The organism is Mesorhizobium sp. WSM4841, assembly GCF_055811515.1.
In genome coordinates, this window is sequence record NZ_JBVVQC010000018.1 from 51721 (window position 1) to 92735 (window position 41015).

General features: G+C 63.7%; 41 protein-coding genes and 2 pseudogenes. 24 read left to right on the plus strand and 19 right to left on the minus strand.

The window, feature by feature from the left end:
* Positions 1–113: 113 nt before the first annotated feature.
* Positions 114–1745: a chaperonin GroEL gene (groL, locus tag AC0L14_RS20935; protein ID WP_473750599.1), complete on the minus strand. Its 1632-nt coding sequence runs from the start codon at positions 1743–1745 to the stop codon at positions 114–116.
* Positions 1746–1803: 58 nt separating this feature from the next.
* Positions 1804–2118, minus strand: a complete 315-nt coding sequence (locus AC0L14_RS20940) for a co-chaperone GroES (RefSeq protein WP_095493216.1) — start codon at positions 2116–2118, stop codon at positions 1804–1806.
* A gap of 353 nt (positions 2119–2471) precedes the next feature.
* Between AC0L14_RS20940 and AC0L14_RS20945 the strand changes: the two genes are divergently transcribed.
* Positions 2472–2804 (plus strand): hypothetical protein, encoded by a 333-nt coding sequence (locus AC0L14_RS20945; protein ID WP_473488922.1) that lies wholly within the window; start codon positions 2472–2474, stop codon positions 2802–2804.
* Between the two features lie 23 nt (positions 2805–2827).
* Complete coding sequence (locus AC0L14_RS20950) at positions 2828–3097, plus strand: usg protein (protein WP_123147846.1); 270 nt, start codon at positions 2828–2830, stop codon at positions 3095–3097.
* A gap of 98 nt (positions 3098–3195) precedes the next feature.
* Here the strand turns inward: AC0L14_RS20950 and AC0L14_RS20955 are convergent, their stop codons facing one another.
* Positions 3196–3453 (minus strand): DUF982 domain-containing protein, encoded by a 258-nt coding sequence (locus tag AC0L14_RS20955; RefSeq protein ID WP_473750600.1) that lies wholly within the window; start codon positions 3451–3453, stop codon positions 3196–3198.
* 170 nt (positions 3454–3623) lie between these two features.
* Positions 3624–3842 carry a hypothetical protein gene (locus tag AC0L14_RS20960; protein WP_425294096.1) on the minus strand — a complete coding sequence of 73 codons (219 nt, stop codon included), beginning with the start codon at positions 3840–3842 and terminating at the stop codon, positions 3624–3626.
* 232 nt (positions 3843–4074) lie between these two features.
* Here AC0L14_RS20960 and AC0L14_RS20965 point away from each other — a divergent pair, with 232 nt between their 5' ends.
* Together AC0L14_RS20965 and AC0L14_RS20970 are read left to right on the plus strand one after the other, a co-directional pair.
* The gene (locus AC0L14_RS20965) at positions 4075–4539 is read left to right on the plus strand and encodes an Hsp20 family protein (protein ID WP_473488923.1); all 465 of its coding nucleotides are present in this window, start codon (positions 4075–4077) and stop codon (positions 4537–4539) included.
* A 58-nt stretch (positions 4540–4597) separates the two neighbouring features.
* Positions 4598–5134, plus strand: coding sequence for an Hsp20/alpha crystallin family protein (locus AC0L14_RS20970; protein ID WP_123147844.1), 537 nt, complete (start codon positions 4598–4600; stop codon positions 5132–5134).
* A gap of 308 nt (positions 5135–5442) precedes the next feature.
* Here the strand turns inward: AC0L14_RS20970 and AC0L14_RS20975 are convergent, their stop codons facing one another.
* From AC0L14_RS20975 to AC0L14_RS21000, 6 genes are all read right to left on the minus strand, one after another.
* Positions 5443–6333: a ribokinase gene (locus AC0L14_RS20975; RefSeq protein WP_473750601.1), complete on the minus strand. Its 891-nt coding sequence runs from the start codon at positions 6331–6333 to the stop codon at positions 5443–5445.
* 13 nt (positions 6334–6346) lie between these two features.
* Positions 6347–7222, minus strand: a complete 876-nt coding sequence (locus tag AC0L14_RS20980) for a MurR/RpiR family transcriptional regulator (protein ID WP_123147842.1) — start codon at positions 7220–7222, stop codon at positions 6347–6349.
* Positions 7219–8196, minus strand: coding sequence for an ABC transporter permease (locus AC0L14_RS20985; RefSeq protein WP_473750602.1), 978 nt, complete (start codon positions 8194–8196; stop codon positions 7219–7221). Before AC0L14_RS20985 ends, AC0L14_RS20980 begins: the two co-directional genes overlap by 4 nt.
* 16 nt (positions 8197–8212) lie before the next feature.
* The gene (locus AC0L14_RS20990; protein WP_473750603.1) at positions 8213–9739 is read right to left on the minus strand and encodes a sugar ABC transporter ATP-binding protein; all 1527 of its coding nucleotides are present in this window, start codon (positions 9737–9739) and stop codon (positions 8213–8215) included.
* A 184-nt stretch (positions 9740–9923) separates the two neighbouring features.
* A complete protein-coding gene (locus AC0L14_RS20995; RefSeq protein ID WP_473488928.1) occupies positions 9924–10982 on the minus strand; it encodes a sugar ABC transporter substrate-binding protein in 1059 nt (352 codons plus the stop codon).
* A 41-nt stretch (positions 10983–11023) separates the two neighbouring features.
* Positions 11024–12013 carry a TIM barrel protein gene (locus AC0L14_RS21000; protein ID WP_473750604.1) on the minus strand — a complete coding sequence of 330 codons (990 nt, stop codon included), beginning with the start codon at positions 12011–12013 and terminating at the stop codon, positions 11024–11026.
* Between the two features lie 247 nt (positions 12014–12260).
* Between AC0L14_RS21000 and AC0L14_RS21005 the strand changes: the two genes are divergently transcribed.
* Positions 12261–13379: a nucleotidyltransferase family protein gene (locus tag AC0L14_RS21005; protein ID WP_473488930.1), complete on the plus strand. Its 1119-nt coding sequence runs from the start codon at positions 12261–12263 to the stop codon at positions 13377–13379.
* 129 nt (positions 13380–13508) lie between these two features.
* Positions 13509–14360: an AfsR/SARP family transcriptional regulator gene (locus AC0L14_RS21010; protein WP_473750605.1), complete on the plus strand. Its 852-nt coding sequence runs from the start codon at positions 13509–13511 to the stop codon at positions 14358–14360.
* A gap of 412 nt (positions 14361–14772) precedes the next feature.
* On the opposite strand, the gene AC0L14_RS21015 is transcribed toward AC0L14_RS21010, so the two are convergent.
* Entirely contained in the window at positions 14773–15669 is an 897-nt protein-coding gene (locus AC0L14_RS21015) for a LysR family transcriptional regulator (protein ID WP_473488933.1), read from the minus strand.
* Positions 15670–15938: 269 nt separating this feature from the next.
* Here AC0L14_RS21015 and AC0L14_RS21020 point away from each other — a divergent pair, with 269 nt between their 5' ends.
* From AC0L14_RS21020 to AC0L14_RS21065, 10 genes and pseudogenes are all read left to right on the plus strand, one after another.
* Positions 15939–16673 carry an SDR family NAD(P)-dependent oxidoreductase gene (locus AC0L14_RS21020; protein WP_473527864.1) on the plus strand — a complete coding sequence of 245 codons (735 nt, stop codon included), beginning with the start codon at positions 15939–15941 and terminating at the stop codon, positions 16671–16673.
* Positions 16674–16876: 203 nt separating this feature from the next.
* Positions 16877–17476: an NADPH-dependent F420 reductase gene (locus AC0L14_RS21025; RefSeq protein WP_473488935.1), complete on the plus strand. Its 600-nt coding sequence runs from the start codon at positions 16877–16879 to the stop codon at positions 17474–17476.
* A 385-nt stretch (positions 17477–17861) separates the two neighbouring features.
* Entirely contained in the window at positions 17862–18464 is a 603-nt protein-coding gene (locus tag AC0L14_RS21030) for a CDP-alcohol phosphatidyltransferase family protein (protein ID WP_123148043.1), read from the plus strand.
* A 24-nt stretch (positions 18465–18488) separates the two neighbouring features.
* A complete protein-coding gene (locus AC0L14_RS21035) occupies positions 18489–20270 on the plus strand; it encodes a bifunctional alpha/beta hydrolase/class I SAM-dependent methyltransferase (protein ID WP_473750606.1) in 1782 nt (593 codons plus the stop codon).
* Between the two features lie 2 nt (positions 20271–20272).
* Positions 20273–21616, plus strand: coding sequence for a phosphatase PAP2/dual specificity phosphatase family protein (locus tag AC0L14_RS21040; protein WP_473488938.1), 1344 nt, complete (start codon positions 20273–20275; stop codon positions 21614–21616).
* Entirely contained in the window at positions 21613–22041 is a 429-nt protein-coding gene (locus tag AC0L14_RS21045) for a hypothetical protein (RefSeq protein ID WP_123148040.1), read from the plus strand. Before AC0L14_RS21040 ends, AC0L14_RS21045 begins: the two co-directional genes overlap by 4 nt.
* Positions 22042–22049: 8 nt before the next feature.
* Positions 22050–22814 (plus strand): lysophospholipid acyltransferase family protein, encoded by a 765-nt coding sequence (locus AC0L14_RS21050; protein ID WP_473488939.1) that lies wholly within the window; start codon positions 22050–22052, stop codon positions 22812–22814.
* Between the two features lie 12 nt (positions 22815–22826).
* Positions 22827–23759 (plus strand): phosphatidate cytidylyltransferase, encoded by a 933-nt coding sequence (locus AC0L14_RS21055; RefSeq protein ID WP_473488964.1) that lies wholly within the window; start codon positions 22827–22829, stop codon positions 23757–23759.
* A gap of 142 nt (positions 23760–23901) precedes the next feature.
* Entirely contained in the window at positions 23902–24645 is a 744-nt protein-coding gene (locus AC0L14_RS21060; RefSeq protein WP_473750607.1) for a hypothetical protein, read from the plus strand.
* A gap of 25 nt (positions 24646–24670) precedes the next feature.
* Positions 24671–24829, plus strand: a pseudogene (locus tag AC0L14_RS21065) (phosphatidate cytidylyltransferase); the annotation flags it as partial.
* A 15-nt stretch (positions 24830–24844) separates the two neighbouring features.
* Here AC0L14_RS21065 and AC0L14_RS21070 read toward each other — a convergent pair.
* Complete coding sequence (locus tag AC0L14_RS21070; protein ID WP_473527868.1) at positions 24845–26836, minus strand: AI-2E family transporter; 1992 nt, start codon at positions 26834–26836, stop codon at positions 24845–24847.
* Between the two features lie 200 nt (positions 26837–27036).
* A complete protein-coding gene (locus AC0L14_RS21075; RefSeq protein WP_473750608.1) occupies positions 27037–27969 on the minus strand; it encodes a hypothetical protein in 933 nt (310 codons plus the stop codon).
* A 319-nt stretch (positions 27970–28288) separates the two neighbouring features.
* Here AC0L14_RS21075 and AC0L14_RS21080 point away from each other — a divergent pair, with 319 nt between their 5' ends.
* Both AC0L14_RS21080 and AC0L14_RS21085 read left to right on the plus strand, forming a co-directional pair.
* Positions 28289–28552 (plus strand): hypothetical protein, encoded by a 264-nt coding sequence (locus AC0L14_RS21080; protein ID WP_473488943.1) that lies wholly within the window; start codon positions 28289–28291, stop codon positions 28550–28552.
* A gap of 279 nt (positions 28553–28831) precedes the next feature.
* Positions 28832–29062, plus strand: coding sequence for a hypothetical protein (locus AC0L14_RS21085; RefSeq protein ID WP_473488944.1), 231 nt, complete (start codon positions 28832–28834; stop codon positions 29060–29062).
* A gap of 173 nt (positions 29063–29235) precedes the next feature.
* Here AC0L14_RS21085 and AC0L14_RS21090 read toward each other — a convergent pair whose 3' ends face one another.
* Positions 29236–29589: a cupin domain-containing protein gene (locus tag AC0L14_RS21090; RefSeq protein ID WP_258123208.1), complete on the minus strand. Its 354-nt coding sequence runs from the start codon at positions 29587–29589 to the stop codon at positions 29236–29238.
* Between the two features lie 188 nt (positions 29590–29777).
* On the opposite strand from AC0L14_RS21090, the gene AC0L14_RS21095 reads away from it, so the two are divergent.
* The 5 genes and pseudogenes from AC0L14_RS21095 (at position 29778) to AC0L14_RS21115 (ending at position 35424) form a co-directional block, all read left to right on the plus strand.
* Positions 29778–29999, plus strand: coding sequence for an alkylphosphonate utilization protein (locus AC0L14_RS21095; protein ID WP_473750610.1), 222 nt, complete (start codon positions 29778–29780; stop codon positions 29997–29999).
* Between the two features lie 217 nt (positions 30000–30216).
* On the plus strand, positions 30217–30579 hold the full coding sequence (locus AC0L14_RS21100) for an SPW repeat protein (protein WP_473488946.1): 363 nt from the start codon (positions 30217–30219) through the stop codon (positions 30577–30579).
* A 304-nt stretch (positions 30580–30883) separates the two neighbouring features.
* Positions 30884–32839, plus strand: coding sequence for an acyltransferase family protein (locus AC0L14_RS21105; protein ID WP_473750611.1), 1956 nt, complete (start codon positions 30884–30886; stop codon positions 32837–32839).
* A gap of 65 nt (positions 32840–32904) precedes the next feature.
* Positions 32905–33113, plus strand: a pseudogene (locus tag AC0L14_RS21110) (SPW repeat protein); the annotation flags it as partial.
* A gap of 331 nt (positions 33114–33444) precedes the next feature.
* The gene (locus AC0L14_RS21115) at positions 33445–35424 is read left to right on the plus strand and encodes an acyltransferase family protein (RefSeq protein WP_473750613.1); all 1980 of its coding nucleotides are present in this window, start codon (positions 33445–33447) and stop codon (positions 35422–35424) included.
* A 34-nt stretch (positions 35425–35458) separates the two neighbouring features.
* Here the strand turns inward: AC0L14_RS21115 and AC0L14_RS21120 are convergent, their stop codons facing one another.
* The 5 genes from AC0L14_RS21120 to msuE are packed head-to-tail and all read right to left on the minus strand — an operon-like array spanning position 35459 to position 40138.
* Complete coding sequence (locus AC0L14_RS21120; RefSeq protein ID WP_473488949.1) at positions 35459–36220, minus strand: ABC transporter ATP-binding protein; 762 nt, start codon at positions 36218–36220, stop codon at positions 35459–35461.
* Positions 36221–36234: 14 nt separating this feature from the next.
* Positions 36235–37233 carry an ABC transporter substrate-binding protein gene (locus AC0L14_RS21125; protein WP_473750614.1) on the minus strand — a complete coding sequence of 333 codons (999 nt, stop codon included), beginning with the start codon at positions 37231–37233 and terminating at the stop codon, positions 36235–36237.
* A 59-nt stretch (positions 37234–37292) separates the two neighbouring features.
* Positions 37293–38141 carry an ABC transporter permease gene (locus tag AC0L14_RS21130; protein WP_473750615.1) on the minus strand — a complete coding sequence of 283 codons (849 nt, stop codon included), beginning with the start codon at positions 38139–38141 and terminating at the stop codon, positions 37293–37295.
* A 26-nt stretch (positions 38142–38167) separates the two neighbouring features.
* Positions 38168–39532: an LLM class flavin-dependent oxidoreductase gene (locus AC0L14_RS21135; RefSeq protein ID WP_473750616.1), complete on the minus strand. Its 1365-nt coding sequence runs from the start codon at positions 39530–39532 to the stop codon at positions 38168–38170.
* 54 nt (positions 39533–39586) lie between these two features.
* The gene (gene msuE / locus AC0L14_RS21140) at positions 39587–40138 is read right to left on the minus strand and encodes an FMN reductase (protein ID WP_473750617.1); all 552 of its coding nucleotides are present in this window, start codon (positions 40136–40138) and stop codon (positions 39587–39589) included.
* A 236-nt stretch (positions 40139–40374) separates the two neighbouring features.
* Between msuE and AC0L14_RS21145 the strand changes: the two genes are divergently transcribed.
* On the plus strand, positions 40375–40971 hold the full coding sequence (locus tag AC0L14_RS21145; protein ID WP_123148065.1) for a DUF922 domain-containing Zn-dependent protease: 597 nt from the start codon (positions 40375–40377) through the stop codon (positions 40969–40971).
* Positions 40972–41015: the final 44 nt, after the last annotated feature.

The window sequence follows — 41015 nt, forward strand, 5'->3', positions numbered from 1 at the left end:
TCCCAAACCAAAAACCCCCCCCCCCCCCCCCCCCCCCCCCCCCCACCCCCCCCCCCCCCCCCGCCCCCCCCCCCCCCCCCCCCCCACGGCCGTTTGTCCTCAGAAGCCTGGCGTCAGTAGTCCATGCCGGCACCGGCAGGCATCGCCGGCGTGGCACCTTCTTTCTTCGGCTTCTCGGCCACCATCGCCTCGGTGGTCACCAGCAGGCCGGCCACCGACGCCGCGTCCTGGAGAGCGGCGCGCACCACCTTGGCCGGGTCGATCACGCCCTGCCCGTAGAGGTCGCCGAACTCGTTGGTCTGGGCGTTCCAGCCATAGCCGAATTCGGTCTTCTCTCGCAGCTTGCCGACGATGATCGAACCCTCGGCGCCGGCATTCTCGGCGATCTGGCGCACCGGCTGTTCGATGGCCCGACGCACGATCTCGACGCCGGTCTTCTGGTCGGGATTGTCGACGGCGACATTGTCGAGCGCCTTCGCCGCCCTGAGCAGCGCCACGCCGCCGCCGGGCAGGATACCCTCCTCGACCGCCGCGCGGGTGGCGTGCATGGCATCGTCGACGCGGTCCTTGCGCTCCCTGACCTCGACCTCGGTCGAGCCACCGACGCGGATGACGGCGACGCCGCCGGCGAGCTTGGCCAGCCGCTCCTGCAGCTTCTCACGGTCGTAGTCGGAGGTGGTCTCCTCGATCTGCGCCTTGATCTGGCTGATGCGCGCCTGGATTTCATCCTTGCGGCCGGCACCGTCGACGATGGTGGTGTTCTCCTTCTCGATCAGCACCTTCTTGGCGCGGCCGAGCATCTCCAATGTGACGTTTTCGAGCTTGATGCCGAGATCCTCGCTGATTGCCGTGCCGCCGGTCAGGATGGCAATGTCTTCCAGCATGGCCTTGCGGCGGTCACCAAAACCCGGCGCCTTGACGGCGGCAACCTTCAGGCCACCGCGCAGCTTGTTGACGACCAGCGTCGCCAGCGCCTCGCCTTCGACATCCTCGGCGATGATCAGCAGCGGCTTGCTCGATTGCATTGCGGCTTCGAGCACGGGAAGCATGGCCTGCAGGTTGGACAGCTTCTTCTCGTGGATCAGCACATAGGGCTCTTCGAGCTCGACGCGCATCTTGTCCTGGTTGGTGATGAAATAGGGGCTGAGATAGCCGCGATCGAATTGCATGCCCTCGACCACTTCGAGCTCGGTCTCGGCGGTCTTGGCCTCCTCGACCGTGATGACGCCCTCATTGCCGACCTTTTCCATCGCTTCGGCGAGGAATCGGCCGATCTCGGCATCCCCATTGGCCGAGATGGCGCCGACCTGGGCGATCTCGTCGTTCCGGGTCACCTTGCGGGCATTGGCCTTGAGTTCAGCGACGATGGCGTCGACCGCCTTGTCGATGCCGCGCTTCAGGTCCATCGGATTCATGCCGGCGGCAACCGCCTTGGCGCCTTCCTGGACGATCGACTGAGCCAGAACGGTCGCGGTCGTTGTGCCGTCGCCGGCGACGTCGCTTGTCTTCGACGCCACCTCGCGCACCATCTGCGCGCCCATGTTCTCGAACTTGTCCTCAAGCTCGATTTCCTTGGCGACGGTAACGCCGTCCTTGGTAATGCGCGGGGCGCCGAATGACTTGTCGAGGATGACATTGCGGCCCTTGGGACCGAGTGTGACCTTCACTGCGTCGGCGAGGATATTGACGCCGCGCAACATCTTCTCGCGGGCTTCGGTATGGAATTTCACATCCTTGGCAGCCATTGGATAACTCCTTCAAATAGGCAGCTTTTCGTTGACTGATTGCTTGTCCAGGCCCCGCTCAGGCGGCCTTCTGCATCTTGTCGGTCGATTCGATCACGCCCAGCACGTCGCTTTCCTTCATGATGAGCAGGTCCTCGCCGTTGAGCTTGATCTCGGTGCCCGACCATTTGCCGAACAGGATACGGTCGCCGACCTTGACGTCGAGCGGCTGCAGCTGGCCGCTATCGTCACGCGCCCCAGGCCCGGCGGCGATTACCTCGCCTTCCTGCGGCTTTTCCTTGGCGGTGTCGGGAATGATGATGCCGCCCGCGGTCTTCTCGTCGACCTCGATGCGGCGGACCAGGATACGGTCATGCAGTGGACGGAACGCCATGTCGTTCTCCTCATAGGACAAACAGATTTTCTTGGACCTCCCTTCGCAGCCGACCGGTACAACGGCCGATGCGACGGTGCGCGACCCCTGCTCAGGCATCACGCGCATATCGAATTAGTCTGCCGATTCAGGCTTTCAAGAGGACGTCGAAAAAATTTTAGCACTCGCCGTGGTCGAGTGCCAACGCACCGTAATAGCGCACTGTAATTATGGCGCTATTCCAGGATTGAAACGACGGATGCGGCTTGAAACCGCGCCGCAACCCTCCAACGTCGTCGTCGACCGCGGCACCGCCTGCCGGCCGGCCGGAACCGATGAGGAAGCGGACGCGTTTTTGCACGCGGAGGATGGCGATGGAACGCGATGCCCCAACGATTTCGATTGCACCGGAAGATCCCGCTCTCGGCCGGCTGCTCGATCCGGCGCGGCATTTCGATCGTCCACAGGACGTGCTGGCCGACGCGACGCTGGACGTCGGTGAAAAGCGCGCGATCCTGTCGTCATGGGCCTCCGATGCCTGCGCGGTCGAATCCATGCCGGCGCTGCGCAAGCCGCCCGGCGCCAAAGCTCCAATCGCCTTTGAAGAGATCATGGACGCTCTGCAGGCACTCGATGGCGCAGGTCCATCTCAAGGCGCCGGCGCCAGCCGAAGCCGCCACGGCGGGCCCCACCGCGTCGGCGCCTGATTTACGACAGAAAGGAGACGTGCATGGTCAGCAACGAGTTCCAGCTCCAGATGCAGGGTTTTGGCCTGACGACGGCGGAGATCCATTATCGTCTTCCCGACTATCGGGACCTGCTGCAGCTCTTCATCTGGCAGGAGTACGACATCGCTCCGGATTTCCCGACTCTGAAGCATTTCCTCGAATTTTGGGAACGTGAGATCGAAGGCCCGCTGCATTCCGTGCGTGTCGCCCATCACCGTCTGATCCAGCCCTCCGAATGGCGGGCGGTGGACGGTGTTATTACGCTGCAGTGAGACAGGGAGGGGCGGCGCTTTTCATGAAAGGCGCCGCCTCTGCAGCATAGCGCGTCCGCCCCTGCTTCAGGTTCATTGGCGTTCAGGTGGATTGATATTCAGGTGGATTTACGCCCCGTGACAAGCAGTCCGGCCGTGCGAACCGCCTTGACGAAGGCAGTGCGAGCCTCGCGGGCGGTGCGCCAGCCGTCGAGCGCGTCGCGGCAGGCGCGATAGGCTGCGCGCCAGTTCCGGCCGCGCGCCCGGTCCGGCCACTGCTGCATGCATTCGATGGCTTCCCAACTGCTTGCGACCTTGCGCTCTCCGACGGATTGGAGCTTGAGCGTGATCGGCTCGGAAAATGGGACGTCGTTCATCACTTCCTCCTTCTTTCTGTTTTTTAGAGCAAGTACATCCTCGATTAAGCAGGAGGCAGCCCGATCGGCGCCGATGGACGAGATGGTTCGTCTGCCTGCGCGCTTCAAGACCCTCCCCGTCTCCAGCCCTGCTTGCCCCAGACCTCTGCCCCTGCCGACGTAACGGCCGGCTATATGTCGTCGTCCGGCGGTTCGAGAAGCCCGATCAGCGTCGCCACCCTTGCCGACGGCAGAGGGCGGCCCTCATTCACCAGCGCCTCATCGGCACCGACCCAGGCAAAGGCCTCGCGCAACTCTTCGATCGTCGCGCCGGTCGAGGCGATGTCGGCGATGATGGCGTCGTCCACCGGGCCCAGCACCGAAATGATGTCGTCGCGTGTCATGGTCATGATATCCTCCATGCGGCGTGCCGGCGCGACCCTCAAATGACGGTTGAAACCGGCATTGCCAGTACAATCTGGCAACAAAAAAATCTGGCTGCGGGACAGAATCTGGGTCTTGATTTCGGCCTGACAATAACCAAATCCAAATTGCCGGTTGCCGAACGGGACCGGCAGAACCCAGGGAGCGCCAAGCTCTTTGGCGTCCCTCGTACTATGTTGCTCCATGGAGGATGTAGCTATGAGAACCGCATTCGACTTTTCCCCGCTCTATCGGTCGAGCATCGGTTTCGACCGTATCTTCACCCTGCTGGAAAACGCGCCTCAGGCAGTCGAAACCTGGCCGCCTTATGACATCGAGCGAAGCGACGAGAACACCTATCGTGTGAGGATCGCCGTCGCCGGCTTTTCCGAGAACGATCTCGACATTAGCCACGAGCCGAACCTTCTAATCGTCTCGGGCGAGCGCAAGGAACAGGACGAGGTGGAATATCTCCATCGCGGCCTTCCGGTGCGACCGTTCACACGGCGCTTCGAGCTTGCCGATCACATGACGGTCACCGGCGCCTCGCTCAACAACGGCCTGCTGACGATCGACCTCGTGCGCGAAGTGCCCGAGGAGATGAAGCCGCGTCGCATCGCGATCGCCAAGGACGACGACGCGCGGAAGGCCGGGCAGGTCGAGAAGCCGAAGCAGGCCGCCTGAGCGAAGGCGATCTCTGGCGTTCGCCTTTGGCGCAACCAGTCCAGAAAGGAGAACAGCAATGGCTATTCGTGATCTCATACCCTGGGGCCGGGAGAACAGTCCGGTTCCCAGCTTCTATCGTGACGAGGAGCGCGACCCGTTCATGGCGTTGCATCGCGAGATGAACCGCCTGATCGACGACGCGTTCCGCGGCTTCGAAACGCGCATGCCTTCGCTCAGCGGATTTTCGTCGGCGCGCGGCAGCTGGCCGAGCGTCGAAATCGCCGACGGCGAGAAGGAGATCCGCGTGACCGCGGAAATTCCTGGCATGGACGAAAAGGACGTCGAGGTGATGCTCGATGACGGTGTGCTGACGCTGCGCGGCGAGAAGCGCTCCGAGACCGAGGACAAGGACAGGCAGTTCTCCGAGCGGTTCTACGGCCGCTTCGAGCGCCGCATCCCGCTCGGCTACGAGGTCGAGGAGGACAAGGTGAACGCCGCCTTCCATAACGGCGTGCTCACCGTGACGCTGCCCAAGACGGAGCGCGCACAGTCGAAAGCCAAGCGCATCGCCATCAGTGGCGGTGCCGCCAGCCCCGGCAAGAGCAAGCACTGACGACATCGGCAGCCGGACGCGCAAGCGCCCGGCTGCGAAGGCCCGCGCTCTCCGCCAAAGGCGTGGGCTTCATTTGTTTGGCCGATGCGCCTGACGGCGCGAAGGCCGCATATTGAGTATCTACGGAGCATTTAGTAGCAGCGTCGCTACCGTGGCGTTCCTGGCGCCCAGGCTACGGAAGCCCGTCATCCGAAAGGGTGGCGGGCTTTCGTATCAATTGTCGAACTTTATCGGCCTGTCGGAGCCGGGCGAAAAGTCCTCGCCATCCGCTTCTTGTCGCCTGTCACGGGCGGAGGCGGCCATCCGTCTCAGATCTCCTCGCGCTCGCGTTCCGCCGTGGCGACCAGCACGGCCGCGGCGGTGTTGGCGGCGGCGAGGGCAGCCTCGACCTGATGCCCACGGGCAAGGCCTGCCGCGAACGCGCCGACGAACTCGTCGCCGGCGCCATGGGTGCTGACGACCTTCACCGGGATGGCCGCCAGCACGAACGCCTGGCCGTCGCGGTCGCAATAGGCAACGCCCTCCCCGCCGGCCGTGACGATCGCGGCCGGATAGAAATCGGCCAGCATGCGTGCCGCCTCGGTAGCCCCCTCGAGCGTGTCGACGACCGGAATGCCGGCCAGGAATTCCGCCTCGATGGCGTTGACGATGACGATATCGGTAAGTGCGATCAGTTCGCCGGACAGTTTTCGGGCGGGTGCGGCGTTGAGCACGACGCGCCCGCCATGCGCCTTCACCGCCCGCGCCGCGGCAATGTTGGCGGCTTCCGGCACCTCGTTCTGCAGCAGCAGAACCGACGTTTGCGCAATCACATCAGTAGCTTCCGCGACGTCTTTCTTGCCCAAGGTGAGATTGCTGCCTGACACGATCACCGCGCCATAATCGCCGCCGTCGTCGAAAATCGCCACGCTCATGCCGGAGCCGGCGCCAGCCGCGACCCGCACGAAGCGGCTGTCGACGCCGCAGCGGTAGAGATTGTCGAGAAGCACGCGGCCGAAATCGTCATCGCCGACGGCGCCGATCATCGCCGAGCCCACGCCGGCTCGCGCCACCGACACTGCCTGGTTGCCGCCCTTGCCGCCGCATTTCGGCTGCCAGGCATGGCCGGTCACCGTTTCGCCCTTGCGCGGGCGGTCAGGCGCTTCGACCATGATGTCGTAATGCAGGCTGCCGAACACGGTGACCAGCGGAGCCGTCATGTACCCCAATCTTTCATGAGCCCTTGTCCCGACGTTTCGACGTCACCGCCGACATGGTGCGGCCGAGATTGCGCTCCGCCGCCTGATAGTCGCGCTGCGCCACCGCGACGAACAGCGCATCGAGAATGTTGAGCTGGGCGATGCGCGCCGCAGCGTTCTCGCCCATCAGCGGCGAGCCCTGCGCTGTCGAGCACAGCACGATGTCTGCAACGGCGGCCAGCGGCGAGTTGTCGTAGTTGGTGATCGCCAGCGTCCGCGCCCCGCTCTTGCGGGCGAGATGGATGGCATCGATGACGGCGCTGGTATTGCCCGAATGCGAGAAGCCGACGGCGATGTCGTCGGCGCCGAGCAGCGAGGCCGACATCAGCATCATGTGCGAATCGTCGTAGACCGATGCGCGGATGCCGATGCGCAGGAATTTGTGCGACACGTCGCGCGCGATCTGCGCCGAACCGCCGACGCCATAGAAATCCCGGTTCTTGGCGCGGTAGAGAAGATCGGCGGCGCGGTCGAAATCGTCCATGTCGAGGATCGCCAGCGTTTCCTCCAACGCCTGGATGGAGGTGCGGAACACTTTTTGGACGATCTCGGCCGAACTGTCGTCGGCCGACAGCTCCTGGTGCATTTCTGCGGTCGGCAGGCGGCTATACTCATAGACCGCGGTGCGGAAGTCGCGGTAGCCGGAAAAACCCAGCTTCTTGGCGATCTTGACCACCATCGCCTCCGACACGCCGGCCTCTTCGGCGATCTGCTTGAGCGGAATGGTCTCGTCGAAGCCGCGCCGTCCGAAGACGGTTTCCACCACCTTCGCCTCGAGCGGCGTCAAATGCGGCATCATCATGCGGATCCGCGGTCCTACTGCTTTCAGATCCAGGCTGGTCAAGGTCATCCACGTCCCCTCGTCACGCGATCGATAAGCATCGCGGCAAGGATTATAAGACCAGTTGCCAGGAGCTGATAGAAGGACTGGACATTCATCAGCGTCAGGCCGTTGCGCATGGTGCCGAGAATGACGGCGCCCAGGATGGTGCCGACCACGCTGCCCTTGCCGCCCATCAGCGAGGCGCCGCCGATGGCCGCCGCGGCAATCGCATCGAGCTCCCAGAGATTGCCGAGAATGGGCTCGGCGGCACCCAGCCGGCCGATCAGGATCTGCGCGGCAAGGGCCGCCAGCAGACCCGAAATCATGTAGGCGGCTATCTTGGTGCGGGCGATCGGCACGCCTGCTATGTAGGCGGCCTCCTCATTGCCGCCGACGGCGAGCAGATATTCGCCGAACGGCGTCTTCTTGAGGATGATCCATGCGATCAGCGCGACCACGCCCACGATGATGACCGCCAACGGCAATCCGAACAGCGAGCCGTTGAAGATGGTGCGGAAGCCGGCAGGCAGGCCGAGCACCGGATTGCCGCCGGTATAGATCAGCGCCAGCGCCCGGTAGGTGCTGAGCGTTCCCAGCGTGACGATGAAAGGCTGCAGTCCGACATAGGCGACCAGCACGCCGTTGAGCAGCCCGCAGACGAGGCCGATGGCGAAGCCGGCGGCGATGGCCAGCGGAAACGGCACGCCGGCAACCAGCATCGAGGCCGAGATGACGGCCGAAAGGGCCGCCGTCGGCCCGACCGACAGATCGATGCCGCCCGAGATGATCACCAGCGTCATGCCCAAGGCCAGGCAGGCATTGATGCTCGACTGCTGCAGGATGTTGATCAGGTTGCGCTCGGCAAAGAAGCCCGGGACCAGCGCACCGAAGACGGCGAGGATCACGACCAGGCCGATCAGCGTCCCGGCGTCGCGCACGGAAAACCGGTGCAGGAATTCAGCCCTTGGGCGCGCTGCTGTGTGTTCGGTTATATCAGTCATCCGCTGGTCCTGTCCGTTATGCACCGGCCCGATGGCCTTGCGCCTTGCCGGCCTGAGTCTCCGATTGGGGTATGGCGTGCGCCGCGATCGCCTGTTCGTTGAGATCGGACCGGTCGATTGCGGCGGCGACCGTGCCGTCGCGCATGACCAGCACGCGGTCGGCGAGCCGGATCACCTCGGGAAGCTCGGACGACACGACGACGACCGAATGGCCTTCGGCGGCGAGCTCCTCGATCAAATGATAGATCTCCGCCTTGGCGCCGACATCGATGCCGCGCGTCGGCTCGTCGAACAAAAGGATGCGCGTTCCCGCCGCCAGCCAGCGGCCGATGATCGCCTTCTGCTGGTTGCCGCCGCTGAACAGCCGGATCGGCCGGTCGAGCAGGAATGGCCTGAGATTGACCCGCTTCATCTTCTCGGCCGCGACCCGCTTCAGCCTGGTGTGATCGATGACGCCGCGCGGTGCGAACACGCCCATCGACGCCAGCGCCATATTGCTGGAGATCGACCGTAACGGCACGATGCCTTCGCGCTTGCGCTCCTCCGGCACCAGGCCGATGCCGGCGGCGATAGCGTCGCGCGGATTGGAAAGTTTGATCGCCTTGCCGTCGATGTCGACCCTGCCTGATGAGGCGCGGTCGGCGCCGGCCAGCAGCCGCAGCAGTTCGGTGCGGCCCGAGCCGACCAGGCCGGCAATGCCCAGCACCTCGCCGCGATGCAGGTCGAACGAGACGTCATGGACCTTGGATGCCGAGGCGAGGCCACGCACGCTCAGCCTTACTTCGCTGGAAGCGTGCGAGCGGTGCTGTTCCTGGGCAAGCTCGCGGCCGACCATCATCGAAACGACGGCTTTTTCCGACATCTGCGCGAGATCGACGGATCCGACCACGACACCGTCGCGCATGATTGTGGCGCGTTGGCAGATGCCGAACACCTCGTCCAGCTTGTGCGAGACATAGACAACCGCGACACCGTCGCGCGCCAGTCCGGCAATGACTTCGGCCAGGCGCTCGAACTCGCTCGGCGTCAGGCTCGATGTCGGCTCGTCCATCGCCACGATGCGCGCCCGATCGAGCAGCGCCCGGGCGATCTCGACGATCTGCCGCTGCGCGACCTTCAGGCTGCCGAGCGGGACTGCCGGATCGATCGTCGGATCGAGGGCGGCGAGGGCTTCCGCAGCGCGACGCTCCTGCTCGCGCCGTGCGACGAAGATGCCGCCGCGCGTCAGCGGATGACCGAGGAACATGTTCTGGGCGACGCTGAGCTGCGGCACCTGCTGCAATTCCTGATGGATCATGGCGACGCCCGCGGCACGCGCCGCGACCGGATTGTTCAGCGTCACCGGTCTGCCGTCGATCAGCACGCTTCCGGCTGTCGGCCGGTAGACACCAGACAGGATGCGCAGCAGCGTCGATTTGCCGGCGCCGTTCTCACCGAGCAGGCCATGGATTTCGCCGACGCCGACCGAAAAGGACACATCGCTCAGCGCCCGCACGGCCGGAAACACCTTGGAAATGCCCTCGAATTGCAGCCGAGGTGACATTGGTTCGTTCTCCAAGCGATCTCTCAAAGACCCCTCACCCAGCCTCCGCTTCGCTCGGCTGACCTCTCCCCGAGGGGAGAGGAGATCGCCAGCGTCGGCGCCCTGCTCTTCTCCCCAGCGGGGAGAAGGTGGCCGCGAAGCGGCCGGATGAGGGGGGTGCAACAGCCCCGGTTGTTGCCCCGTCTTAGTTGCCCGCCGCCGCGTCCTCGAGCAGCGCCTTGCGCACGGCGTCGCCGGCGCCGGAATAGCGGTCGGCATTGTCCTTGGTGATCAGCGCCTGCGGCGTGGCGACGACGCGCGGCAGCTTCTGCCCGGCCACCAGTCGCAGCGCCGATTCCAGCGCCACCTCGCCGGTCAGCACCGGGAAACTATCGACGGTGCCGGTCAGCTCGCCGGCGCGGATCGAGGTATACGCGTCGGAGATGCCGTCGGTGCCGAAGACGGCGACCTTGTCCTGCAAGCCGGCGGCCTTGACCGCCTCGACGATGCCCAGCGCCATACCGTCATTGTTGGCATAGAAGCCGATCAGGTCGGGGTGCTGCTGCAGGATGTTGGTGGCCGCGTCGTAGGATGTCTGGCGATCCCAGTTGCCGGGCACGCTGGCGACGACCTCGAACTTCCCGGCCTCGGTGATCGTGGTTTTGAAGCCATCCGTGCGCTGGACGGCGGCATAGACGCCGGCCTGGCCTTCGACGATGGCGACCTTGCCGCCATCCGGCCGGTTCTTGATGAACCATTTGGCGACGCGCACGCCATTGTCGCGCTGGACATTGCCGACATAGTGCTCAGCCTGCGGGATGACCGCGTCATTGACGTTGACCACCGGCACGTTGGCGGACTTGGCCTGTTCCATGATCGGCTGCAGGTTGGAGTCGGTCTGCGGCGAGACGAGAAGCACGTTGTAGCCTTGTGTGACCAGGCCTTCGGCGATGGTGAGCTGGCCGAGCTGGTCGCCCTCGCTCTGCGCCGCCTGGTAGACGACCGGAACGGCGACGCGGTCGCCGAACGACTTGTAGCCCTCACCCAGCGAGCGCCAGTATTCGTTGGTCAGCGTCTTGGAGACGGCGCCCGCCTTGGTGCCCTCGGGCAGCTTGGGGAAAGCACCGAACTTGGCCTCGAGCTGCGACCAGTCGATGCGATCCTGCTCGGTGTCGGAGTTGAGCGGCGCGAGGTCCGCGGAAAATGCCGAACCGATGGACAGCGCCATCAGGCCAGCGGCAGCGGTGGCAAGCAGAAATTTCATGGTCTTTCCTCCCTTGTTGAAAAACGGCGACGGCGACGGCGTCAGCTGTCCGGCCCGAGCATGGCTTCCTGAATGATGGCTTGCGATGCGACCGCGTCCTGACGATCGACGGCGGTGGACAGGCGGTTGTCCTTTTCCAGCCGATCGACAACGCGCAGCATGCGTTTGACTGTGGCGATGTTGACTTCGCATTCGTGGACCGGATCGAGCCCGGTCATGTCGGGAAACGTGTCGAAGTAGATGGCGCCGGCGTAGCCGTCGCGGAGGATCTGCCTGAGCAGCTCGATCGTCTGCAGCGTGTGCACCGCGCCGACCATCAGGCCGTCGTCGCGCTTGCCGTAGCCGTCGTTGAGATGGACGCCCAAGAGCTTGCTGTGGCGCGCGACCAGTGCTGCGGCAAAGGCCGGCTGCTCGTCGGCGTAGAGCACATGGGCGAAATCAAGCGTCACGCCGAGATTGGGCAGTCCGATCTCGCGGATCGCCAGCAATGTCGTCGCCGCGTCGGGCATCAGGCTGTAGGAGCGCGGCTCGTTGGGCTTGTATTCCAGGCTGATCTGGCAGTCGGGATCATGCGCCGCCACTTCACGAATACCGTCTATCTCGTGTTGCCACAGCGTCGCGTAGTCGGCCTGGAAGGCATAGTCAAAGCCATCCTGGCCGAGCCACAGCGTCATCAGATTGGCGCCGGCCTCACGCACGGCGTCAATGCCGGCCTTGGTTAGGTCGATGGCTTCGCGGCGAACTGCGGGATCTGGATTGGTGAAGGCGCCGAGCTTGAAAGCCGGGTTGGAGTAGTAGCGCATGGCGAAGCCATTGATCGAAAGCCCGACATCGCCGAGTTTTCGCGCCATTTCCGCAGGTTTTTCATCGACATGGTCGGGAAAGTTGAGGTCAAGGTCGGTCAGCCCCGCAACCTTCGCCGCACGCGCCGCCATCTGCAGCATGGACGGCTTGTCGACAAGATCAGGCCATTCGGCCTGTGGTCGCGAGGCAAAGGAATTCAGGCGTGTGGCGAAACGACTGGTTGTCATGGATGACCCTTTTGGTGGACATAACTTCACATGTTTTAATTTACTTGTAAAGTATAGAGCACTGTTTAATTCAATCGTGGGAGCCGGGGGCCTGGGAAGAGACGAACTGCTGGCGCGCGATTTGACCCGCATCCACGGATGCCTTGAGCGCAGTTGTTACCGCTTTCGCGAAAGCGGTAACAATTTATGATGACGGTGGCGACGAAATTGTGTTATTACCCTTTTCGCGAAAACGGTAACAACTCATATGCAGCAGATTCCCCATACATACCAGACGCTCTATTCCGAGCTGGCGCAGCGGTCGCTGGATGCCTCGTTCTCGACGGAATTCAACGTCGGCGGCCGCTTTGTCACAGCCGAGGTGAAAGGCCGCCGTTACTGGTATCTCGACCTGCCGAACCCTGACGGCGGCAAAACACGCACATATGTCGGCCCCGTCGACGATCCCGAAATCACCAGGAGGGTCGAAAACTTCAAGGACCTGAAAGCCGACATCAAAGAGCGGCGAAAACTGGTTTCGACACTCATTCGCGAGGCCTACCTGCCACGGCCGGAAAGGAAGACCGGCGACATTGTCCAGGCGCTCGCCGAAGCCGGTTTCTTCAGGCTTCGTGGCGTCCTGGTCGGTACCGTCGCCTATCAATGCTATCCAGCCGTCCTTGGCGTTCGCCTGCCCAGTACGTCGATGGTCACGGGAGATGCCGATTTTGCGCAGTTTCATTCGATCTCGACGGCCGTCGATGACAAGATGCCACCCGTGCTCGATACGTTGAGGAAAGTCGACCCGACTTTCCGGGAGATTCCGCACCAGGCTGACGGCCGCTTCACCACGCAATATTCTTCCCGCTCCGGATACAAGGTCGAATTCCTGACTCCGAACACCGGTTCGGCCGACTACGAGGGTCGTCCAACATCCATGCCCGCGCTTGGTGGCGCGTCGGCGCAGCCCCTGCGGTTTCTCGATTTCCTGATATACGAGCCGATCCGGGCCGTTCTCCTTCACGGTGCCGGCGTGCCGGTGAACGTGCCGTCGCCCGAACGGTACGCCATCCACAAACTCATCGTCGCCAGCCGCCGTCGGACGGACAGCGACGGCACCGCCAAGAGCCGCAAGGACAAGATGCAGGCTGCAACCATCATGGAAGCCATGATCGAACAACGGCAGTCGGAAGACCTGGCCGATGCTTTCATGGAGGCTTACGACCGCGGCCCGGCCTGGAAGGATGCCATACGCAGGAGTCTATCCCAGGTTGAGAAGGGCGCGCGCGAAACCGTCCTGCCGGCGCTGGCCCGCGCTATTCGAAAACTGGAAAGAGACCCTTCGGAATTCGACCTTGAAGACGTGGCGACCGCGCCGAAACGATAGCGCCTCGCGAATAGTAAGGTTCCGGGCAGTAGGCGCCGACCATCAAGTAAATTTACACAGAGCAGTATCGCGGGTAAAATTGCTTGCAAGCGATCGGCGTCCCAAATGAAGGGCCCACTGAAGATCAAGGTGCTCGGCGAATTGGTGGTCCTGCGGGGCGCCCGGGAGATCGCGCTGCCACCGTCGAAGAAAACGCGCGCCCTGCTCGCCTACCTAGTGGTGGCGAACCGGCGTCAGCGGCGCGATCATTTGTGCCGAATGTTCTGGGAGGTGCCTGACGATCCAAGAGCTTCGCTGAGATGGAGTCTCTCGAAGCTAAGGCACATCATCAACCAAAACGGTGACGAGGGCTGCCTGAAGGCCGATCGAGAGAGCGTGCTTTTCGACACCGCCAAGCTTGATGTCGATTTGCCGCAAGTCGCCCACATGACGGCGGACGAGGTACGCTTTCTCGACACCTCACGCCTGGTAACCCTGGCCGCCATGTTCCGGGGGCAGTTCCTTGAAGATCTGGAACTGCCGCGCTGCCCGGTGTTCGAGGCTTGGCGCACATTCCACGGCGACGCACTGGATCGCACCAGATCGATGATCCTGCAGGCGCTTGTCGAGCGGCTGCGCAGCGATCCTGAACGGGCCCTTTCCTACGCCGAAATGCTGCAGTCTCTGGACCCGGCCAACAAGCAGGTTTCATTGGAGATAAGATCCCTCGAGGCTTCGGCTCCCGGCAATGGGCGATCACATCCTCAAGTCCGACGAGCACCGCTTCCTGGTACCCCGAGACCGGACACGCACCCTTCATCGAGGACTCCTCTCGTTTCAACCGCGAACTCGCCGACTCGTGCGCAGAGCGACGACATCATAGCTGACGATAGCGGACATTTCGCGCCAAGGCTTCTCAATCGGACCAGGCCGTCGTGTCTGCTATTGGCGGCGCATTGCGGACGTAAGGCTCGACGCGGCGAATTTCCGTCCGGGTTTTGAACGCGGCCTGCGTATCAGCACCACGCCTCCCACTCGATTGTTCTGAAGCATCATAACGCATTGATCCATCGAGGAAAATTTTTCCGCTGACGACGAAGAACCGTATCCCGGATCCGTCAGAAATTCTCGCTCTTGAATTCAAAGGAGAATTTCGGCGATCCGCGATTTGCTCGGTTTCAAAGACTATCGATATCGGTTGGTCTATTTTCCTCGGAGTTCTCCGCAAAAGCGGCGTCTCCAGCCTGCCAAAAAGACCGTCAGCGATGGTGAAGTCCGTCGCCGTCAGTAGTGTGGGCCCTCCCGCCGGTTGCGATACGGCGCAACATTCGCGGATTGAACGACGCCGCTTCAAGCGATCGCAGCTCGGCTTCCGACCGGATTACGGCAAGCGTCGCCGGCGACCTGCTGCGCATCAGTCGCGCGATACAGACAGCCCCGCGAGAAGCGGAGCGTACGCGGCGAGCCTGCGGGATACGAACTCAGTGAAGAGCCGCACGCGCTTCGTCTTGCGTGTCTCCCCCTGCGTGAGAAGCCAGAGCGTTCCATGCATGTGCAGGTCGGTGCCCGGCACCCTTACCAGTAGGGGGTCGGCATCTCCGACGAAGCACGGCAGTGTCGTCATCCCGAGCCCTTGCCGTACTGCAACGATCTGCGCCTCGCCGTCCGTGGTCCTGAACGGAGCCCCCGTGGTACGAACCTCACCCTCGCGGGCCCAGTCCGGGATGCCATGAAAGCTTATGACGATCCACCGGATGGGATCAGGCGCACCCGCACGCCACGCGGCTAGTCGATCGCGAGACATGTAGACGCCGCTGAACAGCTCCGGTCCCTTCAGGCCGTGAAGATTGAGCGGCAGGGTTTTGCGGTCGTAAACGACGCGGATCGCGACATCGGCCTCTCGGTTGGTCAGATTTGCCAACTCGCCGGACGACAAGATTTCCATCTCGATGTCCGGATGCAGAAGCGCAAACTCAGCGAAGTCGGGCATGAGCAGGTGCGTCGCGAGGGTCGGCGCCAGTGTCACCCGCAAGAGTCCGCGTACGCCCTGATCGCGCCCGAAGATTCGCGTCTCCAGCCGGTTCGACGACGCCTCCATCTGCTCCGCGAACTCGAGGACCTCCTCGCCCGCAGCCGTCAGGCGGTAGCCCGAAGGCAGCTTTTCGAACATGTGCGCCCCCAGGCGTTCCTCGAGCTGAGCGATGCGTCGCAGCACGGTCGAGTGATTCACCCCGAGGCCCTCGGCGGCGGCCCGCACTGAGCCTCCGCGCGCGACGGCAAGAAAGTAGCGAACGTCATCCCAGTCGATCATGGTGCAATCCGGCACCGCGCGGTGCGCGCCTTCCAAAGCCCGTATCTAGCACATCGAACAGCAGTACGGGCGGTTATCCTAGCCTATGTCGACGAACGAGGCCCATTCCGAACGGCGGACACCGATCGTCGCGGCTGGCGTCAGTCGTCCAGCCGGATCGATTTCGCACCACCGATGTGCGCGCTTCCGCACTCAACAACTGACGCCGACTGACCCATTTCGAGGTCCTCGGAGGCAGATGCTGTCCCGACACCACGAAAGGAGAAGTCATGGGAAAGCTTGAGGGCAAGGTTGCAGTCATCACGGGTGGATCGAGCGGCATGGCGCTGGCGAGCGCCAAGCGGTTCGTTGAAGAAGGCGCCTACGTTTTCATCACGGGCCGGAGGCGGGAGGCGCTCGACGAGGCCGTCAAGCTGATTGGCCGGGACGTGACCGGCGTGCGCGGCGACGCGGCTAATCTCGACGACCTCGACCGCCTGTTCGATACAGTCAAGCGGGAAAAGGGCAAGATGGACGTCCTGTATGCGAGCGCCGGCACGGGCGAAGCCGTCCCACTGGGCGAGATTACCGAGCAGCATTTCGATGCGACCTTCGGCCTGAATACGCGCGGCACGCTGTTCACGGTGCAAAAGGCGTTGCCGCTGTTCAACGATGGCGGATCGATCTTCATGACCGGATCAGTTGCTTCGGTGAAAGGTTTTCCTGGTTACAGCGTGTATGCGGCGAGCAAGGCGGCGTTGCACGCATTCGCACGCGGGTGGCTCAACGAGCTGAAGGGCAGGAATATCCGGGTGAACGTGCTGCACCCGGGGCCGATCGCCACACCGATGCAGGACCAAGTTCTCGACGAGGAGGGGAAGCGGATGTTCGAAGCCCTGATCCCGCGGGGAAAGATGGGGCGTCCTGAGGAAATTGCGACGGCCGCGCTGTTTCTTGCTTCAGACGATTCGAGCTTCGTGAATGGGCTGGAGTTGTCTGTCGACGGAGGCTTCTCGGCCATCTGAAATCGCGCCGGATCGCGGCAAGTGGCTGATCGGCGGGAACTAGCATGTCCATGGTGGAACGACTTCCGCGCTGAACGGTCGGCCCGGCCGCGCGGAAGTCGTTCACAACGGGATGTCTACGCAAAGGTCGCCACACAGCAGAACGGATAACCCAGCGCCGTTGAAGGCGGGGAATGAATATCAACACGGATCGGAGAAGCATTATGAGCTACGCAATTGTAGGATTCGGTAAGATAGGCCAGGCCCTCGCCCACGCCTTCGCCCGTAAAAACATCGACGTGACCGTCGCGAGCCGCCGTCCGCCCGAGGCGTTGGCGCCACAGGCTCGGGCGATCGGACCCACGGTCGTCGCCAAGTCTCTGCAGAATGCAGTCGAGGCCGACACGATCATCTTGGCAATCCCGTTCTGGGAACACCGCGAGGTTGCGAAGGCTCTGCCGAGCTGGGAAGGCAAGACAGTCATCGACGCGACGAACGTGTTTCCAGTCCCTGAAGAGCTGGACGGTCTCCCGTCCTCCGCCTTCGTCGCGAAGGCGTTCACCGGCGCCAAGCTCGTCAAAGGGTTCAATCACCTGATTGCGGCCACCCTGGCTGCCGATCCGATCGTCGAGGGCGGCCACCGGGTCGTCTTTCTGTCGAGCGACGACGAGGACGCGACCGCTCCCGTGGCGGCTTTGGCCAAACAACTCGGGTTCGCACCCGTCAAGCTGGGAAAGCTCAACGAGGGTGGCGCGCTGGTGCACGCACGCGGCCGCACTTGGGGCCAGCTGATCTTCCAGGATTTGTTCAAGAAGGAGCAGTAATCGATCTATGACCGTGTGATCGACGCCGAGAACTGGTCGCGCGCGCTAACTTCTTCGAGCAGCGCGCGACCGAATATTTGAAGGCCACAAAGTCGCGAAGGTTGGGGTGGGCCTGACGGCGTATGGGCGCCGTTCGAAAAGCGGGGAGACGCCCGACAGAGCGGCAGATCTGCAGGTCGCCTAGAATCTATCGACTGCTATCGATGGCCTAGGATTCGCTCGAGTGTCCTCTGCTATCCGATACTACTCCACGGTACTCCCTTCACTCCCACTAGAATATCGAGCCCGCCGTCAACAGCTTGGTCATGCTCGCCGCCCTTGCGTCTTGCGCGCCAATTGACCATGCTCGCCGACGTTAGTTGCACCGCGGCCGGGGGGTTCGCACATGCCGACGCTCTATGCGCTCAAACCGGCCTTTCAGGCGAAGCTGCGGCCGCTCGCCGACCGGCTGGCCGGGGCCGGCGTCACCGCCAACCAGATCACGCTGCTGGCTGCCGCCCTGTCGGTTGCCACCGGCGTTGTGGTCGCGGCCCTTGCCGGCCATCGCGCGGTCTTCCTGCTGATGCCGGTGGTGCTGTTTGCGCGCATGGCGCTGAACGCCATCGACGGGATGCTTGCGCGAGAACATGGCCAGGCCTCCAAGCTCGGCATGTATCTTAACGAACTCTGCGACGTCGTTTCCGACCTGGCGCTGATCCTGGCCTTTGCCGCTCTCTTCCCTGCCTGGGGCGTCGTCGCCTTTGCCGTCACAGCAGTGCTTGTGGAATTCGCCGGCGTGCTCGGCATCGCGGCGGGCACGGGGCGCAATTATGCCGGGCCGTTCGGCAAGAGCGACCGGGCGCTGGCGCTCGGTATCATCGCCTTTCTCATCGCCTGCGGCCTGTGGGTGGACGCGATCACGCCGTTTGTGTTTCCGGCCTTGGCTACACTCTCGCTGGTGACCGCCATCAACCGGATACGCAGCGGGCTTAACGGGAGCGGTGACTGAAATTCCGGTCGCCAGGGGAACAACATGCTTCATGAACCAACGATTGCCGCTTCCGCAAGTGAGCAGCGGGTGGCGCAGGAGCGCACCTTCCGCACGCATGACGGCACCGAGATCTTCTATCGCTATTGGCCGGCACTAACCGAACACGGCAAAAGCGCGGTCCTGCTGTTCCACCGTGGCCACGAGCATGGCGGCCGCATGGCGCATCTGGTCGATGAACTCGACATGCCCGGCCATGCCTTCTACGCCTGGGACGCGCGCGGCAATGGCCGCTCGGCCGGCGAGCGCGGCTATGCGCCGTCCTTTGCAGCACTTGTGCGCGACATCGATTGTTTCGTGCGCGAGATCGGCAGAGACGGGTTCGGCCAACGCGACATCGCATTGATCGCGCAATCCTTCGGCGCCGTGCTCGCCGCCGCCTGGGTGCATGATTATGCGCCCGACATCCGCGCACTGGTGCTGGCCTCGCCGGCCTTCTCGGTCAAGCTCTACGTGCCCTTCGCCAAGCAAGGCATTGCGCTGTGGCAGAAGATCAAGGGCCGCTTCTTCGTCAATTCCTACGTCAAGGCCAAGTTCCTGACGCATGACCCCGAGCGCATCGCCTCCTTCGAGGCCGATCCGCTGATCACGCGGCCGATCGCCTCCAACATCCTCGTCGAGCTCTACGACCACGCCGCGCGTATCGTCGCCGACGCCCGCGCCATCACCGTGCCGACGCAATTGCTGATCTCCGGCAGCGACTGGGTGGTGCGGCATGGACCGCAGCACGAGTTCTTCGTCAATCTCGCCAGCCCGGCCAAGGAGCGGCATGTGCTGCCCGGCTTCTTCCACGACACGCTCGGCGAACGCGACCGCCGCAAGGCACTCGACCTGATCAAGCCGTTCCTCGAAAGACAGTTCGCGACGCCGGAGAAGCCGCTCGACCTGACCACGGCCGACCGCGCCGGCTACACACGCGACGAGGCCGACCGGCTGGCCTCGCCGCTCGCCCCGCTGTCACCGAAAGGCCTGTACTGGGCAATGAGCCGCGCCTCGATCCGCATGGGCGCGTGGCTGTCGTCAGGCATGAAGACGGGGATTGCCACCGGCTTCGATTCCGGCTCGACGCTCGACTATGTCTACGAGAACCAGGCGCGGGGCACCGGTCCGCTCGGCCGCATGATCGACCACACCTTTCTCGACGCCATTGGCTGGCGCGGCATCCGCCAGCGCAAGCTGCACCTGGAAGAGCTGATCGGCGGCGCCGCTGAGACGCTGAAGACCGCCGGCCGACCGGTCCATATCGTCGATATCGCCGCCGGCCACGGCCGCTACGTGCTCGACGCCGTCGCCAAATGCACTGAGCCGCCGGCCAGCGTGCGGCTGCAGGATTTCTCCGAGCTCAACGTTTCACTCGGCTGCAAGCTGATCGCCGAGCGGCACCTGCCGACCAGCATCTCGTTCCATCAGGCCGACGCCTTCGACGCCCAAATGCTTGCCGGGCTGGAGCCGGCGCCGGACCTCGCCATCGTCTCCGGGCTTTACGAATTGTTTGCCGACAACGCCATGATCGCCCGCTCGCTCGGCGGGCTGGCCAAGGCGATGCAGCCGGGCGGGCTGCTTCTCTACACCAACCAGCCCTGGCATCCGCAGCTCGAAATGATCGCGCGCAGCCTGACCTCGCATCGCGGCGGCCAGGCCTGGGTGATGCGCCGGCGCACCCAAGGCGAGATGGACCAGCTGGTGGCGGCGGCCGGCTTCGAGAAGCTCGACCAGCGCATCGACCAGTGGGGCATCTTCACCGTCTCGGTCGCGCGGCGCGCCTGAGCATGGTCTTGCCTGCCCTTGGCCCTGCCGATGCCCCTGCCCCTTCTGGCTCCGCGCGCGAGCCGTACGCCGGCATCGTGCTGCGGGCGGCGCTGTGGCTGGGGTTTTTGGCACCGTTCTTCTACGCGACCTACGGCTTCGCCAACTGGCTGGCGTCGCAGCGCGACGATGTCGGCAGCATCGTCTTTGCCTGGGAGCGCGGCATCCCGTTCATCGCCTGGACGATCGTGCCCTATTGGTCGATCAACCTGTTCTACGGCCTGTCGCTGCTGCTCAACGATACCAAGCGCGGCGTCGACCGTCTTGCCGGCCGCTATCTCACGGCGCAAATCGTCGCCGTCGCCTGCTTCATCCTGTTCCCGCTGACGGCGACCTTCGTGCGGCCGCAGACATCAGGCCTGCCAGGCTTCATGTTTGCGGTGCTCGGCGGCTTCGACAAGCCGTTCAACCAGGCGCCATCGCTGCACATCGCGCTGCTGATCATCATCTGGGATCATTGGCGCGGTCGGCTCAAAGGCATGGCCACCGTCTGGCATGCCTGGTGTTTGCTGATCGGCGCCTCGGTGCTGACGACGTGGCAGCACCATGTCATCGACATCCCGACCGGCGCTTTGCTCGGCTTCTTCGCCCTGTGGCTGTTTCCGCGCGATGGCGAATTGCCGTTCGCCGGCTTTCAGCTAACCGCCGACGCCAGGGCCAGGCGGCTGGCTCGGTTCTACGCGCTTGGCACAGCCCTTGTGCTGGCCGGCGCCGTTGCCGGCGCCTTCGTCTCGGCGCTGTGGCTGATCCTGCTGTGGCCGGCGCTGGCGCTGGCCATCGTCGCCTTCGCCTATGCCGGGGCCGGCGCCAGAGTGTTCCAGAAGACGGCCGACGGCAGCGTCTCGCTGGCCAGCCGTGTCTTGCTGCTGCCCTACCGGCTTGGCGCCAGGATCAATAGATGGGCATGGACGCGCAAGCTGCCGCCGCATGTCGCCATTGCCGACGGCGTCTTCCTCGGCCGCTTTCCCACCGCCGCCGAGGCCGACGCCTTCGGCACGGTGATCGACCTTGCCGGCGAGCTGGAACGGCCGCGCGGCGTCACCAGCCGCTGGACTGCTATCGCCATGGTCGACCTTTTGCCGCCACCGCCAGAGGCGCAAGCGCAAGCGGTGGCGGCGATCGAGGCGGCCCGCGGCCACGGCACGGTGCTGGTCTGCTGCGCGCTCGGCTTCCAGCGCAGCGCCGGCGTCGTCGCCGAATGGCTGGTTGCCACCGGCCGCTCGCCAACGCCGGCGCAGGCGCACAAGCGGCTCGCGGCATCGGGCCGGCCGGTGCATCTTCGGATCGCGGTGGATGAGCCGGCATGAGTGCCCATCGAGACAAGGCCGAAGCTTTCGCCGCCGGGCTGATGACGCAGGCGGTGTGGCCGCTGCTTTTGGTGCTGGCCGCATTGACGGCCGCGCCGGTCATTGCCGTGGCAGCGCAGCCGCAGGCGACGATGCTGGCGGCGGCGGCCTGGCTGGTCGCGGCAGCGAGCGGCGTGGTCACCCTCGCCCTCTCGGCCCTGCTTACCTTCGACGCACTGCTGTTCTGGCTGATGGCGAGCCACATCAGCGAGGCCGCCGGCGGAGCCTCGGTCGACGACGTGCTGGCGCGCATGCGCGTCAAACCGGCCGCTGCCGGCATCCGCTCGCTCGACCGGCGCATCGCGGGCACGCAGCGCCTGCTGATGAAGCAGCGCATCGCGCTCGGCCTGTTTATGACGGCATCCGCTGTCGCCTTGTCCTTCTGAGCCGGACGATGAGCAAGCTAGGCACAAGGACCTTCACCCTGCTGCAGACCGTGACCTCGGTCGGCCTGTCGGCGCTGGCCTGGGCGGTGACCGGCGTGCGGCCGATCTGGAACGGCAGCCAGCCGTCGGACCGGCAGCGCATCTACTTCGCCAATCATGCCAGCCACGGGGACTTCATCCTGCTGTCGGCCTGCCTCAGCGAGAAGCAGCGCGCCCGCACCCATGCCGTCGCTGCCGCCGACTATTGGGGAAAATCGCGGCTGCGCCGGTTCATCGCGCAGGACATGCTGTCCTCCGTGCTGATCCAGCGGCAGTGGACGGAAGAGGCGCAGAATCCGATCTCGATCATGCTGTCGGTGCTCGATGAGGGCCATTCGCTGATCATCTTTCCCGAAGGCACCCGCAATATGACCGACGAGCCGCTGCTGCCGTTCCGCTCCGGCCTCTACAATCTGTCGATGGCGCGGCCCGATGTCGAACTCATCCCGTGCTGGATCGAGAACATGTCGCGGGTGCTGCCCAAGGGCCAGTTCGTGCCGGTGCCGCTGCTTTGCCGCGTGGTCTTCGGCGCGCCGATCGCCATTGCGCCGGATGAGGAACGCCGCGCCTTTCTCGACCGCGCCCGCCAAACGCTGCTTGCGCTGAACCCCCGCCCGCCAACGCATGATGCGGAAAAGTGGAATCCGGTTTTCCGGAAAACATCATGCGACCAAAAGAGCTTAGAGCATCGTGCCGGATCCGATATCCGGCACGATGCTCTGAAGGACGACTAGTTCAACATGCCAATGCACGAAACCCTCATTCTGGTTATCGGCCTCGCTGCGGTGCTGACCACGGCAAGCCTGGTTGCCGGCATCCTGTCGTGGCGCGCGCCGAAGCCGCTGTCTTCGACGCTGGTCAACCTCAACCAGCGCATCAACGCCTGGTGGGTGATGGTGCTGGCGATCACCGTCGCCTTCTTCTTCGGCCGCTCCGGCATGACCATCCTGTTCGCGCTGATCTCGTTTGCCGCCTTGCGCGAATTCGTGACGCTGACGCACAGCCGCCGCAGCGACCATTGGGTGCTGCTCGGCATGTTCGGCATCATCATCCCGTTCCAGTACTGGCTGGTGTGGACCGCCTGGTACGGCCTCTTCACCATCTTCATCCCGGTCTACTGCTTCCTGCTGATGCCGGCGATCACCGCGCTTCACGGCGACACCGAGCGCTTTCTCGAGCGCATCTCGGCGCAGCAATGGGCCGTCATGATCTCGGTCTACTGTGTCAGTCACGTGCCGGCGCTGCTGACGCTCGACGTTCCCGGCTTTGAAGGCCGCAATTTGTTGCTGATCGCTTTCCTGATCATCACCGTGCAAGGCAGCGACGTGCTGCAATACATCTTCGGCAAGCTGTTCGGCAGGCACCTGATCTCGCCGAAGGTTTCGCCGTCGAAGACCTGGGAAGGGCTGGTCGGCGGGCTGGCGACGTCGAGCCTGCTTGGCGCGCTGCTGTCGTTCCTGACGCCGTTTTCGCCGCTCCAGGCGGCGGGCGTCGCCTTTATCGCCTGCCTGATGGGATTCCTCGGCGGGCTGGTCGCCTCCGCCATCAAGCGCGACCAGGGGGTGAAGGACTGGGGCCATCTGATCGAGGGCCATGGCGGCATGATGGACCGCGCCGACAGCCTGGTCTTCGCCGCTCCGGTGTTCTTCCACACGGTGCGCTATTTCTGGACGGTGTGAGGGCGCTCCAGCTGCAAGGGCCGGCACCCCCCAAGTCATTAATGCATCGACCTAATTCAGCAAACTGACTGGCCGTTTCGCTCTGAGGTCTGTTAAGCCTCCTCCAGCCAGAGAGTTCTGGCACTTTCCTTGGCGGGTGGGGATGATGACCTATAAGGCGCTCCAGATATGGTTATACGCGTCGCTGTCGGTGATGCTATTGAGCAATCATGCTTGGCCAACTGAAAAAGAAGTTGTTCAAGCGCAGGCCACCAAAGACGCCGCCGTTAACTATTTGCGGTCGCTGCCGCATGATAGGAAAATTCATGTTTGGCCGTCATGGCATCGGCCTTACGAAATTGTAGCCAATCGTCTGAACGTACGCAGCTCGATCGAGCGATACAAAGCTCTCAGAGGCGATCTGAATGGTCTTCTCCCGGCCATTGGCACGGCCCAGATTTCCATAATCGCTGCCAACGGCGCGAACTGGCAAAAGGACGTAGCGTCGGCCTTAACCAGTTCGCGCCTGCTGCCATGGTACAAAGATTTCGTTGCAAAGGCGGAGCCCAGTTTGGACGGATGTACGGCGTATAAGTTTACAAGCAGAGACACTTGGACATCTGTAGGTGTCATTTTGATAAACGAGCTCAACTTCCGCGAAAATGGCACGGAAACGCTTGATCGATGCGTCCATGCGGCACTTGATTACTTGCAAGGGCTTCCAACGAGAGAGGGATACTTCGACTACTCCACGCTTCCTGACGCGAGAATTCGGGGCTTGGTGATTGAAGCGACCTATAAATGTGCTGCTGAAGGGGACGGAACCGCCGAGCCAAGAGAAAGGACTAGGGACGGTTTGACGCCACTTCCTTCGCTAGATTGCATCGTGGCGAAGGTGGCTGAATAAGGTCAGGCCACCGAGGCGGCGCAACTTTCTGGGCGGGCTGGTCGCCTCCGCCATCAAGCGCGACCAGGGGGTGAAGGACTGGGGCCATCTGATCGAGGGCCATGGCGGCATGATGGACCGCGCCGACAGCCTGGTCTTCGCCGCTCCGGTGTTCTTTCACACGGTGCGTTACTTCTGGACGTGAGAACGAGCTACGGTCTCATTTTGCAGCTGCAAGCGGCGCCTTCTCGGCAGGGCGCGGCCGACGGCGCATGCGGCGCTTGGCAGCGACCTTCAGCGCAACCGGCGGATCGCTCGACAACGCCCCCAGAACGGCTTCGACCATGCCATACGCGACAAAATCGGCGTTGATGTCATTGGCCAATTTGACGGCTGCCTCTTTGTCGTCGCCGTCCTCCGACCAAAACACGATGCCTACCCGCAGCGCCGACTTGGCACGTTTCAGCCGACGAACCAGGAAACGGGCGTGCTTGACGGAGTCGCGGTTAAGGAATCCGACCACCACGGTGTCGACAGCATCGAACTTGAGCCGGCGAATGCTCGCCGGTTCCATGTCGGCAAAGCTCGCCTTCGAGACCGTCGCGCCCTGGATTTCGAGCACCTGCGCCAGCATGGCGGCGGCGGCATCGTCAAGTTCCCCGCGGCCGCCGGCACAAAGCACCGACATGTCCGTGCCATCCGGCAGTTCGGTGTCGTCCTCGCCCTCCGCTTGAGCCTGCTTTTCCTCGTCCGCTGTGGCAGGCTCGGCCGCAGCCGGGTCATCGTCCTCCTCCGCTTCCTCCCGTGCGCTGTCGTCGAGGTTCGCCACCAGCGTCTGCGCACTGGCCGCCACCTGCCGTCTTTGCTCATCGCCCATGACACCCCGCACCCGATCCTGTTCGCCGAGCAGAAGTGCGGGAATGGCGACCTTGTCATAGAATTCGAACAGATATTTTTCCTCCAGGATCTCCTCGGCGTGATCAGTGGCTTCTTCCGGATCGCCGGCCAGCAGCCGCTGGTAGAGTCGGGCATGTAGCTCGAGCACGGGTTCGTTGCCGAACAGGACGTCGAGGAATTCGAACTGCGGCACGTGCCTGCCGAGCACGACGAGACAGACCGTGAGCGGCGTCGACAGAACCAGGCCCAGCGGGCCCCAGAGCCAGGTCCAGAAGATCGCCGCGACAATGATGGCCAATGGTGAGAGCCCGGTGCGCGAGCCGTAGAGCCAAGGTTCGACGACGTTGCCGGTGATCATTTCCATGACCACGAACAGCCCGGCGGTCCACAGCACGAGCGACCAGCCGGGAGCCACGGCAAGCGCCAGGAACAGAGGCAGCAGTGCACCAATGATCGGGCCGATATAGGGAACAAAGCGCAGCGCCAACGCCAGCAATCCCCACAGCAGTGCATTGGGTATGCCGAGAACCCAAAGCCCGAATGCAATCGGCACGGCGTAAACGATGTTCACCACCAATTGCATGAGCAGATATCGGCCGACCCGCTTGCCCGCTTCCTGGAGCGCCTCGGTGGTCCGATGAAGATCGCCGTAGCCGACGAGGCGTATGAAACGATCGCGCAGGTCCTCGCGCTCGAGCAGCATGAATATGACGACGATGATGATCAGGCCGGCCGATGCCAGCGGGCTGATCAGCGGCCGGATCAGGTTCTGGAGAACCTGGAGCGGCCTTTCGCGCGCGATGATCTCGACAGGCACCGGCTCGCGCTCTGGCTCATCTGCGGCGGGCGGTGAGGTTTCCTGCCTGTCGAGTTCCTGGCCAACGCTTTCGATCACCCCGCTCAGCCTGGCGATGATGCCTCCGCCGATGCCGGTTTCCTTCAGGGATCGGACCTTGGTCAGGATATTCGACTGGTAAAGCGGGATGTTCTGCGCCAGTTCGCTGACCTGCGTGGCGACAATGAAGGAGAACAGCGCAAGGACCGTGAATGCGCCCAGCACAGTGGCGATGACGGCCGGAAGACGGGGAATGCCGATTCGCTTGAGTACGGAAACCATGGGTGCAAGCGCAAAGGTAAGCAGCAGAGCGATTGCGATCGGCAGGAATACCTCGCGCCCGAAATACAGGGCGGCAACCGTAGCCACGACGGTCGCGACGGTCGGCAATGACATGCGCGGGAGGACCCTGGCACCGGAAACAATGCCCACCAGCCCGGACTCCGACGGGTGCATGCCGTTTCGACGATTGGCCGCCACTTGGTGCCTCCACCCTGCCAATCACCATGATCAGGCATATTGAGCCGGCGCGCAACTTTCGCTTCTTCGCACCGGCGACCTCGAAAACGCGAGCGGCAAGGGCTTGGCGGCCCAGCTGAACAGCCGGACGGGCGCTTGGTCGTCGGACACAACAACTGACGTAGTGATCGGATTCCGCACTGCAGAAGACGAGGTCAGGCTTAATCCGAATGACGCAGCCAATGACGATCGAACACGTCGAGGATGGCTCGGAACTCGGCCGGCGGGATCTGGCTGGCACCGCCGTCCTTGCTGTCTCCGACGAGGAATTGCGCCAGCTGCCGGTCGACCATTTCCGGCTGCTCAATTGCCACGCCAAGCGAAGCCAAATCCCTAGCGATCGACCCGTCGGGAGGCAGATATCCGCCCCAGGCCTCGGGCGCCGGTTCGCGCAAGCGGACGATCAGGATCCTGGTCAGGGATGGCTGCGGCTCCGGGCCGATGATGGCGCCACCGACCATATAGCCGCCAAGCACGCTCCCTGGCCGCGAGTGCGGGAACAGGCAGAGGAAGAAATGGGCATCGCCGCCGGTTTCCTTCAGAAACGCATAGAGCCCGCGTTTTGCCGGGCTCACCGGTCCGCCGACCTGCAGTTGTCCGGTCGGCAACACCTCGCGATAGGCGGCAGTCAGGCCGTATGCACCCGGCCCGGTCTCTATCGACAGGCTGCCCCTGATTAACCGGCCGCGATAATAGGGCGACAAGGCATGCGAATAACATGCGTAGGTTCCGGCAAGGGCCAATCCAATGCTTCGCTCCTCATGCCCCGACGCCGTCTCGAAATGCGCACCGGCGCGGCGTTCCAGTTCGGCCCTCTCGACGCCGTGGCGGGCGCAGATCGCCGCCGTAAAGCCTGACAGGTCGCTCTCGGCGATCCAGGCGCCGGGCTGCTCCAGCTTGAGAAGCTTCGACCAGTCGTCGTAGACGCTGAGCTCGCGTGGCTGGGCGCGGCCCTGGAGCCATTTGTCGGCACGGCCGAGATCGAACGCCGTCTTCGGGTTGACGCCCCGGAACGCCGCCGCCAAATCCTTGCGGGCGACGGTTCCCAGCAAGGCTGCAGTCAACCGTAACTTCTGCGCGATATGCTGTGCCATCCCCACCTGCCCCCTTTATGCCACCGCAAGGCATAGCATGTGCCAGCACTTGCTCCCACCGCATTCATTGCCGGCCGGAACTCTCCTAAAGTCCATATTCCAGGAAATCCGCAGAATTCCACGCCGCTCCACGCGGCTGCCCTTTTCGCCCCGCCGGGCGGCGCTAAGGTCGCGCAGGGCAAGGGCAAGTTATGAAACTCACGCTATCTAGGGTTGAATACCGACACCCTTCCTCAGTCATTTGAACGACGGCGAAGCCGAGCTCTCGCAACAGCACAAACCAGCGTAGATGCCGCCTCAACAAGGAAGGAATAATTCGATGTCCTGGATTGCCTCCCCCAAAATCCCTTTCACCGCGGTTGCGGCTGGATCCGCTGCACTGCTGCTGCTGACCTTCGGGCCGGATGGACCATCGCGTGCCGCTGCCGGCTCGCGCGCGGCAGCGACATATGGCAAGGCGGCTCCTGCCTCGCCGGCCATCGAGCCGACGCGCATCGAAGTCGACGGCAGCGCGCACGTGATACGCTTTTACATCGACGGCAAGCAGGTCGCCCTGCTCGACTCGACCGGCTTCAGGGATTGATCTTCACACCAGCGCTGGCCGCTACGAAGCGGGCGAATAGCTGCTGCCTTCATGCGCGGACGACGGTCACCACGGAGTGACCGTCAAACGCTGCGCGACATGGCGCACCCTGCTGCCTTGATGCGACTGTAAGCCTGACTCGCGCCGGTTCGTTGCAGCCGCGCTTTTCCACAAGCCATATTCCAGGAATTCCGCAGAATTCCACGCCTTTCCGCGCAGCGGCCGTGTTCAGGCCGGCGGCTGGGGCTAACCTTACGTTAACCATTGAGGGACGCCGTCATGAAACTTGCTCTGTCTGCACTTCTCGCCGTGCTCGCCCTTTCGCAAACCGTGGAGGCTAAAACGAAAGTCGTTGCCACCGATGCGAAAGCGGCCACAGCCGAGAAAAGCCGGCCGCAGCTCGACAACAAGTCCACCGGCGGGATCACCGCGTCGCCCGGTGCGATGGCAGCGCCGGCCGACAAGAATGTGTCCAGTCCGTATCCGCCGGCGATCTATTTCGATTTCTAGAGTCTATCCATCCCTAGTGGCGGGGCTCCATCTTTTTATTTCGACCGCACCGCGCTTGCGGTACCCGGGATCGGCGGGCCCGGGGGATCGACAAGCCCGATCGACAGGCCTCGGGATCAACAGACTTGGCGGCGCGCCAGGCGGTGATAGGATTGTTCCGTTCGCCTCCGGCCTCAGCCGACCCTGACGACGAAATGCTTCGTCACCGGCTCGATGATTTTCCACGTTCCCTTGAAATCGGCTTCAACCACGAAGGCGTCGCCGGGGCCGACTTCGACGGGCGCGCCGCCATCGGGCGTGATGACGATGCGCCCAGCGATCATGTGCACGAATTCATAGTCGCTGTAGGTTGCGTGGTAGGTACCGGGGGTGGCCTGCCAGGTTCCCGACATGACCTTGCCGTCCGCTGTGGTGTGCTGGACGGCGGTCTTCATGGTCGGGTTGCCGTCGACCACGACCCAGCCTGCGAGATCGCCCGCCTCGGCGTTTTCGACCGCGCCGAATTTGAGGATGGTCTTCTCTGTCATGGTCGGGCTCCGTTTGGAACTGTGCCGGCATTGGCTGCCGGTCAATAGCCGAAGCACCTGAGATGAGCAACGCGGGTGCCCTGTCCGGTTCACGAGCAAGCGATGGCACGGTTTGCCGCGTGCCATCGCTTGACCTTGCCGCCATCCGCCGGATAGTCGGTTGTCCGGCTCCGATGAAAGACCCCGATATGGCAGACGCGATCATAAGAGACAGCAACGACACCCAGCTGAACGAGGGCGATTCCGTGACCCTGATCAAGGATTTGAAGGTCAAGGGCACCTCGGAGACGATCAAGCGCGGCACGCTGGTGAAGAATATTCGCCTCACCGGCCATCCCGGCGAGATCGAGTGCAACACCAAGCAGGTGAAGGGCCTGGTGCTGAAGACCGAGTTCCTGAAAAAGGCGTGATCGCGTGGAGTCTTGACCCGTGATCCCTGGCCTTGCGGCCTCCGGAACCGGCGCAGCGCCTCTAAGTTGAGCAGACGGATGACGGCACTGACGGAGCCTGGCTAACCGGCCGGCGGAGCCACTCCTTGAAAGCCGTCGAAAGTGCGATATATCAATGACTAAGCGTGCGCTGCACGCGACGTAGTGCTTTGGTCAAACTTCACCTGTGGAGGTTGTCATGGCAAACGGTCTGATGGAAGGAAAGAAAGCCCAGGACTGGATCAACCTGATCCTTGCGGCATGTCTGTTCATCTCACCCTGGGTCATCGGCTTCGTTGCTGAAACCGCTCCTGCGTGGAACGCCTGGATTGCCGCAGTCGTGCTCGGCGCCCTGGCTCTCGCGGCGCTTTCGGTATTCGCCGAATGGGAAGAGTGGGTGAACCTTGTCGTCGGGCTCTGGCTGGTCGTCTCGCCCTGGCTGCTTGGCTTCGCGGCAAACGTCAACGCGATGGGAACCCATGTGGTCCTCGGCGTGCTGGTGGTTGCGGCATCGGCCTGGGCGGTCTGGGACTCCCGTCATCATCCGCCAGCGCATGCGTGATCGGTGACGACCAAGGGGAGGAGCCCGGCGCGCGAGCGGCGGGCTCTTCCTAAGCCTGAGATCGGTACGCAGGCCCGCTAGCCGGGCCAGTTACATCCTTGTGCTCAAAAACCAACCGCCCGGCGGGTGCAGATGGCAGCGCCGCCGCGGCGCTTCCTGGTATAGACGCCGACGAGCACCCCGCTACACTCAGCGAACTTCCGCTTATGTTGCATTGCGTTAGATTTGTTGCATTGCAATATCAATGCATTGCGTCGAGTCTTCGCAACGGGGCTTTTTCAACGACCTATGTGAGGTTTTCGCCGTGTCAGCATCGTTTCGGCCTGATATCGAAGGGCTGCGTGCGCTGGCGGTGTCGGGCGTCGTCGCGTTCCATTTCGGTCTGTCGGACCTGCCGGGCGGCTTCACCGGCGTCGACATCTTCTTCGTCATTTCCGGCTATCTGATCACCGGCCAGTTGCTGCGGGAAATCGCCGAGGACGGCAGGCTGGACCTGTGGCGGTTCTATGCAAGGCGCGCCCGGCGCCTGCTGCCGGCCTCGCTGTTCGTCATCTTCGCCACGCTGGTCGCGGGCTACTTCATCCTGTCGCCGGACGAACAGTCGCTCTATTCGAAAGGCGCCATGTACGCCTCGGCCTATGCGATCAATTTCTGGCTGATCCGCTGGTCGTTCGACTATTTCGCCCCCGATGCGGCGAACAACCCCTTCATCCACTTCTGGTCGCTCTCGGTCGAGGAGCAGTTCTATCTCGTATGGCCGGGACTGCTTCTGCTGGCGGCATGGCTGCGCCCGGGCAAGCGCACTGCGATCCTGGTGATCGGCCTCACCGGCGTGGTGTCGTTCGCCGTCTGCGCCTGGCTCACCACCGTGTCGCAGCCCTGGGCCTTCTATTTCTCGCCGCTCAGGGCCTGGGAATTCGCCGCCGGCGGGCTGGCGACGATGGCGCCGGCAAAATTCTGGCGAGAGCGCCCGCAACTGGGCGCAGCACTGGCATGGCTTGGCCTGGCGCTGATCGCCGGCGCCTATCTGACCTTCAGCGAGCGGGACACCCCCTTCCCCGGCGTCGCGGCGGTGATGCCGGTGGCCGGCACCGTGCTCCTTTTGCTCAGCGGCTCCGGCAATGTCCAAAGAGGGCCGAGCGCCATGCTGGCGCTGCCGCCTTTGCAATGGGTGGGGAAACTTTCCTACTCGCTGTATCTCTGGCACTGGCCGGTCATCGTCTATGCAACGATGATGGTGCCCGACCTCTCCTGGCCCGGGCGGCTTGCCTGCGCGGCATTGACGCTGGCGCTGTCGATCTTCACCTATCATTTCATCGAAAACCCGATCCGTCGCAACGGCTGGCTGATGGCGAGCGCGGCGCGCGCGCTTATCCCCGCCGCAATGCTGACCGGCGCCGGCGTCATGGCGACCTACGCCAATGCGCGCCTTGCCGTGGACGACCTCGACCCCTCACAACGCATCATTGCCGAAACTGCCGCGCAGCCCTCCACCGCGCGCGCCAAGGTGGGTTGCGTTCTCGACTACGAGACCGTGACGCCGAAGCCCTGCGTGTTCGGCGCCAAGAATGCCGAGCGCTCGATCGCGCTGTTCGGCGATTCGCATGCCGACCACTGGTCGACGCCGCTGATCGAGGCAGCGAAGAAGAACGACTACAAGGTCGTCACCTGGCTCAAAGCCGCCTGCCGGGCCTCGCGGCTGACGGTCTGGAGCTCGAAGCTGAAGCGCGACTACACCGAGTGCGATCAATGGCGCGAGCAATCGATCAAGGAGATCATCGCCCTGCGCCCGAGCCTGGTGGTGATATCGGAGATAGCGCTGACCAGTTCGCGCAAACTGTCGCCCGATGCGCAGCAATCCGACAGCCTGAATCAGGACTGGCAGGCCGGCCTTCGCGCAACGCTGGAGGCGTTCAGCCAGGCCGGACTGAAAGTCGCCTTCATCCGCGATGTGCCGTTCAACAGCATGTTTGTCGACACCTGCGTGGCCCGCGCGCTGTGGCGTGGACAGACGCCATCGGTATGTGACGCGCCGCGAACCGACGCCGCCAACGACGCCATGGCCGCGGTGGAGCGCGACATCGTGCGCGCCGTCCCCAACGCGACCTACATCGACATGACCGACCGGTTCTGCGACGCCAAGACCTGCCATGTCTTCATCGACGGCAAGCTGGCCTACCGCGATCGCCACCACATGGCGACGCCCTTTGCGCAAACGCTGGAGCCGCCGGTCGAGCGCGCGCTGTTCTCAACACGGTGACCACAGCCGTGAAGTAAGGCGGGAGGCGACTGCCCGCTCAGGCAGGTCTTCGTCGTCCGGCGCCTCTGGCTGTCGCCACGCTTTCGGCATCGCCGAATGGGAAGAGTGGGCGAACCTTGTTGTCGGGCTATGGCTGATCGTTTCGCCCTGGCTGCTTGGCTTCGCGGCGAACTTCAACGCGATGGGAACCCATGTGGTTCTCGGCGTGCTGGTGGTCGCGGCGTCGGTCTGGGCAGTCTGGGACCACCGTCGTCATCCGCCAGCGCATGCGTGATGGTGACGACTTAGGGGGAGCCCGGCGCGGGGGCGGCAGGTTCCTCTAAAGCCTGAGATCGGTGCGCAGGCCCGCTCGCCGGGCCAATCACCTCCTGTGTCAAAAAATCGGCCGTCGCGTGGGTTCAGGCTGGCGCTGGCGCTGCGCTTCCTGACGTGCACGCCGACGTGCACATCGCGGCTGCAGTCCGCGAACTTCCACTTATATTGCACTGCGTTAGATTTTTTGCTTATGTTGCGCTGCCTTAGATTTTTTGCAGTGCATATCGGCGCATCGCGTTGAGTCTTCGAAACGGGTAGCTTTTTTCAACGACTCTACGCGAGGTATCGCCGTGTCGCCATCGTTCCGGCCGGATATCGAGGGCTTACGCGCGCTGGCGGTGTCGGGCGTCGTCGCGTTCCATTTCGGTCTGTCGGACCTGCCGGGCGGCTTCACCGGCGTCGACATCTTCTTCGTCATTTCCGGCTATCTGATCACCGGCCAGTTGCTGCGGGAAATCGCCGAGGACGGCAGGCTGGACCTGTGGCGGTTCTATGCAAGGCGCGCCCGGCGCCTGCTGCCGGCCTCGCTGTTCGTCATCTTCGCCACGCTGGTCGCGGGCTACTTCATCCTGTCGCCGGACGAACAGTCGCTCTATTCGAAAGGCGCCATGTACGCCTCGGCCTATGCGATCAATTTCTGGCTGATCCGCTGGTCGTTCGACTATTTCGCCCCCGATGCGGCGAACAACCCCTTCATCCACTTCTGGTCGCTCTCGGTCGAGGAGCAGTTCTATCTCGTATGGCCGGGACTGCTTCTGCTGGCGGCATGGCTGCGCCCGGGCAAGCGCACTGCGATCCTGGTGATCGGCCTCACCGGCGTGGTGTCGTTCGCCGTCTGCGCCTGGCTCACCACCGTGTCGCAGCCCTGGGCCTTCTATTTCTCGCCGCTCAGGGCCTGGGAATTCGCCGCCGGCGGGCTGGCGACGATGGCGCCGGCAAAATTCTGGCGAGAGCGCCCGCAACTGGGCGCAGCACTGGCATGGCTTGGCCTGGCGCTGATCGCCGGCGCCTATCTCATGGTGAGCGAGGATTCCCCCTTCCCCGGGGTGATTGCGCTGGTGCCGGTCGCCGGCACCGTGCTGGTGCTGCTCAGCGGCAGCGGTGCAAGCCGGAGCGCGGCGCAGAACCTACCGATCAGCGTGCTGTCGCTGTCGCCCATGCAGTGGCTTGGCAAGCTTTCCTACTCGCTCTATCTCTGGCACTGGCCGGTCATCGTCTATGCGACGATGATGGTGCCCGACCTGTCCTGGCCCGGGCGGCTTGCCTGCGCGGCATTGACGCTGGCGCTGTCGATCTTCACCTATAATTTCATCGAAAACCCGATCCGTCGCAATGGCTGGCTGATGGCGAACGCGGCGCGAGCGCTCGTTCCCGCTGTCATGCTGACCGGTGCGGGCGTGGTCGTGGCCTATGGCAATGCGCGCTTTGCCGAGCACAATCTCAGCCCCGAACAGCGCGTCATCGCAAGCAGCGCGGCGCAGAGTTCCACGGTGCGCGCGACCAACGCCGGCTGCGTGCTCGATCTGGAAACCATCAAGCCGAACCCTTGCGTGTTTGGCGCGAAAGATGCCGAGCACTCGGTGGTGCTGTTCGGCGATTCGCATGCCGACCACTGGTCGACGCCGCTGATCGAGGCGGCCAGCAAGAACAACTACCGGGTCGTCACCTATCTGAAATCCTCCTGCCGCGCCTCGCGGGTGACGACCTGGAACTCGCGGCTGAAGCGCGACTACACCGAATGCGACCAATGGCGCGAGCAGTCGATCAGGGACATCATTGCTTTGCATCCGAGCCTGGTGGTGATCTCGGAATTCTCGATGGGTAATATGACGCGGGAATCGCCCGATGAATTGAAGCACGCCAATTGGAACGAGGAGTGGCGGAGCGGCCTGCGCTGGACCCTGGGGGCGTTCAGTCAGGCCGGGATCAGGGTCGCGGTCATCAGAGACGTGCCCTTCAACAGCAGCTATGCCGACAAATGCGTGGCACGCGCCCTGTGGCGCGGCCAGACGCCGGCCGCATGCGACACGCAGAGGGTGATGGCCGCCAATGACGACATCGCCAAGGAAGAGCGCGACATCGTGCGCGGCATTCCGAACGCCACCTATCTCGACATGACGAACCGCTTTTGCGATCAGACCACCTGCCATGTGTTCATCGACGGCATGCTGGCCTTCCGCGATCGCCACCACCTTGCAACGCCCTTTGCGGCAACGCTGGAGCCGCCGATCGAGCGCGCGCTGTTCTCGAAGGTGGCGGCGGAGATGTAAGGGCGGCGCAAGACGCGCTTTTTCACCCGACGTCTCAGTGCAGGCCAAACTCACGCAGCAGTTCTTCGCGATAGCGCACGAACCGGGTTTCGCTGCGATCGCGGGGGCGCGGCAGTTCAACCTCGACCAGGCGTGCTGCGCCGCCTTTCTCCCTGGGCAGGATCAGCACCCTGTCCGCAAGATAGATCGCTTCTTCCAGATCATGGGTGACCATGATCATGGTGACGTTCTCTTCGCTCCAGATGCGCACCAGTTCCTCTTGCATGCCGATCTTGGTCATCGCGTCGAGCGCGCCTAGCGGCTCGTCGAGCAGCAGGATTTCAGGCCGCACGGTCAACGCCCGGGCGATGCCGACGCGCTGCGCCATGCCGCCCGAAAGCTGCCTGGGATAGGCATCGCTGAATTCGGCCAGACCGACGAGCGCGGTATAGATGCGGGCCTTGTCCTCCGCCTCCGCCTTGGGCACGCCCCGCACTTCGAGGCCAAAGGCGACGTTGCCGAGTACCGTCAGCCACGGCAGCAGGCGCGGTTCCTGGAAGATCACCGCGCGCTCGGAGCCGACGCCATGGACCGGCTTGCCGTCGATCGCGACACCGCCACTGTCGGCAGCCTCCAGCCCGGCAAGAATGCGCAGCAGCGTGGTCTTGCCCGATCCGCTGGCGCCGACAATGACGAGGCATTCGCCGGAGCGGATGTCGAGGTTGAGCGCCCTCAGCACGGCAAGCGGGCGCCCGCCAAGGGTGAAGGATTTGGAGAGGTCACGTATCGTGACCTCGCCGCCGCTTGTGGTGGCCATGGCCCGTCTCCCGGTCAGTTGGTTTTCGTTTCGCCGCGCCGGTAAAGGATATCAGCGGCTTTCAGCTTGCCCTTGGGCAGGCGGCCGTCGCGTTCCAGCACGCTGACCCAGAAGTCGATGTCGCGGTCGTCAGCCTTCGCCCCTTCACGCAGGCCGAAGCCGGTCCAGTAGCGCGCCAGCTCGCCATTTTCGCCGCGCTTGTCGAGGATGTCCGCGAGCACCTTGCGCGCCTCGTCCGGGTTCTGGCGCGGCCCCTCGGCGGCGCCCGCCCACAGGGGGCCGCAAATTCGGGGCCCCGCCCGCAGGGCCCGGGTGGAGGCGCGCCGCCCGCCCAGTGCGCCCCCCGCCCCGTGGCCCCGCACGTCGGTGTCGTTGAACACGCCGCGCACGCCGCCATTGTCGACCAGCGCGCCGGCAAACGTCGCCTGCCAATAGCCCAGTGCCGCGATATCGACCTGACGCGACCGCAAGGTCTGTTCAAGCTGCGGCCCGGGCACCACGACGAGGTTGGCGGCATCCGGTGGCAGGCCGACGCCGTGCAGCGCCTCGCGCACGGTGTAGTCGAGATGGGCGCCGAGCGTGTTGACCGCAATGGTCTTTCCGGCGATGTCGGCAATCGATTTGATCGGGCTGTCTTCCAGCACGTAGAAGACGCTGCGCACTTGCCTGTTGATGCCGTTGCTTGGATAGGCGGCGACGAAGTCGTTGCCGCCGGAGATCGAATTGATCACCGCAGCGGTCGCGGCCGAGCCGAGATCGACGCTGCCGGAGGCGAGCGCGAACAGCGATTCCGGGCCGCCGCTGGAGTAGCCGACATTCTCCAGCTTGACGCCGAGGCCCTTGAAATAGCCGAGCGCCTCCGCCAGCTCATGCGGCGAGATGCTGCCGCGGCTGGCGAGGTAGCGCAACGTGACCGGCGCGGCTTGCGCAACGGCGAAGCGGGGCAGGCCGGCGGCGATGATGCCGGCGGCAAAGGGAGCGCCCGCAAGCAGGGAACGGCGAGTGATTGGCATGGGTCCGGTCTTTCCTGTTGGAGAGGGTGGTGCCTGTTGAAGAGGATGGTGAAGGCTGGTCAGTCGATGGGATTGCTCCAGCGGCAGAGCCGCCGCTGCAGGCTGACCAGCGCCTGGTTGGCGATCAGGCCGAGGCCGGCGAGGATGACGATCGCCGCAAACATCAGCGGGATCTGGAAGTTGTACTGCGCGTTCATCACCTGGAAGCCGATGCCCTTGTTGGCGCCGATCATTTCGGAGGCGATCAGCAGCAAGAGCGCCGTGGTCGCACTCAGCCTTAAGCCCACGAAGATCGACGGGACGGCCCCTGGAAGCACGACACGGCGAAACACGGTGAGCCGCGCGGCGCCATAGACCCGGGCCATCTCAAGCAGTTTCGGATCGACTTGCTTGACGCCGCTGATGGTGTTGAGCAGCAGCGGAAACAGCGTCGCCCAGAGGATGACGAAGACCTTTGATGCCTCCCCCAGCCCGAGCAGCAGGATGAACACCGGATAGAGCGCCAGCGCCGAGGTCTGCCGGAAGACCTGCAGGATCGGATCAAGCGCGGTTTCGACGGCGCGCACCTGGCCCATGAACAGACCAAGCGGGATGGCAACCGCCGCCGCCGCCGCGAAGGCGAGGCCGGCGCGCTGCAGGCTGATGGCGATGTCGCCGAGCAAAGTGCCGCCGGCCAGACCGTTCCACAATGCGGAGACGATCGTGTCGATCGGCGGCAGCACCGCGGCGTTGACCCATCCCGCGCGGCTCGAGACCTGCCAGATCGCGAGGAAGCCGATCAGGATGCCGTAGCGGGACAGGAAGCGGACGACAGTCCGGTTGGCCAGGCGCGGGAAAACGGCGCCAAGGCTGGTTCTGCCGTCATGTGTACCGATCGTGACCCGCTGCTCGATGTGTTGCAAACTCATCGTCCTGCCCTTTGCTTTAAGAGAATCTATTCGGCGGCCAGCACCTTGGAGCGGCCGGCGGTCCAGGGGTTTTCCGGCCGCCTGAGGCCGAGATTCTCGCGCAGCGTCCTGCCTTCGTAGGCGGTGCGGAACAGGCCCCGGCGCTGCAGCTCGGGGATCACCAGGTCGACGAAATCGTCGAGCGCGCCAGGCAGCCAGGGCGGCAGGATGTTGAATCCGTCGGCGGCGTCGTTGCCGAACCATTCCTCCAGCTGATCGGCGACCTGCACCGCGCTGCCGATGACGGTGTAGTGGCCGCGGGCCGTCGCCACCCACTGGTAGAGCTGGCGGATGGTGAAGTCGTGCTCGTCGGCAATCTGGCGGATCAGTGCCTGGCGGCTCTTCATGCCTTCGGTTTCCTTGCTCGGCGGCAGCGGTCCGTCGAGCGGATACCCGCTGATGTCGAGCGTCTGGCCCGCCAGCCCGTTGAGCAGGGCCACGCCGTCCTCGGGCAGGATCAGGTCGTTCAGCTGCTGGTACTTGGCGCGGGCTTCCTCTTCGGTGCGGCCGACGAAGGGAGCTACGCCCGGCATGATCAGCACCTGTCCGGGATCGCGGCCGACCGCCGTCACGCGCGCCTTGATGTCGCGGTAGAACTCTTGCGCCGAGGCGAGATTCTGATGGGCGGTGAAGATGACCTCAGCCGAATGGGCGGCGAGCCTGCGGCCGTCCTCCGACTGCCCGGCCTGCACCACCACCGGGTGACCCTGCACCGGGCGCGGCACATTGAGCGGGCCTTTGACGCTGAAATGCCGGCCCTTGTGGTCGATGTCGTGAAGCTTATCCTTGTCGTAGAAGCGCCCCGACTTCTTGTCGCGGATGAAGGCATCGTCTTCCCAGCTGTCCCACAGCGCCTTGACCGTCTCGACATGCTCATGCGCCCGGGCATAGCGCTCGGCGTGGGCAGGCTGCGTCTCGCGGTTGAAATTGCGCGCGGTCTCGTCGCCCGCTGAGGTCACGACATTCCAGCCGGCCCGGCCATTCGACAGCAGGTCGAGCGAGGCGAACTTGCGGGCGAGCGTATAGGGCTCCTCATAGGTGGTGGAGGCGGTGGCGATGAAGCCCAGATGCGTGGTGAGCGGCGCCAATGCGGCGAACAGCGTCACCGGCTCGAACCCGGCGATCTTGGCATTGCCGCCTTCGCGGGCGCCAAGGCCGACGGTCAGATTGTCGGCGAGGAAATAGGCGTCGAACAGGCCGCGCTCGGCGGTCAGCGCGAGCTGCCTATGGAACTCGAAATTCGTCGCGCCGTCGGCCGGAGCGTTAGGATGGCGCCAGGCTGCGATATGCTGTCCGCCACCGGGCAGGAAAGCACCAAGCTTGATCTGCCTGGACTTGCTGGATCTGGTCATTGCGGGCTCCTTCTGAGCTGTGCGGAAAGGGCATCGAGGGTCACTGGCCGGTGTTCAGGCGGCAAGACCGACGCTGCGTGGCACCACCCGGCATGCTTCGGCGACCGCTTGCGTGGCGCGAGCATGGATGGCTTCGGACACCAGCACGCCGTTGGCGAAGTCCTTGTCGGAGGCGTAGATCGCGGTCGGCAGGGTCAGCGCCTCGAAAAAGCCGAACAGCGGCCGCAGCTGATGTTCGACAACCAGTGAATGACGATCGCCGCCGCCGGTCGCAGCAAGGATGACCGGCTTTCCCCTCAGGGATGACGGATCGAGCAGGTCGAAGAAATGCTTGAAAAGCCCGGTGTAGCTGCCTTTGAAAGTCGGCGAGCCAATCACCAGGACATCGGCGTCCAGCAATTGCTCGACGATATTTCTGGCCGACGGATCCAGCTCGCCAATACGCCTTGCCTGCGGGAAGGACCGACCGAGATCCTCGATGTCGAAAACGGTCGAGGCTGCACCGGTGCTGCTCGCCACCTCAGCGACGATGTGGCTGATGAACGCCTTGGTCTTGGACGGACGGGTCAGGTTGCCCGACAGCCCCACCACCAGGGTTTTCGACATTTTGGGCTCCTCGCAAAACGGCTTCTGTGTATTAAGTCTACTTAGTTTATAGAATTAGATCAGAAAGAAGATTTCAAAACGAGCCCTTCAAGCGGATTGAGTTTGCGGCACATCGCCGTTGATTGGTTCTTTCGACGCGAAATGCGAACGCCGTGTCTGGCAACGGCGCCTTGACCGCATTCCGGCCACGCGTTGATGATCTCAAGCGCACCAAAGGTATCGGCCCGGGGATTCGCATGAAAACAGCCGTTCTGATATATCTGCTCCTGCCCTGTTTGCTGGCATCGCCAGCGCAGGCGGGATGGAAGCCGGTCGAGAAGGTCGAGACCTACGCCGTTTCAGGGCAAACCGGTCCCCAGCTCCACGCCTCGATGGGCGAGCGCGGGCCGATGATCGGCAAGGGCAAGGTCCGCGCCATGGCCTACACCAATTTCAAGCTGACCTGGGTCAGGGACTATCAGCGACAAGGCAACGCCTGCGTGCTGGTGTCGGCGCGGCCGAAGCTCATCATAACCTACACCTTGCCCAAAACGTCCGGGCCGGTGCCGGCCGCCGTGCAGAAGAGTTGGGACGTTTTCGCCGCTGGCCTCGCCGCCCATGAAAAGGTGCATGGCGACATCATCGTCGACATGGCCCGCAAGATCGAGACGGCGACCATCGGCCTGTCCGTCCCCGACGATCCCGGCTGCAGCAAGATCAGGACCGAAATGACAAGGCGGCTTGCCGAACTCTCCCAGGCGCAGCGGCAGGCAAGCCGCGATTTCGACCGGGTGGAATTCGCCCCGCGCGGCAATCTTCAGCAGCTCATCGTTAATTTGCTGATGGGGCGGTAGGGGTGGATGGAAACCACGGCAAGGCTGGCGGCGGACAGGTCGGC

Excerpts from the sequence above, each read along its gene's own strand:
- groL (WP_473750599.1), bottom strand. The coding sequence starts at position 1,745 with ATGGCTGCCAAGGATGTGAAATTCCATACCGAAGCCCGCGAGAAGATG.
- AC0L14_RS20940 (WP_095493216.1), bottom strand. The coding sequence starts at position 2,118 with ATGGCGTTCCGTCCACTGCATGACCGTATCCTGGTCCGCCGCATCGAG.
- AC0L14_RS20945 (WP_473488922.1), top strand. The coding sequence starts at position 2,472 with ATGGAACGCGATGCCCCAACGATTTCGATTGCACCGGAAGATCCCGCT.
- AC0L14_RS20950 (WP_123147846.1), top strand. The coding sequence starts at position 2,828 with ATGGTCAGCAACGAGTTCCAGCTCCAGATGCAGGGTTTTGGCCTGACG.
- AC0L14_RS20955 (WP_473750600.1), bottom strand. The coding sequence starts at position 3,453 with ATGAACGACGTCCCATTTTCCGAGCCGATCACGCTCAAGCTCCAATCC.
- AC0L14_RS20960 (WP_425294096.1), bottom strand. The coding sequence starts at position 3,842 with ATGACCATGACACGCGACGACATCATTTCGGTGCTGGGCCCGGTGGAC.
- AC0L14_RS20965 (WP_473488923.1), top strand. The coding sequence starts at position 4,075 with ATGAGAACCGCATTCGACTTTTCCCCGCTCTATCGGTCGAGCATCGGT.
- AC0L14_RS20970 (WP_123147844.1), top strand. The coding sequence starts at position 4,598 with ATGGCTATTCGTGATCTCATACCCTGGGGCCGGGAGAACAGTCCGGTT.
- AC0L14_RS20975 (WP_473750601.1), bottom strand. The coding sequence starts at position 6,333 with ATGACGGCTCCGCTGGTCACCGTGTTCGGCAGCCTGCATTACGACATC.
- AC0L14_RS20980 (WP_123147842.1), bottom strand. The coding sequence starts at position 7,222 with ATGACCTTGACCAGCCTGGATCTGAAAGCAGTAGGACCGCGGATCCGC.
- AC0L14_RS20985 (WP_473750602.1), bottom strand. The coding sequence starts at position 8,196 with ATGACTGATATAACCGAACACACAGCAGCGCGCCCAAGGGCTGAATTC.
- AC0L14_RS20990 (WP_473750603.1), bottom strand. The coding sequence starts at position 9,739 with ATGTCACCTCGGCTGCAATTCGAGGGCATTTCCAAGGTGTTTCCGGCC.
- AC0L14_RS20995 (WP_473488928.1), bottom strand. The coding sequence starts at position 10,982 with ATGAAATTTCTGCTTGCCACCGCTGCCGCTGGCCTGATGGCGCTGTCC.
- AC0L14_RS21000 (WP_473750604.1), bottom strand. The coding sequence starts at position 12,013 with ATGACAACCAGTCGTTTCGCCACACGCCTGAATTCCTTTGCCTCGCGA.
- AC0L14_RS21005 (WP_473488930.1), top strand. The coding sequence starts at position 12,261 with ATGCAGCAGATTCCCCATACATACCAGACGCTCTATTCCGAGCTGGCG.
- AC0L14_RS21015 (WP_473488933.1), bottom strand. The coding sequence starts at position 15,669 with ATGATCGACTGGGATGACGTTCGCTACTTTCTTGCCGTCGCGCGCGGA.
- AC0L14_RS21020 (WP_473527864.1), top strand. The coding sequence starts at position 15,939 with ATGGGAAAGCTTGAGGGCAAGGTTGCAGTCATCACGGGTGGATCGAGC.
- AC0L14_RS21025 (WP_473488935.1), top strand. The coding sequence starts at position 16,877 with ATGAGCTACGCAATTGTAGGATTCGGTAAGATAGGCCAGGCCCTCGCC.
- AC0L14_RS21030 (WP_123148043.1), top strand. The coding sequence starts at position 17,862 with ATGCCGACGCTCTATGCGCTCAAACCGGCCTTTCAGGCGAAGCTGCGG.
- AC0L14_RS21035 (WP_473750606.1), top strand. The coding sequence starts at position 18,489 with ATGCTTCATGAACCAACGATTGCCGCTTCCGCAAGTGAGCAGCGGGTG.
- AC0L14_RS21040 (WP_473488938.1), top strand. The coding sequence starts at position 20,273 with ATGGTCTTGCCTGCCCTTGGCCCTGCCGATGCCCCTGCCCCTTCTGGC.
- AC0L14_RS21045 (WP_123148040.1), top strand. The coding sequence starts at position 21,613 with ATGAGTGCCCATCGAGACAAGGCCGAAGCTTTCGCCGCCGGGCTGATG.
- AC0L14_RS21050 (WP_473488939.1), top strand. The coding sequence starts at position 22,050 with ATGAGCAAGCTAGGCACAAGGACCTTCACCCTGCTGCAGACCGTGACC.
- AC0L14_RS21055 (WP_473488964.1), top strand. The coding sequence starts at position 22,827 with ATGCACGAAACCCTCATTCTGGTTATCGGCCTCGCTGCGGTGCTGACC.
- AC0L14_RS21060 (WP_473750607.1), top strand. The coding sequence starts at position 23,902 with ATGATGACCTATAAGGCGCTCCAGATATGGTTATACGCGTCGCTGTCG.
- AC0L14_RS21075 (WP_473750608.1), bottom strand. The coding sequence starts at position 27,969 with ATGGCACAGCATATCGCGCAGAAGTTACGGTTGACTGCAGCCTTGCTG.
- AC0L14_RS21080 (WP_473488943.1), top strand. The coding sequence starts at position 28,289 with ATGTCCTGGATTGCCTCCCCCAAAATCCCTTTCACCGCGGTTGCGGCT.
- AC0L14_RS21085 (WP_473488944.1), top strand. The coding sequence starts at position 28,832 with ATGAAACTTGCTCTGTCTGCACTTCTCGCCGTGCTCGCCCTTTCGCAA.
- AC0L14_RS21090 (WP_258123208.1), bottom strand. The coding sequence starts at position 29,589 with ATGACAGAGAAGACCATCCTCAAATTCGGCGCGGTCGAAAACGCCGAG.
- AC0L14_RS21095 (WP_473750610.1), top strand. The coding sequence starts at position 29,778 with ATGGCAGACGCGATCATAAGAGACAGCAACGACACCCAGCTGAACGAG.
- AC0L14_RS21100 (WP_473488946.1), top strand. The coding sequence starts at position 30,217 with ATGGCAAACGGTCTGATGGAAGGAAAGAAAGCCCAGGACTGGATCAAC.
- AC0L14_RS21120 (WP_473488949.1), bottom strand. The coding sequence starts at position 36,220 with ATGGCCACCACAAGCGGCGGCGAGGTCACGATACGTGACCTCTCCAAA.
- AC0L14_RS21125 (WP_473750614.1), bottom strand. The coding sequence starts at position 37,233 with ATGCCAATCACTCGCCGTTCCCTGCTTGCGGGCGCTCCCTTTGCCGCC.
- AC0L14_RS21130 (WP_473750615.1), bottom strand. The coding sequence starts at position 38,141 with ATGAGTTTGCAACACATCGAGCAGCGGGTCACGATCGGTACACATGAC.
- AC0L14_RS21135 (WP_473750616.1), bottom strand. The coding sequence starts at position 39,532 with ATGACCAGATCCAGCAAGTCCAGGCAGATCAAGCTTGGTGCTTTCCTG.
- msuE (WP_473750617.1), bottom strand. The coding sequence starts at position 40,138 with ATGTCGAAAACCCTGGTGGTGGGGCTGTCGGGCAACCTGACCCGTCCG.
- AC0L14_RS21145 (WP_123148065.1), top strand. The coding sequence starts at position 40,375 with ATGAAAACAGCCGTTCTGATATATCTGCTCCTGCCCTGTTTGCTGGCA.